Origin of the sequence: Polaromonas aquatica (genome assembly GCF_042659145.1) — a bacterium.
In the GTDB taxonomy this organism is placed as follows: domain Bacteria; phylum Pseudomonadota; class Gammaproteobacteria; order Burkholderiales; family Burkholderiaceae_C; genus Polaromonas; species Polaromonas aquatica.
The window spans coordinates 1,076,408-1,132,583 of the sequence record NZ_JBHSRS010000084.1; the positions used below are offsets into that span (position 1 = coordinate 1,076,408).

At 60.1% G+C, this 56,176-nt stretch carries 56 protein-coding genes and 1 tRNA gene (1 of these 57 only partly in view); 20 read left to right on the forward strand and 37 right to left on the reverse strand.

The genetic code is table 11. From position 1 onward, the window contains the following. Positions 1–5 precede the first annotated feature (5 nt). From ACFQND_RS26355 to ACFQND_RS26430, 16 genes are all read right to left on the reverse strand, one after another. Positions 6–887: a DMT family transporter gene (locus ACFQND_RS26355; protein WP_371434958.1), complete on the reverse strand. Its 882-nt coding sequence runs from the start codon at positions 885–887 to the stop codon at positions 6–8. 64 nt (positions 888–951) lie between these two features. After that, the gene (locus ACFQND_RS26360; RefSeq protein ID WP_371434957.1) at positions 952–1,377 is read right to left on the reverse strand and encodes a BLUF domain-containing protein; all 426 of its coding nucleotides are present in this window, start codon (positions 1,375–1,377) and stop codon (positions 952–954) included. A gap of 9 nt (positions 1,378–1,386) precedes the next feature. Next, positions 1,387–2,115 (reverse strand): GTP cyclohydrolase I, encoded by a 729-nt coding sequence (gene folE, locus ACFQND_RS26365; protein WP_371434956.1) that lies wholly within the window; start codon positions 2,113–2,115, stop codon positions 1,387–1,389. 161 nt (positions 2,116–2,276) lie between these two features. Further along, positions 2,277–3,509: a cardiolipin synthase ClsB gene (gene clsB / locus ACFQND_RS26370; protein ID WP_377415119.1), complete on the reverse strand. Its 1,233-nt coding sequence runs from the start codon at positions 3,507–3,509 to the stop codon at positions 2,277–2,279. Positions 3,510–3,524: 15 nt separating this feature from the next. Then, entirely contained in the window at positions 3,525–3,971 is a 447-nt protein-coding gene (nudB, locus tag ACFQND_RS26375) for a dihydroneopterin triphosphate diphosphatase (protein ID WP_371434954.1), read from the reverse strand. A gap of 16 nt (positions 3,972–3,987) precedes the next feature. Next, the gene (locus ACFQND_RS26380; protein WP_371434953.1) at positions 3,988–4,500 is read right to left on the reverse strand and encodes a DUF1697 domain-containing protein; all 513 of its coding nucleotides are present in this window, start codon (positions 4,498–4,500) and stop codon (positions 3,988–3,990) included. Between the two features lie 82 nt (positions 4,501–4,582). Continuing rightward, positions 4,583–6,388: an aspartate--tRNA ligase gene (gene aspS, locus ACFQND_RS26385; RefSeq protein WP_371434952.1), complete on the reverse strand. Its 1,806-nt coding sequence runs from the start codon at positions 6,386–6,388 to the stop codon at positions 4,583–4,585. Between the two features lie 55 nt (positions 6,389–6,443). Then, entirely contained in the window at positions 6,444–7,073 is a 630-nt protein-coding gene (locus ACFQND_RS26390; protein WP_371434951.1) for a DUF502 domain-containing protein, read from the reverse strand. Beyond that, positions 7,073–7,444, reverse strand: coding sequence for an FmdB family zinc ribbon protein (locus tag ACFQND_RS26395; RefSeq protein WP_371434950.1), 372 nt, complete (start codon positions 7,442–7,444; stop codon positions 7,073–7,075). The genes ACFQND_RS26390 and ACFQND_RS26395 overlap by 1 nt, the downstream gene beginning before the upstream one ends. A 111-nt stretch (positions 7,445–7,555) precedes the next feature. Beyond that, positions 7,556–9,109, reverse strand: coding sequence for a ubiquinone biosynthesis regulatory protein kinase UbiB (ubiB, locus tag ACFQND_RS26400; protein ID WP_371434949.1), 1,554 nt, complete (start codon positions 9,107–9,109; stop codon positions 7,556–7,558). Next, on the reverse strand, positions 9,106–9,684 hold the full coding sequence (locus tag ACFQND_RS26405) for a hypothetical protein (protein WP_371434948.1): 579 nt from the start codon (positions 9,682–9,684) through the stop codon (positions 9,106–9,108). Before ACFQND_RS26405 ends, ubiB begins: the two co-directional genes overlap by 4 nt. Before the next feature lie 253 nt (positions 9,685–9,937). Then, positions 9,938–10,924 carry a Tim44 domain-containing protein gene (locus tag ACFQND_RS26410; protein ID WP_371434947.1) on the reverse strand — a complete coding sequence of 329 codons (987 nt, stop codon included), beginning with the start codon at positions 10,922–10,924 and terminating at the stop codon, positions 9,938–9,940. Between the two features lie 52 nt (positions 10,925–10,976). Beyond that, a complete protein-coding gene (ubiE, locus tag ACFQND_RS26415) occupies positions 10,977–11,708 on the reverse strand; it encodes a bifunctional demethylmenaquinone methyltransferase/2-methoxy-6-polyprenyl-1,4-benzoquinol methylase UbiE (RefSeq protein WP_371434946.1) in 732 nt (243 codons plus the stop codon). A gap of 147 nt (positions 11,709–11,855) precedes the next feature. Then, positions 11,856–12,269 carry a gamma-butyrobetaine hydroxylase-like domain-containing protein gene (locus ACFQND_RS26420; RefSeq protein ID WP_371434945.1) on the reverse strand — a complete coding sequence of 138 codons (414 nt, stop codon included), beginning with the start codon at positions 12,267–12,269 and terminating at the stop codon, positions 11,856–11,858. Between the two features lie 40 nt (positions 12,270–12,309). Further along, positions 12,310–12,825, reverse strand: a complete 516-nt coding sequence (locus ACFQND_RS26425; RefSeq protein WP_371434944.1) for an HIT family protein — start codon at positions 12,823–12,825, stop codon at positions 12,310–12,312. Positions 12,826–12,827: 2 nt separating this feature from the next. Then, positions 12,828–16,784 carry a DUF3683 domain-containing protein gene (locus ACFQND_RS26430; protein WP_371434943.1) on the reverse strand — a complete coding sequence of 1,319 codons (3,957 nt, stop codon included), beginning with the start codon at positions 16,782–16,784 and terminating at the stop codon, positions 12,828–12,830. 232 nt (positions 16,785–17,016) lie between these two features. Here ACFQND_RS26430 and ugpB point away from each other — a divergent pair, with 232 nt between their 5' ends. From ugpB to ugpQ, 5 genes are all read left to right on the forward strand, one after another. Beyond that, the gene (ugpB, locus tag ACFQND_RS26435) at positions 17,017–18,360 is read left to right on the forward strand and encodes a sn-glycerol-3-phosphate ABC transporter substrate-binding protein UgpB (RefSeq protein WP_371434942.1); all 1,344 of its coding nucleotides are present in this window, start codon (positions 17,017–17,019) and stop codon (positions 18,358–18,360) included. Positions 18,361–18,452: 92 nt separating this feature from the next. Further along, complete coding sequence (ugpA, locus tag ACFQND_RS26440; RefSeq protein ID WP_371434941.1) at positions 18,453–19,334, forward strand: sn-glycerol-3-phosphate ABC transporter permease UgpA; 882 nt, start codon at positions 18,453–18,455, stop codon at positions 19,332–19,334. Further along, positions 19,334–20,185 carry a sn-glycerol-3-phosphate ABC transporter permease UgpE gene (ugpE, locus tag ACFQND_RS26445; protein WP_371434940.1) on the forward strand — a complete coding sequence of 284 codons (852 nt, stop codon included), beginning with the start codon at positions 19,334–19,336 and terminating at the stop codon, positions 20,183–20,185. Before ugpA ends, ugpE begins: the two co-directional genes overlap by 1 nt. Before the next feature lie 6 nt (positions 20,186–20,191). Further along, complete coding sequence (locus ACFQND_RS26450) at positions 20,192–21,211, forward strand: sn-glycerol-3-phosphate import ATP-binding protein UgpC (protein WP_371434939.1); 1,020 nt, start codon at positions 20,192–20,194, stop codon at positions 21,209–21,211. 6 nt (positions 21,212–21,217) lie between these two features. Beyond that, a complete protein-coding gene (gene ugpQ / locus ACFQND_RS26455; protein WP_371434938.1) occupies positions 21,218–21,955 on the forward strand; it encodes a glycerophosphodiester phosphodiesterase in 738 nt (245 codons plus the stop codon). An 8-nt stretch (positions 21,956–21,963) separates the two neighbouring features. Here the strand turns inward: ugpQ and ACFQND_RS26460 are convergent, their stop codons facing one another. Next, on the reverse strand, positions 21,964–22,254 hold the full coding sequence (locus ACFQND_RS26460) for a hypothetical protein (protein ID WP_371434937.1): 291 nt from the start codon (positions 22,252–22,254) through the stop codon (positions 21,964–21,966). Between the two features lie 47 nt (positions 22,255–22,301). On the opposite strand from ACFQND_RS26460, the gene hemA reads away from it, so the two are divergent. From hemA to grxD, 4 genes are all read left to right on the forward strand, one after another. After that, on the forward strand, positions 22,302–23,600 hold the full coding sequence (gene hemA / locus ACFQND_RS26465; RefSeq protein WP_371434936.1) for a glutamyl-tRNA reductase: 1,299 nt from the start codon (positions 22,302–22,304) through the stop codon (positions 23,598–23,600). Positions 23,601–23,703: 103 nt separating this feature from the next. Then, positions 23,704–24,822 carry a peptide chain release factor 1 gene (gene prfA, locus ACFQND_RS26470; RefSeq protein ID WP_371434935.1) on the forward strand — a complete coding sequence of 373 codons (1,119 nt, stop codon included), beginning with the start codon at positions 23,704–23,706 and terminating at the stop codon, positions 24,820–24,822. Positions 24,823–24,924: 102 nt separating this feature from the next. Continuing rightward, positions 24,925–25,782: a peptide chain release factor N(5)-glutamine methyltransferase gene (gene prmC, locus ACFQND_RS26475; protein WP_371434934.1), complete on the forward strand. Its 858-nt coding sequence runs from the start codon at positions 24,925–24,927 to the stop codon at positions 25,780–25,782. Between the two features lie 130 nt (positions 25,783–25,912). Further along, positions 25,913–26,233, forward strand: coding sequence for a Grx4 family monothiol glutaredoxin (gene grxD / locus ACFQND_RS26480; protein WP_371434933.1), 321 nt, complete (start codon positions 25,913–25,915; stop codon positions 26,231–26,233). A 63-nt stretch (positions 26,234–26,296) separates the two neighbouring features. Here grxD and ACFQND_RS26485 read toward each other — a convergent pair whose 3' ends face one another. From ACFQND_RS26485 to ACFQND_RS26525, 9 genes are all read right to left on the reverse strand, one after another. Next, positions 26,297–26,572 (reverse strand): hypothetical protein, encoded by a 276-nt coding sequence (locus tag ACFQND_RS26485; RefSeq protein WP_371434932.1) that lies wholly within the window; start codon positions 26,570–26,572, stop codon positions 26,297–26,299. Between the two features lie 69 nt (positions 26,573–26,641). After that, positions 26,642–26,848 carry a DNA gyrase inhibitor YacG gene (locus tag ACFQND_RS26490; protein WP_371434931.1) on the reverse strand — a complete coding sequence of 69 codons (207 nt, stop codon included), beginning with the start codon at positions 26,846–26,848 and terminating at the stop codon, positions 26,642–26,644. Between the two features lie 51 nt (positions 26,849–26,899). Then, entirely contained in the window at positions 26,900–27,655 is a 756-nt protein-coding gene (gene zapD, locus ACFQND_RS26495; RefSeq protein WP_371434930.1) for a cell division protein ZapD, read from the reverse strand. Between the two features lie 39 nt (positions 27,656–27,694). Then, the gene (coaE, locus tag ACFQND_RS26500) at positions 27,695–28,309 is read right to left on the reverse strand and encodes a dephospho-CoA kinase (protein ID WP_371434929.1); all 615 of its coding nucleotides are present in this window, start codon (positions 28,307–28,309) and stop codon (positions 27,695–27,697) included. A 5-nt stretch (positions 28,310–28,314) separates the two neighbouring features. Beyond that, positions 28,315–29,175, reverse strand: coding sequence for a prepilin peptidase (locus ACFQND_RS26505; RefSeq protein WP_371434928.1), 861 nt, complete (start codon positions 29,173–29,175; stop codon positions 28,315–28,317). Next, entirely contained in the window at positions 29,175–30,392 is a 1,218-nt protein-coding gene (locus tag ACFQND_RS26510) for a type II secretion system F family protein (protein WP_371434927.1), read from the reverse strand. The genes ACFQND_RS26505 and ACFQND_RS26510 overlap by 1 nt, the downstream gene beginning before the upstream one ends. An 81-nt stretch (positions 30,393–30,473) precedes the next feature. Continuing rightward, positions 30,474–32,207 (reverse strand): type IV-A pilus assembly ATPase PilB, encoded by a 1,734-nt coding sequence (gene pilB, locus ACFQND_RS26515; RefSeq protein ID WP_371434926.1) that lies wholly within the window; start codon positions 32,205–32,207, stop codon positions 30,474–30,476. A gap of 126 nt (positions 32,208–32,333) precedes the next feature. Continuing rightward, a tRNA-Pro gene (locus ACFQND_RS26520) sits at positions 32,334–32,410 on the reverse strand. 26 nt (positions 32,411–32,436) lie between these two features. Further along, a complete protein-coding gene (locus ACFQND_RS26525) occupies positions 32,437–33,420 on the reverse strand; it encodes a polyprenyl synthetase family protein (RefSeq protein ID WP_371434925.1) in 984 nt (327 codons plus the stop codon). 167 nt (positions 33,421–33,587) lie between these two features. Here ACFQND_RS26525 and rplU point away from each other — a divergent pair, with 167 nt between their 5' ends. From rplU to proB, 4 genes are all read left to right on the forward strand, one after another. Further along, positions 33,588–33,899, forward strand: coding sequence for a 50S ribosomal protein L21 (gene rplU / locus ACFQND_RS26530; protein ID WP_122955355.1), 312 nt, complete (start codon positions 33,588–33,590; stop codon positions 33,897–33,899). Positions 33,900–33,926: 27 nt separating this feature from the next. Further along, on the forward strand, positions 33,927–34,184 hold the full coding sequence (rpmA, locus tag ACFQND_RS26535) for a 50S ribosomal protein L27 (RefSeq protein ID WP_011481796.1): 258 nt from the start codon (positions 33,927–33,929) through the stop codon (positions 34,182–34,184). 115 nt (positions 34,185–34,299) lie between these two features. Further along, positions 34,300–35,370 (forward strand): Obg family GTPase CgtA, encoded by a 1,071-nt coding sequence (cgtA, locus tag ACFQND_RS26540; RefSeq protein ID WP_371434924.1) that lies wholly within the window; start codon positions 34,300–34,302, stop codon positions 35,368–35,370. Between the two features lie 83 nt (positions 35,371–35,453). Continuing rightward, positions 35,454–36,590, forward strand: a complete 1,137-nt coding sequence (proB, locus tag ACFQND_RS26545; RefSeq protein WP_371434923.1) for a glutamate 5-kinase — start codon at positions 35,454–35,456, stop codon at positions 36,588–36,590. Positions 36,591–36,623: 33 nt separating this feature from the next. Here the strand turns inward: proB and ACFQND_RS26550 are convergent, their stop codons facing one another. Both ACFQND_RS26550 and ACFQND_RS26555 read right to left on the reverse strand, forming a co-directional pair. Further along, the gene (locus tag ACFQND_RS26550) at positions 36,624–37,145 is read right to left on the reverse strand and encodes a CNP1-like family protein (RefSeq protein ID WP_371434922.1); all 522 of its coding nucleotides are present in this window, start codon (positions 37,143–37,145) and stop codon (positions 36,624–36,626) included. Then, entirely contained in the window at positions 37,142–37,834 is a 693-nt protein-coding gene (locus tag ACFQND_RS26555; protein ID WP_371434921.1) for an RNA pyrophosphohydrolase, read from the reverse strand. Before ACFQND_RS26555 ends, ACFQND_RS26550 begins: the two co-directional genes overlap by 4 nt. A gap of 125 nt (positions 37,835–37,959) precedes the next feature. Here ACFQND_RS26555 and ACFQND_RS26560 point away from each other — a divergent pair, with 125 nt between their 5' ends. Beyond that, positions 37,960–39,714 carry a proline--tRNA ligase gene (locus ACFQND_RS26560; protein ID WP_377415132.1) on the forward strand — a complete coding sequence of 585 codons (1,755 nt, stop codon included), beginning with the start codon at positions 37,960–37,962 and terminating at the stop codon, positions 39,712–39,714. 74 nt (positions 39,715–39,788) lie between these two features. Further along, on the forward strand, positions 39,789–40,394 hold the full coding sequence (locus ACFQND_RS26565) for a lytic transglycosylase domain-containing protein (RefSeq protein ID WP_371434919.1): 606 nt from the start codon (positions 39,789–39,791) through the stop codon (positions 40,392–40,394). Between the two features lie 256 nt (positions 40,395–40,650). Here ACFQND_RS26565 and ACFQND_RS26570 read toward each other — a convergent pair whose 3' ends face one another. The 5 genes from ACFQND_RS26570 to ACFQND_RS26590 form a co-directional block, all read right to left on the reverse strand. After that, a complete protein-coding gene (locus ACFQND_RS26570) occupies positions 40,651–41,124 on the reverse strand; it encodes an NUDIX domain-containing protein (RefSeq protein ID WP_371434918.1) in 474 nt (157 codons plus the stop codon). A gap of 1 nt (position 41,125) precedes the next feature. After that, complete coding sequence (locus ACFQND_RS26575) at positions 41,126–42,067, reverse strand: ATP-binding protein (RefSeq protein WP_371434917.1); 942 nt, start codon at positions 42,065–42,067, stop codon at positions 41,126–41,128. An 11-nt stretch (positions 42,068–42,078) separates the two neighbouring features. Continuing rightward, a complete protein-coding gene (gene argJ / locus ACFQND_RS26580; RefSeq protein WP_371434916.1) occupies positions 42,079–43,320 on the reverse strand; it encodes a bifunctional glutamate N-acetyltransferase/amino-acid acetyltransferase ArgJ in 1,242 nt (413 codons plus the stop codon). Between the two features lie 39 nt (positions 43,321–43,359). Beyond that, on the reverse strand, positions 43,360–46,137 hold the full coding sequence (secA, locus tag ACFQND_RS26585) for a preprotein translocase subunit SecA (RefSeq protein WP_371434915.1): 2,778 nt from the start codon (positions 46,135–46,137) through the stop codon (positions 43,360–43,362). Positions 46,138–46,271: 134 nt separating this feature from the next. After that, complete coding sequence (locus ACFQND_RS26590; protein WP_377415136.1) at positions 46,272–47,255, reverse strand: M23 family metallopeptidase; 984 nt, start codon at positions 47,253–47,255, stop codon at positions 46,272–46,274. On the opposite strand from ACFQND_RS26590, the gene ACFQND_RS26595 reads away from it, so the two are divergent. From ACFQND_RS26595 to ACFQND_RS26605, 3 genes are all read left to right on the forward strand, one after another. Continuing rightward, positions 47,250–47,639, forward strand: coding sequence for a hypothetical protein (locus tag ACFQND_RS26595; protein WP_377415139.1), 390 nt, complete (start codon positions 47,250–47,252; stop codon positions 47,637–47,639). The two genes, ACFQND_RS26590 and ACFQND_RS26595, sit on opposite strands and share 6 nt — an antisense overlap. Before the next feature lie 480 nt (positions 47,640–48,119). Beyond that, positions 48,120–50,807: an excinuclease ABC subunit A gene (locus ACFQND_RS26600; protein WP_449301359.1), complete on the forward strand. Its 2,688-nt coding sequence runs from the start codon at positions 48,120–48,122 to the stop codon at positions 50,805–50,807. Between the two features lie 120 nt (positions 50,808–50,927). Beyond that, positions 50,928–51,716: an SDR family NAD(P)-dependent oxidoreductase gene (locus ACFQND_RS26605; protein WP_371435049.1), complete on the forward strand. Its 789-nt coding sequence runs from the start codon at positions 50,928–50,930 to the stop codon at positions 51,714–51,716. 14 nt (positions 51,717–51,730) lie between these two features. Here the strand turns inward: ACFQND_RS26605 and ACFQND_RS26610 are convergent, their stop codons facing one another. The 3 genes from ACFQND_RS26610 to ACFQND_RS26620 are packed head-to-tail and all read right to left on the reverse strand — an operon-like array spanning position 51,731 to position 53,759. After that, positions 51,731–52,288, reverse strand: a complete 558-nt coding sequence (locus tag ACFQND_RS26610) for a cysteine hydrolase family protein (protein WP_371434912.1) — start codon at positions 52,286–52,288, stop codon at positions 51,731–51,733. Positions 52,289–52,320: 32 nt separating this feature from the next. Beyond that, positions 52,321–52,581 carry a hypothetical protein gene (locus tag ACFQND_RS26615; RefSeq protein ID WP_371434911.1) on the reverse strand — a complete coding sequence of 87 codons (261 nt, stop codon included), beginning with the start codon at positions 52,579–52,581 and terminating at the stop codon, positions 52,321–52,323. A 14-nt stretch (positions 52,582–52,595) separates the two neighbouring features. Beyond that, positions 52,596–53,759, reverse strand: coding sequence for a zinc-dependent alcohol dehydrogenase (locus tag ACFQND_RS26620; RefSeq protein WP_371434910.1), 1,164 nt, complete (start codon positions 53,757–53,759; stop codon positions 52,596–52,598). A gap of 184 nt (positions 53,760–53,943) precedes the next feature. Here ACFQND_RS26620 and ACFQND_RS26625 point away from each other — a divergent pair, with 184 nt between their 5' ends. Next, positions 53,944–54,159 (forward strand): hypothetical protein, encoded by a 216-nt coding sequence (locus tag ACFQND_RS26625; RefSeq protein WP_371434909.1) that lies wholly within the window; start codon positions 53,944–53,946, stop codon positions 54,157–54,159. 48 nt (positions 54,160–54,207) lie between these two features. On the opposite strand, the gene ACFQND_RS26630 is transcribed toward ACFQND_RS26625, so the two are convergent. Then, on the reverse strand, positions 54,208–54,777 hold the full coding sequence (locus ACFQND_RS26630) for a DUF1003 domain-containing protein (protein WP_371434908.1): 570 nt from the start codon (positions 54,775–54,777) through the stop codon (positions 54,208–54,210). Between the two features lie 199 nt (positions 54,778–54,976). Here ACFQND_RS26630 and ACFQND_RS26635 point away from each other — a divergent pair, with 199 nt between their 5' ends. Then, positions 54,977–56,176, forward strand: the 5' portion of a protein-coding gene (locus ACFQND_RS26635; RefSeq protein WP_371434907.1) for a catalase. Its footprint extends 1,215 nt past the window's final position; 1,200 of the gene's 2,415 nt are visible here — the first part of the coding sequence; the start codon lies at positions 54,977–54,979; the stop codon falls past the right edge of the window.

Genomic DNA, 56,176 nt, shown 5'->3' on the forward strand with positions numbered 1-56,176 from the left:
CCAGGTCAGCCAAGGGCCAGTCCCATCACGCCCGCAGCGATGCAGACCGCACCGAACAAACGCTGCACACGATCACCCTCGCCCAGCAGGTGCCCGCCTATCAGCGCGGCAAACAGCATGGAAACTTCACGCGCGGGCGCCACGTGCGACAACGGTGCTTCCTGCATGGCGTACAGTACCAGCACATAAGACACCGGGCTGATGGCGCCGACCAGCAGTGCGTATTTCCATTGCTTGCGCCACAGCGCAAGACCCTCGGCCCTGTCGCGCAGGAACGACGGCGCCAGCAGCGCAATACGTACAAAGTTGCCGAGGTAGTCCAGCAATATGGGTGACATCAGCAAGAACTTCACCGCGTAACCGTCAACCACCGTGTAGCTGGCAATAAAGGCCCCGGTGAGCAGGCCGTACAGCATGCCCTTGTGCACGCGCTTGCGCTGCGCGGGGTCATGCGCTGCGCGCAGCAGGCCCGGGCCGCCGGCAATCAGGAACACGCCAACCACCACACCCGCAATGCCGGCCAGGCCCAGCGCGGAGATCTGCTCGCCAAGCAAGACAATGGCCACCAGAGACGACAGCAAGGGCCCAGAGCCGCGCGCCAGCGGGTACACCACCGTCAGGTCGGCCTTGCGATAACCACGCAGCAGGACCACGTAATACAGCACATGCAGCACGCCGCTGACAACGATAAAAGCCCATTCGCGCCAGCCCCAGCCGGGCACCACACCCCAGGCAGCCCACAGGCCCACCGGTGCCCAGACCAGCATCATGGTCATGCTGGTGAAGAAGGCGAAGCGCGAGTCGCCGCCGGCTTTTTTGGCTGCGATGTTCCAGCTGGCGTGGATCAGTCCGGCAAGAACAACAAGGGCAAGGGCGGAAAAAGGCATGGGAAGAGAAACAGGCGGCGCATCAGTGCGCAAGGCACTGATGCAGGAATGCGGCGGGACAGGATCAGGTGCGGCCGCAGATGGAGGCTGTGGCCATCAGGTCTTCCAGCAACGCGAGCGATACCTTGCCCGAGACGGCGTAGGGATCAAGCTCCGGCTTTTCCGAGTACTTCAGCAAAATTGATGCATTGATCTTGCTGACATTGACCTGGCCCATGGACCAGCCGGAAAAACGGCGCTCGCTGATTTCCTCGTAATGCAACAGCACCACGTCCTTGTGGCGCGGGTCCCGCTGGATATGGCCGTACAGGTCGCTGACCTGCTCGCGCCCGCCCTCCAGCGCCTGCAGGAACACGCCGTCGCCGTAGCAAAGAATGCCGGTGATGCCCAGTGTCTGGTTGTGGCTGCGCGACTGCGCAAGGATGGCGTCGGTGATATCGCTGGAAGTGGGATTGGCCGAGCGGCTGGCGTAAAGAAGGCGTACCAACATGATGTGTCCTTAGTTACTGCTCTTTTTCGGGATCAGGGATAAAAATTCACGGCGCAGGTTGGGGTCTTTCAGGAAAACGCCGCGCATGACGGAATTGATCATCTTGCTGTCCAGGTCCTTGACGCCGCGCCAGCCCATGCAATAGTGCGAGGCCTCCATGACGATGGCCAGGCCGTCCGGGGAGGTTTTCTCCTGGATCAGGTCGGCCAGTTGCACCACAGCCTCTTCCTGGATTTGCGGCCGGCCCATGATCCATTCGGCCAGGCGTGCGTATTTCGACAAGCCAATGACATTGGTGTGTTCATTCGGCATAACGCCTATCCAGAGCTTGCCGATCACCGGGCAGAGGTGGTGCGAACAGGCGCTGCGCACGGTGATGGGGCCGACGATCATCAGTTCATTCAGATGCTCGGCGTTGGGGAATTCGGTGATGCTGGGTCCTTCCACATAACGGCCCTTGAAGGCCTCGTGCAGGTACATCTTGGCTACGCGGCGTGCGGTGTTGTGGGTGTTGTGGTCACGCTCGGTGTCTATCACCATGCTGTCGAGCACGCCCTGCATCTTGCCGGCCACCTCGTCGAGCAGTTTTTCCAGCTCGCCGGGCTCAATGAACTGCGCGATGTTGTCGTTGGCGTTGAAGCGCTTGCGCGCGGCGACCAGACGCTCGCGGATTTTGACGGACACGGGTGTGCCTTCGTCAGTCGTGCCCTGTGAAGGTGTGTCGGATTTCATAAGCATCCCTTGATATTACCAGTCTGACCCCAAAACAGGCTTCCCCCGGGTTTTCAAAGGGATTTATGGCCCCGGCCGCCCGTATATAAGCACGACCAGCTATCACTTTAATAGCAAATGCAGCGATGCCATGCAACATCCCGCCACGAACGCAGATACCCGCACCGTCAATAGCGCTTGCCCGCCACAAAAATCGCCAGGCGCATCAGGGCATAGGCCAGCTGGTCCAGGACACGCTGGCGCAAGGGGCGATGGCTGTAGGCCGACGGATCAAGGCGGCGGCCATGGCCGTCAATGGCGGCGCACAGGGCCTCCCGCAGTTCACCGGCAAACACCTTGTCTTCGACCACCACATTGGCTTCGCGTGCCAGCAGCAGGCTGAGCGGATCAAGGTTTGACGAGCCGACCGTGGCCCAGTGCCCGTCGATCACGGCAACCTTGGCATGCAGAAAGCTGGCTTCGTATTCATGGATTTCGATGCCGGCCTTGAGCAGCGCGCCATAAACGGGGCGCGCTGCATGGTACTGCATGAAATACTCGTACTTGCCCTGCAGCAGCAAGGTCACCCGCACGCCGCGCCGGGCCGCCCGGATCAGCGCGCGACGCAGCTTTCCGCCCGGCACAAAATAGGCATTGGCAATCAGTATCTCCTGGTGCGCCTTGCCTATGGCCCTGCGGTAGGCCTTTTCAATGCTGTTGCGGTTACGCAGGTTGTCACGCAAGACCAGCGCGGCCTTGGTGCCCGGCGTGGTCACTGCATGCCCTGCGCCCGCAGGTCCGGCCAGCCTGGCCGCACTGGTGCGCCCGCCATAACCGGCCGCCCTGAACTTCTCCCAGGCTGTGCCCAGGTGGCTCTGGCGCGCACTGTAGCCCGCCTGCACACGCCACCACAGCAAGGCCGCGGCATCCGCCGCTTCCACGGCCAGCGGTCCCGTCACGGCAACCGCAAAATCAAAACGCGGGGCCTGCAGCTCACCGTAATAAGGGTCATAAAAATCATCCAGCACGTTGATGCCGCCGCAAAAAACAATGCGCTGGTCAATCACACACAGCTTTCTGTGCAGCCTGCGCCAGCGGTTCGGCATCAGCAAACCCAGGCCACCCAAACCTGTGCCAAGGGGCGAGTACACACACCACTGTATGCCGGCATCGGTGATTTTTTGCTGCCATTCGGGCGCCAGGGCTTCAGAGCCAATGCCATCGACAAGGACCTGCACCGTCACGCCGCGGCCGGCCGCACGCAGCAGGGCTTCGGCCACACCGGTGCCAGTCCCGTGCACATCAAAAATATAGGTTTCAAACTGCACCCAGGCCACCGCCTCGTCAATCGCCTCGATGAGCGCCGGAAAGTAAGCCCGCCCGCCCTGCAGCAAGCGCAGGCCCGGGGACTTTTGAAACATGTTCATGCGCCCAGTTTAGGCAATGAACTTCGGCAGCATCAAAAGCGCCTCGGCATTGGAAGGCGAGAAACACAGGTCCGCGGCCTCCAGGCAAGGCAACCACTGCCAGGCCGTGTGCTCGCGCGGGCTCAGCCGGACGCTTGTGCCCTGCGGCACGCACAGGCTGAAAACATGCTCGGTGTTGTGCGTCACGCCAGGCGCATAACGCCGGCGCCAGGCTGGGTAGATTTCATAAATATTGGAAACAGCCCAGTCCACAAACTGGCCGGCATCGGCAGTGATGCCGGTTTCTTCCATGACCTCCCGCATGGCTGTTTGCAGCAGGGGTTCATCCGGTGTGTCCCGGGAGCCTGTCACGCTCTGCCAGAAACCGGGGTTGTCGGTGCGCTCGATCAGCAACACCTCCAGTTGTGGCGTGTGAATGACAACCAGGACCGACTCGGGGATCTTGAAAGCGTTCAAGGCATCCCCATGCGATTCAAAGCGCTTCCGCCATGTCAACCAGCCGGGCCACGGTGTTCATGTTGCGTGCCGTTCCCGCTTCGGCAGCACGGATCTTCAGCCTGGACGAGGCCATGCCCTCGCCATAGTGGACGTAAAACTCCCTGCGCCCCAGGGCTATCTCTTCCCCGTTCTGCCCGGTGATGGCCGCCAGCGCATTGGCGGGCGGTGTGGCATCCAGAAAAATGGCCATGACCCGGTTGGGTTTTGCCGCCGGAAACGGGTTGGCCGCCAGGACGGCGGCCATTTCAGCGGACGTCCGCACCAGCACTCCGACCGGCTTGCCGCAATGGGCCTGGAGGCCGGCTTCCAGCAGGGCCTTTACCTGGGCCGCCGAACGCCCGCTGTGAAAAACAACATTGCCGCTGGCGATGTAGGTGCGGACCTTTTCAAATCCGGCGTCCTCGCACAGGGCCTTGAGATCACTCATCAGGAGTTTTCCCGTCCCGCCGACATTGACGGCGCGCAACAGGGCTATGAAAGTGCTCATGCGGAAAAATTGTACCCAGACCGCAACGGGACCCGCCGCCAGCCGACTGCCCGGGGGCAGCGCTGAAACGGCGCCGCTGCCGTCAGGCAGGTTGCGGATTGCGCAGGCGGATATGCAGTTCGCGCAATTGCTTTTCGTCCACCGGGCCTGGCGCGTGCGTGAGCAAATCCTGCGCGCGCTGGGTTTTCGGGAAGGCGATCACATCACGAATCGACTCGGCGCCCGTCATCATGGTCACGATGCGGTCCAGGCCGAAAGCCAGGCCTCCGTGCGGTGGGGCGCCGTACTGCAGGGCTTCGAGCAGGAAGCCGAACTTTTCCTGCGCTTCTTCGGGACTGATCTTGAGCGCGTTGAACACCTTGCTCTGCACTTCTGCGCGGTGGATACGGACGGAGCCGCCGCCGAGCTCCCAGCCGTTGAGCACCATGTCATAAGCCTTGGCAATGCACTTGCCCGGGTCGGTGTCCATCCAGTCTTCATGGCCGTCCTTGGGCGCGGTGAAGGGATGGTGCACGGCGCTCCAGCGCTGGCCGCCTTCATCAAACTCGAACATCGGGAAGTCCACCACCCAGAGTGGTTTCCAGCCAGTGGTGAAGAGGCCGGTCTTTTTGCCAAAGGCGCTGTGGCCGACTTTCAGGCGCAGTGCGCCAATGCTGTCGTTGACGATCCTGGACTTGTCGGCACCGAAGAAAATAATGTCGCCATCAGCGGCGCCCGTGCGCTTGAGGATTTCGGCAATCGCGGCGTCATGGATGTTCTTGACGATGGGGCTTTGCAGGCCTTCACGGCCCTTGCTCACGTCGTTGACCTTGATCCAGGCCAGGCCCTTGGCACCGTAAATCTTGACGAACTCGGTGTAGCCGTCGATCTCGCCGCGGCTCATCTCGGAACCGCCCGGCACACGCAGGGCAACCACGCGGCCGCCGGGTGTGGTGGCCGGTGCGCTGAACACCTTGAAGTCCACATCCGCCATGATGTCTGTCAGTTCCGTGAACTCAAGGTTCACGCGCAGGTCGGGTTTGTCCGAGCCGAAGCGGTGCATGGCATCGCTGTAGGCCATGACGGGGAACTCGCCCAGGTCGGTGTTCAGCACCGTCTTGAAGATGTTGCTGATCATGCCCTGGAACATGTCGCGGATATCCTGCTCGCCCATGAAGGAGGTCTCGATATCGATCTGCGTGAATTCGGGCTGGCGGTCGGCGCGCAAGTCCTCGTCGCGAAAGCACTTGGTGATCTGGTAATAACGGTCAAAACCCGCCACCATCAACAACTGCTTGAACAGCTGCGGGCTCTGCGGCAGCGCAAAGAACATGCCTTCGTTGACGCGGCTGGGCACCAGGTAGTCGCGCGCGCCTTCGGGCGTGCTTTTGGTCAGCATGGGGGTTTCAATGTCGATGAAACCGTTGGCGTCCAGGAACTTGCGGGTTTCCATGGCCACGCGGTAACGCAGCATCAGGTTGTTCTGCATGTAGGGGCGGCGCAGGTCCAGCACCCGGTGTGTCAGGCGCGTGGTCTCCGACAGGTTGTCGTCGTCGAGCTGGAACGGCGGCGTCACGCTGGGGTTGAGCACCGTCATCTCGTGGCACAGGACCTCGATCTTGCCGCTTTTCAGGCTGTCGTTGGTCGTGCCTTCAGGCCGCGCGCGGACCACGCCCTTGACCTGGATGCAGAACTCGTTGCGCACGCCTTCGGCGGTTTTGAACATGTCGGCACGGTCCGGGTCGCACACCACCTGCACGTAACCTTCGCGGTCGCGCAGGTCCACAAAAATCACGCCGCCATGGTCGCGCCTGCGGTTGACCCAGCCGCACAGGCTGACGGTTTGGCCCATCAGGGCCTCGGTCACCAGACCGCAATAGTTTGAACGCATTTGGGAAGCCATGGACATAATAAATTCGCTTGTAAATCCGGTTGTACGGCGGGGCAGCGCGGTGCGCTGCAGGTTATCGGAGTTTGTTGTTTTTGGCGTTGGCGGCGCTGCCGGGCACCACAACGCCCATGGAAATCACATAAGTCAGTGCCTCGTCCACACTCATCTTCAGTTCCACGCAGTCTTCACGCCTGAGCATCACAAAATAGCCGCCCGTGGGGTTGGGCGTGGTCGGTACGTAAACGCTGAGGTAATCCCCCGGCAGGTGGTTGGCCACATCGCCACCGGGCGTGCCGGTCTGGAAACCGATGGTCCAGACGCCTTCGCGCGGCCACTGCACCAGCAGGGCCTTGCGAAAGGCATTGCCGTTCTCGGAAAAAAGGGTGTCGGATACCTGCTTGACGCTGGAGTAGATCGACCGGACGATGGGGATGCGGTTGAGCAGCAGGTCCCACCAGCTCACCAGTTTTTTGCCCAGGAAGTTGCTGGCAATGGCGCCTATCAGCAACACGATGAAAAGGGCCAGCAACACGCCGAAGCCGGGGATGTGAAAACCGATCAGCTTGTCGGGGTGCCAGGAGCCGGGAAGAATCAGCAGCGTCTGGTCCAGCGTGGCGACAACCCAGTCCAGCACCCACACCGTGATGCCCAGGGGCACCAACACCAGCAGGCCGGCCAGCAACCATTTGCGGATGGCCGCCATCAGCTGCTGCCCTTGCCGGCCGAAGACGTGCTGCTTGCGGGTGCGGGCGATGACGCGGCAGCTGGTGCCGCCGCGGCTGGCGTAGCAGTCGCCGGCGGGCTTGATGTTGCCGAGGCTGCCGAATCACCCGATTTGGCGCCTCCGGCATCCGCACCCTGGCCGGACGGGGCCGGGGCCCCGGTTGAGGAACCGCCACGAAAATCGGTGACGTACCAGCCCGAGCCCTTGAGCTGGAAGCCCGCGGCAGTGACCTGCTTTTTAAAGGCGGCTGCGCCGCATTGCGGGCAATCGGTCAGTGGGGCATCCGACATTTTTTGCAAAACGTCCTTGGTATGCCCGCAGGACTCGCATTTATAGGCGTAGATTGGCATAGTGCTAGAGTTTTTCGGGGTGTAGGCTTCCCGGGCATGCGCCGGGATGCAAAGCCTTCAATTATAGGCGTTGCCCGGATAAACAAGCCGGGAGCCGGGGCCGGCAGCGCCCTAGAAAACCCGGACCCTGAGCAGCATCTGCATGGCGATCAGCCCCAGTACAAAGCCCAAACCGCCATAAATCAGGCTTTGCAACAGCTTGTTGGTGCGTTTTTGCTCGACCAGCAGCTCAAGCAGCTCACGGTTGTTCGAACCATGCCTGTCCTTCAGGTACTGGGACAGCAGGCGCGGCAAGCCCGGCAACAGCTTGGCATACGCCGGTGCCTCGGCCTTGAGCTGGGCCAGCAGTTTTTCGGGGCCGACCTGCTCCAGCATCCATTTTTCAAGGAATGGCTTGGCCGTGCTCCACAAATCGAGGTCGGGGTCCAGTTCGCGGCCCAGGCCTTCGATGTTCAGCAGGGTTTTTTGTAACAGGACCAGTTGGGGCTGGATTTCGACCTGGAAACGGCGTGAGGTCTGGAACAGGCGCATCAGCACCATGCCCAGCGATATTTCCTTGAGCGGCCGGTCAAAATACGGCTCGCAGCAGGCGCGGATCGCGGCTTCCAGCTCGTCAACGCGGGTGCTGGGCGGCACCCAGCCGGACTCGATGTGCAGCTCGGCCACACGTTTGTAGTCACGCTGGAAGAATGCGCTGAAATTCTGCGCCAGGTATTCCTTGTCGCTTTCGGTCAGCGTGCCGACGATGCCGAAATCCAGCGAGATGTAGCGTCCGAAAGTTGCCGGTTCGAGGCTGACCTGGATGTTGCCGGGATGCATGTCTGCATGGAAAAACCCGTCGCGAAATACCTGGGTAAAAAAGATCGTGACGCCGTCACGCGCCAGTTTTTTCATGTCCACGCCGGCATCCAGCAGGCGCTGGATCTGGCCGATGGGCGTGCCGTACATGCGCTGCATCACCATGACATCGGGCATGCAATAGTCCCAGACCATCTCGGGAATCATGACCAGGTCCAAACCCTGCATGTTGCGGCGCAACTGGGCGGCGTTGGCGGCTTCGCGCAGCAGGTCCAGCTCGTCATGCAGGTATTTGTCGAATTCACCCACCACCTCGCGCGGTTTCAGGCGCTTGCCGTCGGCCGAGGCGCCTTCGACCCATCCGGCCATCATGCGCATCAGGGCCAGGTCTTTTTCAATCGCCGGCAGCATGTTGGGGCGCAGCACCTTGACAGCGACTTCACGTCCATTGGGCAGGGTTGCAAAGTGAACCTGGGCGATGGAAGCGCTGGCCACCGGCGTGGACTCAAAGGTGGCAAAAATTTGCGCCAATGGCCGGCCAAAGGCCTTTTCGATGATGGCGATGGCCACGGCGGAATCAAAGGGCGGCACACGGTCCTGAAGCTTGGCCAGTTCGTTGGCGATATCCGTAGGCAGCAAATCGCGGCGTGTGGACATGACCTGCCCGAATTTGACGAATATCGGCCCCAGCCTCTCCAGTGCCTCACGCAGGCGCTCGCCGCGCGGCGCTTTCAGGTTCCGGCCGACGGACACGATGCGGGTCAGCATCCTTATCCACGGTTTTTCAAAGCTGGAGAGCACCAGCTCATCCAGACCGAAACGCAGCACGGTCCAGGTAATGAATATCCCCCTGAAAACCCGACTCATGTAGCAGCCTTGCCGGCATCAGGTGCGGGCGTCACGGCAGGCACCGTAGAAGCAGCAGCAGGCGCACCCGGGCGCATCGCCAGGAACTGTTTCAGGCCCTCAAGCAATCGCCGGCCCGCATCCGCCAGCGCATGCGCGGGAATGTCGCCCAGCACGCGGGACAGATCTTCCTCCACATCCCAGCGCAGGTTTTCGGCCAGCCAGCCGAGTTCGGCGGCCAGTTGCACATCGCCCTCGATCTTGACCGGCGGCGGCTTGCCGGCCAGCACCGACTGCGCCACCGTGATCGGTGAATCGGCAGCAACGGCCACCAGCAGGTCCGGCTTGGCAGAAGGCGAAGCACGGTCAAAAAGGCCGGCGGGCGTGATCAGGAGGTCTATGGCAAACACGCCCCAGCGAACATGGAGCACATTGCCTTTTTTTCGTGCGAGGCGGTCCTGGGCTTCTTTTTCCTGCATGAGGACATGGTTCAGGAAAAGCACCAACCGCTGCTGGCCCTCATCCACCACCCAGGCGGGCGGCTGAAGTCGGCTGGCAATGGATTGCAGAAAAGAAAAAGGGGACGTGTTATTCATACGTCCCCGATTTTGACAGCAATATGAGCCCCCACGTTCGCTCGCTGCGTGTAGCTCTCTGCCCCCCCGAGGGGGCGGCGCCTGCGGTCTGGCAAAGCCAGTCCCGCGGCCCCTGCTGGCTTGGGACTGGGTGCGGCGACTGGCGATAGGGTTTCTCAACCAAGCATGAGCCGTGGAACCGGCTTTGCCGGGCCACAGGCGGGCGGCCCCTGAAAGGGGCGAACGGGCTACACGAAGTGAGCCTGGACGGGGGTTATTGGAGAGCCTGAACGCCTGCCACCAGCCAGCCGCTGCCGCCATTCCTGGGCTTGGTCATGTTCCAGACTTCGCGGAAAGGACTTGGGCCGGCCGAGGCGTCCTCCCGGATCATGCCGGAGAACTCCACGCTGGCCATGTACACGTCGTTGAGTTCCTCGATGCCCAGCAGTTGCGCATTGAGCATCACCACGTCGGTCTTGTTGGTGCCGTCGCCGGTGTGCGACTCGCGGTCTGCAAGCTGTACCTTGATCTGCTCCAGCATCTCGTCGGTCATCATGGCCCGCAGGTTGTGGATGTCCGAACGGTCCCAGGCATCCTGCAGCGTCAGGAAGTTGGTCTTGCAGGCCTTCAGGAAACCCTCGGCATCAAAGCCGGCAGGCACACCCCAGGATTGCGAACCCATCAGCCCGGAACCGATCATGGACCCCGAAGCTGCAGCCGCGCCTTCCTTGCTGGCGTCAAAAGCCATGTTGTTGCGCTCCCATGGCCGGGCGGAAGCGTCGTTTCCAACGTTCTGGGGGCTGTAGTCTTTTGGCGTTGTGGCATTGCCCGCGCCCTGGAAGGCATAAGGCGTCTGCGCCTGCCCGCCGCCCTGGCCCTTCAGCTTGCGCATCACGAAGCCGATCACCACCATGACAACCAGCGCCAGCAGGGCGAACATGATGATCTGGCCAAAAGCACCGCCAAGGCCCAGCGATGAAGCCAGCCAGGCCAGGCCAAGGCCGGCGGCCAGGCCGCCCAGCATGGCGCCCCACGGTTTTTTCGGTGCGGCTGCCGCAGGCGCTGCGCCCGGAGCAGCCGGCGTGGCTGGTTTGGCCACAGAGTTGGTGGCGCCGCCTGGCGTCGCTTCACGCTGCGTCACATTCGACGACTGCTTGCCGATGGACTTGCCACCGCCCATGCGCCTGGCCTCGGCATCCGCCGCGGTGAGCGTCAACGTGAGCGCCAGCATGGCGGAAAGAACGATGGACCACATTTTCATAACGTCTCCTTGAACAATTTTTCTCTGATCAACTGCTGCTGAACAGCAATGCCTAACACTTGATTCCAACATGCAAGGCGGCAACTCCGCCCGTCATGTTGTGATAGTCCACATGGCCAAAACCACCTTTGAGCATCATGGCTTTAAGTTCCTGCTGGTCCGGGTGCATGCGAATCGACTCGGCCAGGTACTGGTAACTTGCGTCGTCATTGGCCACCAGCTTGCCTATCCTGGGCAGGACCTTGAATGAATACCAGTCGTAAACTTTTTCCAGCGGCTTGGCCACCTTGGAAAACTCCAGCACCAGCAGCTTGCCGCCGGGCTTGAGCACGCGGTTCATTTCACGCAGGGCGTCTTCCTTGTGCGTCATGTTGCGCAAACCGAAGGCCACGGTGACAAGGTCAAAGTGGGCATCCGGAAAAGGCAGGTGCTCGGCATCACAGACCAGCGTCGGCAGGCTGACACCAGCATCGAGCAAACGGTTGCGCCCTTCGCGCAACATGGCTTCATTGATGTCGGTGTGCACCACACGCCCGCTGGCGCCGACCTTGGGCGCAAACGCCAGCGCCAGGTCGCCTGTGCCGCCGGCAATGTCCAGCACCTGCTGGCCTTCCTTGACGTTGGCCACCAGCACGGTGTAAGCCTTCCAGGCGCGGTGCAGGCCCATGGACATCAGGTCGTTCATGACATCGTATTTGGGCGCCACGGAATCGAACACGCCGCGCACGCGACGTGCCTTGTCCTGCTCATCGACCGACTGAAAACCAAAATGGGTTGTTGACATAAGTGAATGCTAGAGGCCAAAGCCCCGATTGATCGCGACAACCCTGCGGGGATTCAGGGCATTAGCGTGGTTTTATGCTGGAAAAACAACAGTAGCCCCGAGTCGGGGCTGCACGGCCTGCCATTGGCGGCCCGCCGTTTGCCTGCCTCAGTGATTGCCGCAGGCGTGGCCACCTGCGGCCACCATGGGATCGTCACGATTCGCACCCGCAGCCTGCAGCTTGCGCGTGTAGTCGTCCCAGAGCCGGTCCTGCTCCGAGCCCAGGTGGTAGAGGTAGTCCCAGGAAAAAATGCCGCTCTCGTGGCCGTCGGAAAAAACCGGCTTCACGGCGTAATTGCCGATGGGCTCCAGCTCGACCACATTGACCTCGCGTTTGCCGGTTTGCAGCACCTCCTGCCCCGGGCCGTGACCCTGGACTTCTGCCGAGGGCGAATACACACGCATCAACTCAAACGGAATACGGAATTGCGCGCCGTCCGAGAAAGCGATTTCGAGAACGCGCGACTGGCTGTGAACCGTCAGCGCCGTCGGCGTCGGTGAGTCAGCGTGAAGACCTGCCATGGTGGGATTTACTTTCTGGTATTGGACACGTCAGGGCACATCATTGCGCCATTTTTTCGGCGATCAGCCGGTTGACATCCAGGCACTTTGATGCGATCTGCGCCAGCTTTTCGGTGTCGTCCGGGCGCTGCCGCGCTGCCCAGACCGCACCCGGAAAATGGCTGTCCCAGTCAAAACGTGCAATCACATGCCAGTGCAGATGCGGCACCGCATTACCCAGCGCGGCCAGGTTGACCTTGGTGGGTTGCAGTTGTGCACGCAACACCTGCTCCACCAGCACCACGGCATCCATGCAGGACGCGCGCTCTGCGGGCGTCAGGTCGGAAAACTCCGCCACATGCTGCGTCCACACGACCCGGTAAAAAGCCGGGAAACCGGCTTCGCTGGCCTGGATGATGCGCAGTTGTTCATTGCGAAAAACCAGCAGCCCGCCGTCGGTCTCGCACAGGGGGCAGCCGCCGGCCCGTGCTTCGAACGCCGCGCCGGGCCGCCCCAAGCAAGCGAGCGCCCCCTCGGGGGGCAGCGCAGTACACGCAGTGACAAGCGTGGGGGCCATAGTTAAACCAGCACCCGCTCAATGCCGCCGTGGTTGGCTGCGTCCACATACGCCGGCAGCCACTCCTTGCCGAGTATCTGGTTGGCCATTTCGACCACGATGTAATCAGCTTCCAGCAAACCGTTTTTCATGTCGTCGCCGTAACGCGACAGGCCTTGCAGGCAGCTTGGGCAGCTGGTCAGGATCTTGACGTTTTCCTTTTCACCCAGGGCGCCCGATGCACGCAACTCGGCTTCGCCTTTTTGCAGCTCTTCTTCCTTGCGGAAACGGATCTGCGTGGAGATATCCGGACGGGTCACGCCCAGAGTGCCCGATTCACCGCAGCAGCGCTCGTTTTTCAGGACGTTGTCGCCCAGCAGCGCCTTGACCGTCTTCATCGGCTCCTGCAGCTTCATGGGGCTGTGGCAGGGATCGTGGTAGAGGTAACCGGCGCCGGGCTGGTCGGTGCGCAGGGTGATGCCTTTTTCCAGCAGGTATTCGTGGATGTCGATGATGCGGCAACCCGGGAATATCTTGTCAAACTCATAACCCTGCAACTGGTCGTAGCAGGTGCCGCAACTCACCACCACGGTCTTGATGTCCAGGTAGTTAAGCGTGTTGGCCACGCGGTGGAACAGCACCCGGTTGTCGGTGATGATTTTTTCGGCCTTGTCGAACTGCCCGCTGCCCTTTTGCGGATAGCCGCAGCACAGGTACCCCGGCGGCAGCACGGTCTGTACACCCGCGTGCCAGAGCATGGCCTGGGTTGCCAGGCCGACCTGTGAAAACAGCCGCTCGGAACCGCAACCTGGGAAATAAAACACCGCCTCGGTTTCCGCCGTGGTGTTTTTCGGGTTGCGGATGATGGGCACGTAGTCCTTGTCTTCAATGTCCAGCAGGGCACGCGCGGTTTTCTTGGGCAGGCCGCCCGGCATCTTCTTGTTGATGAAGTGGATTACCTGTTCCTTGACCGGTGCCTTGCCGACCGTGGCCGGCGGATGCGCGGTCTGCTTTTTGGTCAGCTTGCGCAACACGTCATTGGCCAGGCGTTGGGCCTTGAAGCCGACGTCGACCATGGCGCCGCGCATGAACTTGATGGTCTGCGGGTTGGTGGCGTTCAGGAAGAACATGGCGGCCGCATTGCCGGGCCGGAAGGATTTCTGGCCCATCTTGCGCAACAGGTTGCGCATGTTCATGGACACATCGCCAAAGTCGATATCGACAGGGCAAGGCGTCAGGCACTTGTGGCACACCGTGCAATGGTCGGCCACGTCCTCGAACTCTTCCCAGTGCTTGATGCTGATGCCGCGCCGGGTCTGCTCTTCATAGAGGAAAGCCTCGACCAGCAGCGAAGTCGCCAGGATCTTGTTGCGCGGGCTGTACAGCAGGTTGGCGCGCGGCACGTGGGTGGCGCACACCGGTTTGCATTTGCCGCAGCGCAGGCAGTCTTTCACGCTGTCGGCAATCGCGCCTATGTCGGACTGCTGCATGATCAGCGACTCGTGGCCCATCAGGCCGAAGCTGGGCGTGTAGGCATTGGTCAAATCGGAAAAAAGCGCCGACAGGGAGCCATTTTCAGAAGCCTTTTGGGCCTCCAGCCCAGCAGGAATGGGCGCAACCAGCTCCTGATTTCGTAGCAATTTGCCTTTGTTGAAGCGCCCTTCCGGATCGACCCTGGCCTTGTAGTCGGCAAACGGCTGGAGCTCCGCGTCGCTCAAGAACTCCATCTTGGTGATGCCTATGCCGTGCTCGCCGGAGATCACGCCGTCCAGCGAACGCGCCAGCACCATGATGCGGGCCACGGCCTCATGCGCGGTCTGCAGCATCTCGTAGTCGTCGCTGTTGACCGGCAGGTTGGTGTGCACATTGCCGTCACCGGCATGCATGTGCAGCGCAGCCCAGACGCGGCCCTTGAGCACACGTTTGTGGATGGCCGTGCACTCTTCCTGGATGGGCAGGAACGCCCCACCCGTAAAGATGGCCTGCAGCGGCGTGCGCAGCTGCGTTTTCCAGCTGGCGCGCAATGTATGGTTTTGCAGTTGCGGGAACAGCGTTTCCACATCCGCCAGCCAGCCGGCCCACAGGGTGCGCACGTCGGCAACCAGTGCCAGCGCCTGGCCCACGCGGTCTTCCAGCAGCTCTGCCGATGGAATGTCGTTGGCATCGTCCGATTTACCCAAAGGCAGGTTGCCCTTGCGGAAAAAAGCGTCCAGCTCGTCGCACAGCCTGATCTTGTTGCGCAGGCTGAGCTCGATGTTGATGCGCTCAATGCCGTCGGTGTACTCGGCCATGCGCGGCAACGGGATCACCACGTCTTCATTGATCTTGAAGGCATTGGTGTGGCGTGAAATGGCCGCCGTGCGCTTGCGGTCCAGCCAGAATTTCTTGCGCGCGTCGGGGCTGATGGCAATAAATCCTTCGCCGGCACGCGAGTTGGCAATCCGTACCACTTCAGAAGTCGCACGCGCCACAGCGTCGGCATCGTCGCCGGCAATATCACCGAACAGCACCATCTTCGGCAGGCCGCCGCGTTTGGACTTGGTGGCGTAACCCACGGCGCGCAGGTAGCGGTCGTCCAGGTGCTCCAGCCCGGCCAGCAGCACGGGCGAACCCGCGGCCTGGCTGCGCTTTTGCTCGGCAAACATGAAGTCCTTGATCTCCACGATGCTGGGCACGGCGTCCTTGGCATTGCCGAAAAACTCCAGGCACACGGTGCGTGTGTGCACCGGCATGCGGTGCACGATCCAGCGCGCGCTGGTGATCAGGCCGTCGCAACCCTCTTTTTGTATGCCGGGCAAACCGCTCAGGAATTTGTCGGTAACGTCCTTGCCCAGGCCTTCCTTGCGAAAGCTTTTGCCTGGAATGTCCAGGCGCTCGGTACGCACCGGTGTCTTGCCGTCGGCTTCAAAATATTTAAGCTCAAAGCTCGCCATCTCGGCATCGTGGATTTTGCCGAGGTTGTGGTCCATGCGCGTGACTTCCAGCCACTGCGAATCCGGCGTCACCATGCGCCAGGAGGCCAGGTTGTCCAGCGCCGTGCCCCAGAGCACGGCCTTTTTGCCACCGGCATTCATGGCGATGTTGCCGCCTATGCAGGAGGCCTCGGCCGAGGTCGGGTCCACCGCAAACACAAAACCGCCGCGCTCGGCCGCATCGGCCACACGCTGCGTAACCACACCGGCTTCGGTCCAGATGGTTGCGACAGGCTTGTCCATGCCCGGCAGGCTGACCATTTCGACTTCGGTCATGGCCTCGAGTTTTTCGGTGTTGATGACCGCCGACTTCCAGGTCAGGGGAATCGCGCCGCCGGTATAGCCGGTGCCGCCGCCGCGCGGGACAATCGTCAGGCCCAGCTCGATACAGCCCTTGACCAGGCCGGCCATTTCAACTTCGGTGTCCGGCGTCAGCACCACGAACGGGTATTCGACGCGCCAGTCGGTCGCGTCGGTCACGTGCGATACGCGCGACAGGCCGTCAAACTTGATGTTGTCCTTGAGCGTCAGCTTGCGCAGCTTGCGTTCGGTCTGGCGGCGCAGGTCGGCCATCTCCTCAAACGAGCTGGAAAAACGGCTCACCGCGCCCCGGGCGGCGTCCATCAACTCACCGACGATGGCGTCGCGCTGGCTGTCGGCTTCGGGTGTGCGGCGTTTTTCAACCTCGCCCAGCCGGTGCTGCAGGGCCTCGACCAGCAGCTTGCGGCGCTTGGGGTTGTCCAGCAGGTCGTCCTGCAGGTAGGGGTTGCGCTGGACCACCCAGACGTCGCCCAGCACCTCATACAACATACGGGCGGAGCGGCCGGTGCGGCGTTCGTCACGCAGGCGGTTCAGCAGGTCCCAGGCGCGGGAGCCCAGCAGCCGGATAACGACCTCGCGGTCGGAAAACGACGTGTAGTTATAGGGAATTTCGCGAATGCGTGCTTCGGTCTGCTTTGCGTCGTCGGCAAAAGCATCGAGTTCTTGGAGGGTGGTAGGGGCGTTCATCGTGAAAAATCGGCGGCTATCTGCGGCAATTTACGGCTCATAGCCGTGTTCCAGATCCGCGTCTGGCTCTGTACCCGATATTAACGCAGCCCAACTTGCAGGCCGATCCACAGGGCCATGGCCCCCATGGAAACCCCGCTTGTTAAAAATGCCCCAAATCGCTTAAATCGCGCTGTCACAGACAGTTTCTAGACTGGCTGGTCCAAACAACGTGTCCGAATCTGGAGCATCCATGCACATCCCATTTCCCGCCTTCCAGCCCTCATTGCGCAGGTTTTCGGCCCTGGCGCTGGCCGCCGGCACGCTTTTGGCGCCCCTGGCCAGCCAGGCCCAGACGGAAGTCCAGTGGTGGCATTCCATGGTGGCCGTCAACGGCGAATGGGTCAACGACCTGGCCAGGGACTTCAATGCCAGCCAGAAGGAATACAAGGTCATCCCGACCTTCAAGGGCAGCTACGACGAGTCCATGACGGCCGCGATTGCCGCCTTTCGTGCCGGCAATGCGCCGCACATCCTGCAGGTGTTTGAAGTCGGTACCGCCACCATGATGGCCAGCAAGGGCGCCATCGTGCCTGTCGCGCAGATCATGAAAGACGCCGGTTACAAATTTGACCCGACGGCTTATGTATCCGCCGTTGCCGGTTACTACACCGCGCCGAATGGCCAGATGCTGAGTTTTCCCTTCAACAGCTCGACCACCATTTTTTATTACAACAAGGATGCCTTCAAGGCCGCCGGCCTGCCCACCGACAAGGCGCCCACGACCTGGCCTGAAGTTGCCCTGGCCGCCGCCAAGCTGAAAGCCGCCGGCCACAAATGCCCTTTCACCACCGCCTGGCAGGGCTGGACCCAGCTGGAGAGCTTTTCATCCTGGCACAACGTCGAGTTCGCCTCCAGATCCAACGGCCTGGCCGGCATGGATGCGCGCATGAAGATCGACTCACCGCTGCACCAGCGGCATATCGAAAACCTGGCGAATATGGCCAAGCAGGGCCTGTTTGTCTACAAGGGCCGCGGCAATGTGCCCGAGGCGAGCTTTGTCTCCGGCGAATGCGCCATGATCAACACCTCCTCGGGCTTTTACGGCAACGTCGCCAAAAACGCCAAATTTGCCTATGGCCTGGCCCCCCTGCCCTACTACCCCGACGTGCCCGGCGCACCGCAAAACACCGTGATAGGCGGTGCCAGCCTATGGGTCATGTCGGGTAAAAAACCGGCCGAATACAAGGGCGTGGCAGCGTTTTTCAACTACATCTCCAGTCCAGAAGTGCAGTCCGCCAGCCACAAACGCACCGGCTACCTGCCCGTGACCACGGCGGCCTACCAGCTCACCGAAAAATCCGGCTTCTACAAACAGAACCCCGGCACCGATGTGGCTGTGACCCAGATGATCCGCAAGGTCACCGACAAGAGCCGCGGCATACGCCTGGGCAACTATGTGCAGGTGCGCGCCATCGAAGACGAAGAGCTCGAACAGGTCTGGAGCGGTAAAAAGACTGCCAAGGAAGCCCTCGACGCCATCGTCAAACGCGGCAACGAGCAGCTTGAGCGCTTCCAGAAAGCCAACAAGGGCTGAAATACTGAAAACCTGCTTTTTCAAGCCCTTCTGGCCGCTGGCCCAGGTACATAGCGCGCAACCAGCTACTATTTTTATAGCAAACGGATTTCATGGAAAAACGCGTCTTATTCCGCTCGACCTGGCTGCCCTGGCTGCTGCTGGCGCCGCAGGTCATCGTGATCAGCGTGTTTTTCTTCTGGCCGGCGGCGCAGGCGCTGTTGCAATCCTTCCAGGTACAGGACGCTTTCGGCACTTCCACCGAGTGGGTGGGTTTTGCCAACTTCAGGACACTGTTTAACGACGCAGGTTACCTCGCCTCCTTCAAGACCACGGCCATTTTTTCCATCCTGGTCGCGGTGCTGGGCATTGGCCTGTCGCTGGTGCTGGCGGTGTTTGCAGACCGCATCATCAAGGGTGCGCTGTTTTACAAAACCCTGCTGGTCGTGCCTTATGCCGTGGCACCCGCCGTGGCCGGTGTGTTGTGGGTGTTCATGTTTTCCCCCTCGCTGGGCGTGGTGGCTTATGCGCTGGGCCAGATCGGCATCAACTGGAACCACCTGCTTGATTCAGGCCATGCCATGACACTGATCGTCATGGCAGCGGTGTGGAAGCAGATTTCGTACAACTTCCTGTTCTTCCTGGCCGGCCTGCAGTCGATCCCGAAATCGCTGATCGAGGCTGCCGCCATTGACGGTGCCCGGCCCTGGCGGCGCTTCTGGACCATACAGTTCCCGCTGCTGTCACCAACCACTTTTTTCCTGCTGGTGATCAATATGGTGTATGCCTTTTTTGACACCTTCGCGATTGTTGACGCCACCACACACGGCGGCCCTGGGCAGGACACCTCCATACTCGTTTACAAGGTGTATTACGACGGCTTCAAGGCCATGGACCTGGGCGGCTCGGCTGCGCAATCCGTGGTGTTGATGGTCATCGTCATCGCATTGACGGTATTGCAGTTCCGCTATGTTGAGAAAAAGGTGAATTACTGATGGTCGAGCGCCGCGCTACCCTCGGCATCCTCGCCCACGCCGTGATGATCCTCGGCGTGCTGATCGTCGCCTTTCCGCTGTACCTCGCCTTTGTGGCATCCACCCACACCGCGCAGGAAATTGTTCAAACGCCCATGCCACTGCTGCCGGGCAGCCACTTCTGGGAAACCTGGAAGGCTGCGCTTTTTGGCAACAACAGCGGCCAGGGCTCCACCGCGCCGGTCGCCCGCATGATGTGGGTCAGCCTGGTGACGGCGCTGGTCATCACCTTCGGCAAGATCGCCATTTCGCTGCTGTCAGCTTTTGCGATTGTTTACTTTCGCTTCCCGTTCAAGAACTTCTTTTTCTGGGCGATTTTTGTCACGCTGATGCTGCCGGTTGAAGTGCGCATTGGCCCGACCTACAAGGTGGTTTCGGATCTGGGCATGCTCAATACCTATGCAGGCCTGACGGTGCCGCTGATTGCCTCGGCCACCGCGACGTTTTTGTTCCGGCAGTTTTTCCTGACCGTGCCCGATGAGCTGGTCGAGGCCGCGCGCATGGACGGCGCCGGACCCATGCGATTTTTCTGGGACATCCTGCTGCCGCTGTCCAAAACATCGATGGCCGCGCTGTTTGTGATCCAGTTCATCTACGGCTGGAACCAGTACCTCTGGCCGCTGCTGGCGACCACCAGCGAGGACATGTACCCGGTGGTCATAGGCATCAAACGCATGATCGCCGGCGGCGACTCGCAGAACGAATGGAATGTGGTGATGGCCACCGCCATTCTGGCCATGCTGCCGCCGGCTTTTGTCGTGGTGCTGATGCAGAAGTGGTTCGTCAAGGGCCTGGTCGATACGGAAAAATAAAAAGATATGGCATCCATTTCATTCAGGAACGTCGTCAAACGCTACGGCACAGGCAAAAGCGCGGTGCAGGTGCTGCACGGCGTGGACGCAGAGATCAGCGACCATGAATTCATAGTCATCGTCGGCCCCTCGGGCTGCGGCAAATCGACGCTGCTGCGCATGGTGGCTGGCCTGGAAGAAGTCACGGACGGGCAAATCAGCATAGGCGGCAAGGTCGTCAACGACCTGGAGCCGTCGGAGCGCGACATCGCCATGGTGTTCCAGAACTATGCGCTTTACCCGCACATGAGCGTGTTCGACAACATGGCTTATGGGCTCAAGATCGCCAAAGTACCCAGGGACGAGATCAGGACCCGCGTCGACAAGGCCGCAAAAATCCTGGAGCTTGGCCACCTGCTGGACCGCAAGCCGCGTGCGCTGTCAGGCGGCCAGCGCCAGCGCGTGGCCATGGGCCGCGCCATCGTGCGCCAGCCGCAGGTTTTTTTATTTGACGAGCCGCTGTCCAACCTGGATGCCAAGCTGCGCGTGCAGACCCGGCTGGAGATCCAGAAGCTGCACCGCGAACTCGGCATCACCTCGCTGTTTGTCACGCACGACCAGGTCGAGGCCATGACCCTGGCGCAACGCATGATGGTGATGAACGCCGGCCGCATGGAGCAGTTCGGCACACCGGAAGAGGTCTACAACCGCCCGGCCACAACCTTTGTGGCGAGTTTTATGGGCTCTCCGCCCATGAACCTGCTTAAGGCAGCGCCCAACACCGACTTTGGCGGTAAACCGGGCGCCATACTCGGCATACGCCCCGAGCATCTGCAGGTCGGCAACACCGGCTGGGCCGTGCAGGTGGACACGATTGAAATGCCGGGTGCGGAGCGGCTGGTGTATTGCCGCCTGAAAGATGAATCCCTGATTGTGCGTACGGATGAAAGCCTGTCGTCTGCGCCGGAAATCGGATCGATCATCCATGTCACGCCGCGTGTCGATCGCCTGCACTGGTTTGATGCTGAAACCGGATTACGCCTTTAGAAAAAAATGAACTACTGGCCCTACCCCCGCTGGATAGCGCATCGCGGTGCCGGCAAGCTGGCGCCTGAAAACACCCTGGCCGCCTTCAAACTTGGCGCCAGCCATGGCTACCGCATGTTTGAGTGTGACGTCAAACTCAGTGCCGATGACGTGCTGTTTTTGCTGCACGATGCCACGCTTGACCGAACCAGCAATGGCCATGGCGACGCAGATTCACTGACCTGGCAGGCATTGTCAAGACTGGATGCCGGCAGCTGGCACTCGGCGGCTTTTGCGGGCGAGCCTCTGCCTGATCTGGCAACCATTGCGCGCTACTGCCTTGGCAACAACTATTTCCTGAACATCGAAATCAAGCCGACGCCGGGACTTGAAGCCCTGACGGGCAGCGCCGTGGCCAATTCAGCTGCGGCCCTGTGGAAAGATGCAAAAACGCCGCCGCTGCTGACATCTTTCCAGACCGCGTCGCTGCAGGCCGCAAAACTCGCGCAGCCGCAACTGCCGCGTGGTTTGCTGCTGGACAAGCTGACGACCGACTGGCTGGAAACTGCGCAGGCGCTTGGCTGCGTGGCCGTGATTTTTAACTACCGGCTGTGGGATGAAAACACCGTGCAACTCGCAAGGCAGGCCGGGCTCAGGACGCTGAGTTACACCGTCAACGACGAAATTTCAGCCCAAAAGCTGCTTGAACTGGGCACCGACGGCATCATCACGGACCGGGTTGACCTGTTCAATCCTGTGGTCTGAAACAGGTATCAGCCCTTCCAGCCGCGCCACAAAACCCACTGGCAGGCTGCCGCGACCAGCACCATCGCGGCATAGGTCGCCATCTTGCCGTCGTTGCCGAAAATCACCAGCCCGGCCGCCAGCACCAGCACGTTCGCTACGAAAACAATAGCTAGCTGCGCCCATAGACCGCCCACCAGGGGCTTTTTTGATACAAAAAAACGGGAAAACACCCGCGCCAGAAGCACCAGGCCCAGGGCCACAAAGGCAGCCGGGGCCATGAAATTAAGCAGGTGGTTGGTGAGGAGATAAGCGGTCATTCATGCTGCCTGGCACCGGGTCGGTGCTTCAATTTTATAATCGGGGAATGTCAGTCTGGGCCCTTGGGCTAAACCATAACACCGCACCGCTGGATTTGCGCGGGCGCTTTGCGTTCTCCATGGACCAGATTGCGCCTACCCTGAAGGGTTTGCGCGAGTCTTTGGCGCGCCAGCCCGAAGCCACCATTCTCTCTACCTGCAACCGCACCGAGATCTACTGCGCCGGTGACAAGCCGGACCTGGAGCACACGCTGGAGTGGTTGGCGCACAGCGGCGGTGTCTCGCCGGCCCTGCTGCGCTCCCATGCTTACACCCTGGAAGGCGACCAGGCCGCGCGCCACGCTTTCCGTGTTGCCAGCGGGCTGGACTCCATGGTGCTGGGCGAGCCGCAAATCCTCGGCCAGATGAAAGATGCCGTGCGCGCCGCCGAAGACGCCGGTGCCATGGGTTCAACCCTGCACCAGTTGTTCCAGCGCTCTTTTGCCGTGGCCAAGGAAGTGCGCAGCAGCACCGAGATAGGTGCGCACAGCATCAGCATGGCAGCAGCGGCCGTGCGGCTGGCCGGGCAATTGTTTGAAGACCTGGGCGATATCCGGGTGCTGTTTGTGGGCGCGGGCGAAATGATCGACCTGGCTGCCACGCATTTCGCCGCCAAAAACCCGAAATCCATGGCGATTGCCAACCGCACGCTGGAGCGCGGTGAAAAACTCGCCGGGCGTTTTGGCGCCGAGGTCATGCGCCTGGCCGACCTGCCCGCGCGGCTGCATGAGTTTGATGCAGTGATAAGCTGCACCGCCAGCACCCTGCCCATCATCGGCCTGGGCGCGGTGGAACGCGCCGTCAGGCTGCGCAAGCACCGGCCCATGTTCATGGTCGACCTGGCCGTGCCGCGCGACATCGAGCCCGAAGTCAAGGCCCTGCCCGACATTTACCTTTACACCGTGGACGACCTGGCCCAGGTGGTGCAAACCGGCAAGAACAGCCGCCAGGCCGCCGTGGCGGAAGCCGAGGTCATCATTGACGCCGGTGTGCAGAACTTCATGCACTGGCTGAGCCAGCGCGGCACCGTGCCGCTGATCCAGCAGCTCAACGCGCAGGCCGACGAATGGCGCGCGCTTGAAATCGCCCGGGCCAAAAAACTGCTTGCAAAAGGCGAGCCGATTGATGCGGTGCTGGAGGCCCTGAGCCGCGGCCTGACGCAAAAAATGCTGCATGGCACCCTGGCCGAGCTGCACGCGGGTGACGCCGGCAACCGCGAAGCCACGGCGCAGACGGTTTCAAAGCTGTTCCTGCGCGGGCAGTTGCCCAGACTGCGCCCGGAAGACAAAGAGCACAAAGAGCGTTAGCGCCGCAGGTTTCCTGCCCGGCCCTGGCTTTTTGCAGGGTGCCATGGGCCACCAGCCTGTCCTTTTGTTCATCCGATTTTTGCCCTGACGGACCTTCCGCCTCATGAAACCTTTTCTTCGCCAGACCCTGGACCGCCAGCTTTTAAGACTGCACGAACTCGACGCCCTGCTGTCGGCCAGTGACGTGGTGAGCGACCTGGACCGCTTTCGCAGCCTGACACGCGAGCATGCCGAGGTCAGCGTGGTGGCCGAGCAGTACCGCAAGCTCACCAGCCGCGAGGCCGACCTGGCAGGCGCACAGGGCATGCTGCTGGAGGCCAAAGACGACCCCGAGATGCAGGCCATGGCCGAAGAGGAAATCACCGCCGCCAAAGCCGACATCACGCAGATAGACGAAGCGCTGCAGCTGATGTTGATCCCCAAAGACCCGGACGACGCGCGCCCGGCTTTTGTCGAAATCCGCGCCGGCACGGGCGGCGACGAGTCGGCGCTTTTTGCGGGCGACCTGTTCCGCATGTACACGCGTTACGCCGAGCGCAACCGCTGGCAGGTTGAAATCGTCAGCGAATCGTCCAGCGAGCTGGGCGGTTACAAGGAAGCGGTGCTGCGCATCAGCGGTGCGACCGACGCGAACGGCGTGGGTGTCTACGGCAAGCTGCGTTTTGAGTCCGGTGGGCACCGCGTGCAACGCGTGCCCGCGACCGAAACCCAGGGCCGCATCCACACCAGCGCCTGCACCGTGGCCGTGATGCCCGAGCCCGACGAGGCCGTGGCGATACAGATCAACCCCGCCGACCTGCGTATAGACACCTACCGCGCCAGCGGCGCCGGCGGCCAGCACATCAACAAGACCGACTCGGCCGTGCGCATCACGCACATCCCTACCGGCATCGTCGCCGAATGCCAGGAAGGCCGCAGCCAGCACGGCAACAAGGCCCAGGCGCTGAAGGTGCTGACCGCCCGCATCCATGAAAAAGACCGCGCCGAGCGCGCCGCCAAGGACGCGGCCATGCGCAAGGGCCTGGTCGGCACCGGCGACCGCAGCGACCGCATACGCACCTACAACTTCCCGCAAGGCCGCCTGACCGACCACCGCATCAACCTGACCTTGTACAAGCTGCTGAGCATCATGGAGGGCGACCTGGAAGACGTGGTCACCGCGCTGCAGGTCGCACGCGGCGCCGAGCAGTTGGCGGAGCTGGAAACGGCCTCGCAAGGCTGAAAAAGCCCAAAAAATGGCCTTTTTCAGCATCAAATCAGCCCCTGGCCGCCTGTTTATGCGCGCAACCAGCTATTTATTTGATAGCAAATACCGGAGCCCCGATTGAACCAGCCCACAGTACGCCAGGCCTTGCAGACGGCCCAAACCCTGGGACTGGAGCGGCTGGACGCCCAGCTGCTGCTGCTGCATGCGCTGGGCAAACCCGATAGCGACCGGGCGTGGCTGCTGGCGCATGACGACGACGTGTTGCCGCAAGCCGGTGCCGACCTGTTTCGCCAGCTCGGCCTGCGCCGCGCGGCAGGCGAGCCGCTGGCCTATATCGCCGGCTACAAGGAGTTTTTTGGCCTGCGCCTGAAAGTCGATGCCCGGGTCCTGGTGCCGCGGCCGGACACTGAAACGCTGGTGGTATGGTCGCTGGACATCCTGCAAGACCCAGCCATGAGCGCCCAGCCCAGGGTGCTGGACCTGGGCACGGGCAGCGGCGCGATTGCCATCGCTGTTGCACACTCGTTGCAGGCGGCGGGACGTCCGGCCATAGTGGTGGCGGTCGATGCCAGTGCCGATGCATTGGCCGTAGCACAGGAAAACGCCAACAGCCTGCATGCCGATATCCAGTTCCTTCAAAGCCACTGGCTTGAAGAAGTCAGTGGCCACTTTCATTTAATCGCAAGCAACCCGCCGTATATCGCCAGCGCCGACCCGCACCTGGCCGCCCTGGTGCATGAGCCGCTGCAGGCCCTGGTGGCGGGCAGCGACGGGCTGAACGACATTCGGCAAATCATCAAACAGGCGCCAGAACACCTGCATCCCGGCGGCTGGCTGCTGCTGGAACATGGTTACGACCAGTCAGACCGGGTGCGCGAGCTGCTGGCTGGGCGGGGGTTTCAGCAGGTACAGAGCCGGCTGGACCTGGCCGGGATTGCCCGCTGCTCGGGCGGCCAATGGCTTGGGGCCTGTTAACAGGTCCCCGATAAAACCCCTAAAGCCAATCGGCGGGATAATCGGGATATTGAATTTTGCCGGGCCGACGGCATCTATCTGCACAACGGCCCCGCCACCGACATACCCACGTAACTTCAAGGATTTCACCATGAGCGACACCCAGCAACGCATTGACCAGATCGTTAAATCCAGCGACGTTGTGCTGTTCATGAAGGGCACGGCCCAGTTTCCGCAGTGCGGTTTTTCAGGCCGCGCCATCCAGGTGCTCAAAGCCTGCGGCGTGAGCAAACCCGCGACCGTGAACGTGCTGGAAGACCCTGAAATCCGCAACGGCATCAAGGAATACAGCAACTGGCCGACCATTCCCCAACTGTATGTCAAGGGCGAGTTCATAGGCGGTTCGGACATCATGATGGAGATGTACGAAAGCGGCGAACTGCAACAGGTGCTGGGCGCGCCTGCCGCCTGAGATCAGAGTAATCCGCCGCCGAGGGCGCCAGACCTTGGGCGCCCTGGCCTCCTCACCCGTCAATCAGCGGGTGTAACCTTCGCAGGCGCCAGCGTTAACGCCGCCCTTGCATTCCCGCTTCAGGCGGGCAATGCGCTCGCTACGCGTTTCCTGCGATCCCGGCATGAATTTGGCCTTCGCGCCCTGGCCACCGGCAGCAGCCGCTTTCTTCTTCTGTGTTTTTGCCTTTGCAGGCTTGTCCGCATCGCCTGCCTGCGCGTGAACATTGCCGCCCAGCAGCAATGCTGAGGCAACCATCAGGGCCATGGCTGGTTTGGCCATCCAGTTTTTGGTCTCCATCCCTCTTCCTCCTTTTTTACTTTGAGCCTCAGCGCACAGGCGGCCAAAAGCCGCATGCCGTTTAAAAGTTCATTGCAATTTCGGGTCGCCATACACCTCGTCATCAGGCGGGGTATCGACAGGCATGCGAAAACTCTCGCTGGCCCAGGCGCCCAGGTCCATGTTCTTGCAGCGCTCGCTGCAGAAGGGACGAAACGGGTTGCTGGCCGCGTAAATGCTTTTGCCCTTGCAGGCGGGGCACACCACCACTCTGGCGGCTGGTTGGTCTGGCTTCATGGCGTACGGCTGGACAGGATTCAGGAAAAAAGGATGCTCACGGCATCCGGCTCAGGAGCAAAGTGTCAGTTCAAACGATGCGTCATCGGTGCAGGAGTGGAGCCGGTCGTCGCCCTCATGGCGCATCAGGCGCACGGACACCAGCAGGCGGTTGCCGCTGATTTCGGGAATCAGCCCGGTCGATGGGTCTATGCGCAGGCGCACGAGCTGGAAGGTGCGCCCCTGAGGCAGGGTCTGCTGGTATTGGCCGGCAGGCGCGATGACTTTTTGCGGCGCACCAGAATCCCGCAGGAGCTGGAGCAGCAGGCGTATGGATTCGGCCAGGGGCACCAGACCAGCCGTCCAGCGCTGTAAATCATTCTGCCGCGTCTTCGTATCCAGGTGCTGCCACGCATAGTAGGCCGGCAGGTCGAACTCGCAGGTGCCGCCCGGGATACCGACCCGGCTGCGAATGCTCATGAGCCAGTCGTTTTCCGTGAGTTGCTGCCCCGCCTTGCCCGGCAAGTTGTTCAGGCCTGAAAAACAGCCTTCAAGCTGGGCCGTGACATCGTCCAGCACAGTCTCGGCAATCGCCGGGTTACCGCGGTAGCCGTTCAGCGTCTGCTTTTGTTTCTCAAGGTCCTTGAGCACATCCATCTTCAGGTCTGCGCGGGCCGCCACGTCCATCACCTCAAAAATAGTGGTGATGGCGTAGTGATGGTCTATGGGGTGCTCGCGTGCAACCAGCACGCCGAGGCGACGAAACAGATGCTCAAGCCGCAAATAAGTGCGTATGCGTTCGTTGAAGGGATACTCGTAAAGGATCACGGCGCAGTCTTTATCGGCTCATTGATGGATGTTTTTGCATCATAGCCCGAAGCGGCGCGAAATCTGCCTGACGATCAGGCCCAGGGCATCCAGCGACAAGCCATCGTTATAAATACACACATCGGCTGCAGCACGCCGCGCAGCCCGGCTGGCCTGGCCGTCAATCACTTTCTGCACGGCTTCCTGCGTCCAGCCGCTACGGGCCATGACCCGGCTGATTTGTGTGGCCTCGCTGCAGTCCACCACCAGCACCCGGTCCAGTTGCTGGCGCCAGCGGCCGGATTCGACCAGCAGGGGAATGTCAAACACGATGCAAGGATTGCCGGCCTGCAGGGCCTGTTCAGCCTGGCGTGCCGTTTCAAGACCGACCAGCGGGTGAATGATGGCCTCGAGCTGGCGACGCGACGCGGGATCACTGAAAGCCAGGCGCCGCATGGCATCACGGTCCATGGCGCCTTCGGGTGTGATGGCCTGTGGGCCGAAGTGCTGGGTGATCAGCGGAATGGCCGCACCACCGGGTGCTGTGACCTGGCGTGAGATGGCATCGGCATCAATCAGCGCAGCGCCGGCATCCACAAGCAAACGGGCAACCGTGCTTTTGCCACTGCCTATGCCGCCGGTCAGGCCAAGACGCTGTACCGGCCCATGCTGCATGGTGATCACAAACCGACAGCGCGGAGTATGGATTGCGGGCCAAAAATCATGGCCGTAAAACCTGCTCCCGCCAAAAATGGACCGAAAGGGACATAGCCGCCTTCACGCAGGCCGCTTGAAAATTTCATCGCAATGCCAATGACCGCACCGATCACCGAAGCCATCAGGATGATGGGCACCAGCGCCGTCCAGCCAAACCAGACCCCCAGCGCAGCAAACAGCTTGAAATCACCGTAGCCCATGCCCTCCTTGCCCGTCACCAGCTTGAAGGCCCAATACACCAGCCACAGGGACATATAACCGCCCACAGCGCCCCACAAGGCATCCGGCAGGCTGACCAGGGGGTTCCACTGCAGGGCGGCGATGATCAGCCCGGCCCACGTCAAGGGCAGGGTGATGTCGTCCGGCAGCAGTGTGGTGTCCCAGTCAATCAGCGCCAGGACCAGCAAGGCGGCAGAAAACCCGCACCAGGCAAGCGCGGTCACCGATGCGCCCCAGCGCCATGCGCAAAAGGCAAAGAGCAGGCCCGTCACAAGTTCGACCACCGGATACCGGATGCCATAGGGCGTTTCGCAAACCGAACACCTGCCCCTCAGGACGAGGTAGCTCAACACAGGCATGTTTTCATACCAGCGAATGGCGTGGCCGCAATTCGAGCAGCGCGAACGAGGAACAAACAGGTTGAAGGCTTCAGTGGTCCCTGAAGAGTCCTCTGGTTTGCCGGACAACTCCGCGCATTCGCGCGCCCACTGCTGCTCCATCATTTTCGGCAGGCGATAAATCACCACATTGAGAAAGCTGCCGACCAGCAAGCCGAGCACACCCGCAAGGCCGGCCAGTGCACCGGCAGGCAATCCATCCAGCATCAAACGACTTGACCCAATTTGAAGATGGGCAGGTACATGGACACCACGATGCCCCCGATCAGTCCACCCAGAAACACGATGATGATGGGCTCCATCAGGCTGGACAGGCCAGCCACCATTTCATCGACTTCGGCCTCGTAAAAATCGGCAGCCTTGCCCAGCATGTGGTCAACGGAACCCGACTCCTCCCCAATGGCGCACATCTGCAGTACCATGGTGGGGAACAGGTTGGCATTGCCCATGGCGGCGGTCAGGCTGGTGCCCGTGGAGACCTCCTGCTGGATTTTTTCGGTGGCGTCCGCATAAAGGGAATTGCCGGACGCACCACCCACGGAATCCAGCGCTTCAACCAGCGGCACACCCGCAGCAAACATGGTGGACAGGGTGCGGGTCCAGCGGGCAATGCAGGACTTCTCGATCAGGGCGCCGAACACGGGCACCTTGAGCAGCAGCCGGTCCATCACCCTCTGCATCTTTTCGTTGCGCTGCCAGGCCTGGAAGAAAAAATACAAACCGCCGCCAATGCCGCCAAAAATCAGCCACCAGTACGCTACAAAAAATTCACTGATGGCAATCACGAGCAGGGTAGGCGCGGGCAAATCAGCGCCAAAGGACGAAAACACCTGCTTGAATGCGGGAATCACAAAAATCATGATCACCGCAACCACAACAAAAGCCACGACAACCACCGAGATTGGGTACATCAGGGCTGACTTGATTTTGGACTTGATGGCCTCGGTTTTTTCCATATAGACCGCGAGACGATCCAGCAGGGATTCAAGGATACCGGCGGCCTCGCCGGCCTCAACGAGGTTGCAATACAGCGCATTGAAATACAGCGGGTACTTCCGGAAAGCCGCACTCAGGGAGGTGCCGGTTTCAACATCGGTGCGCACGTCATTGAGCAGCTTGGTCACGCTGCCGTTGGGATTGCCCCGCCCGACAATGTCAAATGACTGCAGCAGCGGCACACCGGCCTTCATCATGGTGGCCAGCTGGCGCGTGAATATGGCGATATCCTTGGGCTTGATCTTCTTGCCGGAGCGCATGCGGCGCTTCTTGATCTTGGTCGGCAGGACGCCCTGGCGGCGCAAGGAGGCCTTGACCTGGTTTTCGCCAGATGCACGGATTTCCCCCTTGACCTGCTTGCCGCCGCGGTCCTTGCCCTCCCATTCGAAGACAAATTCCTGAATCCCTCTGGATGCCACTGTTGCCATGATATTTTCTCGTTTTAGAGGCGGGTCTTGCCCATCATTCCAACCCCGTCACCTTGCATCAAACTGCAAACGTGTACGTGGTCAGACATTGGTGCAGCCCAACACTTCTTCTACCGATGTCATGCCGAGTTTAACTTTATAGAGCCCGGATTGACGCAAACTCCGGACCCCCTCGGACTCGGCCTGGGCCGCGATTTCCAGGGCGCTACCGTCGCGCAGAATGATCCGCTGGATTTCCTCCGTGATCGGCATGACCTGGTAAATGCCGACCCGCCCCTTGTAGCCATTCGTGCACATGGAACAACCCACGGGACGATAAGGCGTCCATGAGCCGTCCACATCCTCCTCCTTGAACCCCGCCTCCAGCAGGGTTTCCCGCGGGATATCGGCGGGTTTCTTGCAGTTGGGGCACAGGCGCCTGGCCAGGCGCTGGGCCGTGATCAGGATCACGCTGGACGCGATATTGAACGGCGCGATACCCATGTTGCGCATGCGCGTCAATGTTGTCGGCGCATCGTTGGTGTGCAGGGTGGACAGCACCAGGTGGCCGGTTTGCGCGGCCTTGATGGAAATATCGGCTGTCTCGATGTCCCGGATCTCACCAACCATGATGATGTCGGGATCCTGCCGCAGGAAAGCCTTGAGCGCCACGGGAAAAGTCATGCCAGCCTTGTCGTTCATGCTGACCTGGTTGACGCCGGGCAAGGTAATTTCGGCCGGGTCTTCGGCCGTTGCGATGTTGATGCCGGGTTTGTTCAGGATATTCAGGCAGGTATACAGCGACACCGTCTTGCCGGAACCGGTAGGCCCCGTCACCAGCACCATGCCATAAGGGCGGGCGATGGCGGCAAGCAGGCGCTCCTTTTCTTCCGGTTCGTAGCCCAGCGCGTCAATGCCGAGTTTGGCGCTGCTCGGGTCCAGGATACGGATGACGATTTTTTCGCCAAACATGGTGGGCAAGGTGCTGACCCGGAAGTCGATCACGCGGTCCGGCCCGATCTTGAGTTTCATCTTGCCGTCCTGCGGCACGCGTTTTTCGGAAATGTCGAGTTTGGAAATGACCTTGATGCGCGCCGCCAGCTTTTCCTTGATGGCCACGGGCGGGGAAGCGATTTCACGCAGCTCGCCGTCCACCCGGAAACGGACACGGTAGGTATGTTCAAAGGGCTCGAAATGCAGGTCCGAGGCCCGCATGCTGAACGCATCCAGCAGCATTTTCTGCAGGAACTTGACGACCGGCGCATCTTCAACTTCGGCAACGCTGGTGTCGTTGCTTTCGGTCGACGCATCCGTGCTGGACTCGTCAAACTCGAAGTCGTCCCCGATGATGCTTTCCATGGCCTCAGCGGCGGTCGTGGTCGAAGCCTCGACCATCCTGGAAAGCTTGTCATATTCGGCAATGACCCAGTCCACGCCCATCTGGGTGGAAAACTTGATCTTCTCAGCCGCCTCCTGGTCGGAAGGGTCCGCCGTCGCAACAATCAGCCGGTTATTGCGTTTGCTGAGGACAACAATCCGGTAGGTTGCGCAAATCTTGGCGTCCAGCAAACCCTTGGGCAGGCGCAGGACATCAATGGCTTCCAGGTCCAGCAGGGGAGCCGCAAATGCGGACGACATGGTGTGCGCCAGATCGGAGGCCGAGACCGCGCCCGAGCCCGTCAATTCGGCAATAAAACTGGTACGCCCACTTTGGGCCTTGCGAAAAATGTCTTCGGCGGCCTTCTGACCCAATTTCCCCGCCGCCACAAGAGCCCTGCCAAGGCCAGGCAACGCCATGGAGGGAGCTTCGTTCAGTACGGTGTCAACAGCGGCCATGGTCCGGTAAATCCTGCCCAAATGGCTATCATCGCCTATAGCAAGGTGGGTGTAAATCCAAAAGGCCCTTGCGCCCTGCCTTGTGTTGGAACAAGGCGAACAAACGCGCAAGAGAACGAGCGAACCTGGTCGGGGTGAGAGGATTCGAACCTCCGGCCTCTACGTCCCGAACGTAGCGCTCTACCAGGCTAAGCTACACCCCGTTATCAAATCGGCACACCAACGGCAGCTAGAAGCGCCGCTCCAGCAACTGGGAAGCCAGTTGCTGTAATGCATTACTGTAAATGTTTTGGGGCAGTGTCTGCAAGGCGTTTAATGCCCGCCGCGCCTCGGCTGCCGCAGCGTCCCGGGTCGCCAGCAAGGCCCCGGTATTCTGGACAATCGCTATGATCTGCGCCATGTTGGCCGTCCCACCGGTTTCAATCGCCTCACGAATGGTGTTGCGCTCGGCTTCGGTGCCGCGTTGCATGGCAATGATCAGGGGCAGGGTCGCCTTGCCCTCGCGCAGGTCGTCCCCCAGGTTTTTACCCATTTCCGATACATCACCGTCGTAATCCAGCACATCGTCAATGACCTGGAACGCGGTGCCCAGCGCCTGTCCGTAGTCCGCGCAGCTTTTTTCGACTTCGGGGGAGGATTGCGCCAGCAGGGCTGCCAGCCGGGCGCTCGCCTCGAAAAGCTTGGCCGTCTTGGAGCGGATCACCAGCAGGTAGCCATCCTCGGACAGCGATGCGTCATGCATGTTCATGAGCTGCAGCACTTCACCCTCTGCGATCACGTTGGTCGCCTCGGCGAGGGTCTGCATGATGCGCATGTCCCCTGCCTCCACCATCATCTGAAAAGCCCGGGAATACAAAAAATCGCCCACCAGCACGCTTGCCGGATTGCCAAAGGCCTCATTGGCGGTGGCCCGGCCTCGGCGCAGGGTGGATTCATCCACCACATCGTCATGCAGCAAGGTGGCCGTATGGATAAACTCCACCACCGCCGCAAGGTTGAACCGCTGCTCGCCCCGGTAGCCCAGCGCGCCGCACATCAGAAGCAGCAGGGCCGGGCGCAGGCGTTTGCCGCCGGCCGCAATGATGTACTGCGAAACCTGGCTTACCAGGGGGACGTCGGATTTCAGGCGCTGCGCTATGACCCTGTCCATTCCCTGCATATCGTCGGCGATCAGGGCAAGGGCGGCAGCGGTGCTTGAGGAATTGGCAGACAAAAGGCGGTCCAGACGTTAAGTTTGGGCAGATTATAGGAAAGCAGGCCGCCGCAACACGCCCCCGTTCAGTGTCAAAACGGCCTGTCTGGTCATTTTGGCCGGGCCATGCTAGAATGTTGGGCTCTGCGGAAATCCGTCTGCAGAACTCAATTCAAACGAGGTCTTACATGTACGCGGTCATAAAAACCGGTGGCAAACAATACAAGGTTGCTACTGGAGAAAAAATTAAAGTAGAACAGATTGCTGCGGACGTAGGCCAAGAGATCGTTATTGACCAGGTATTGGCTGTCGGCACCGGCAGCACAATCACGGTTGGTACGCCCTTGGTGTCCGGCGCTACTGTTACTGTCACTGTCCTTTCCCAAGGTAGGCACGACAAGGTTCGCATCTTCAAGATGCGCCGTCGCAAGCACTACCAAAAACGTCAGGGCCACCGGCAAAACTACACGGAACTGCAAATCGGCGCCATCGCCGGTTAAGCAGGGACGTACCAGGAGTAACGAAAAATGGCACAGAAAAAAGGCGGCGGCTCTACGCGAAACGGGCGTGATTCACAGCCCAAAATGCTCGGCGTGAAGAAATTCGGCGGCGAAGTCATCAACGCAGGCAGCATCATCGTGCGCCAGCGTGGCACCAAGTTCCATCCAGGCGTCAATGTCGGCATCGGCAAAGACCACACCCTGTTTGCACTGGTTGACGGCGCGGTATCGTTTTCAGTCAAGGGTGCGCTGAACAAGCACACCGTGAATGTGACGCCGGCGTAAGCTGATCACTTCGACTAAAGCGAAGCCCCGACCTGTGTCGGGGCTTTTTTGTTTGTAAACTGCCTTCCTGCCCCAACGTGGCTTGCAGGCCCCCTTATCCGTACCAAAGCTGACCATGAAATTTGTTGACGAAGCCTTTATTGACATTGCCGCAGGCGATGGCGGGAGTGGCTGCGTCTCGTTCAGCCACGAAAAGTACAAGGAGTTCGGCGGCCCCAACGGCGGCGACGGCGGGCGCGGCGGCCACGTGTACGCGGTAGCCGACGTCAACCTGAACACACTGGTGGACTTCCGGTTTTCCCGTCGCCACGAGGCCCGCAATGGCGGTCATGGCATGGGCTCGGACATGTTTGGCGCCAAGGGCGACGACATCATCCTCAAAATGCCGCTGGGCACCATATTGACCGACGCCGAGACCGGGGAGGTTCTTTTTGAACTGCTGGTACCGGGTGAGGAAGTCCTGATCGCCAAGGGCGGCGATGGCGGTTTTGGCAATCTGCGCTTCAAAAGTTCCACCAACCGCGCGCCGCGCAGCAAAACACCCGGCTGGCCCGGCGAGCGCAAAAGCCTCAAGCTGGAACTGAAGGTGCTGGCCGACGTGGGCCTGCTGGGCATGCCCAATGCCGGCAAATCCACCTTCATTTCGGCGGTATCCAATGCGCGCCCGCGTATTGCCGACTACCCTTTCACTACCCTGCACCCCAACCTTGGGGTTGTGCGGGTCGGCCCGGAACAAAGCTTTGTGGTGGCCGACTTACCCGGCTTGATTGAAGGCGCCTCCGAAGGGGCGGGTCTGGGCCACCTGTTTTTGCGGCACCTGCAACGTACCCGCCTGCTGCTGCACATCGTGGACATGGCGCCCTTTGATGAAGGCGTTGATCCGGTCGCCCAGGCCAAGGCGATTGTGGGCGAACTCAAGAAATACGATGAAGCGCTGTACAAAAAACCGCGCTGGCTGGTGCTCAACAAACTGGACATGGTGGACAGCGACAAACGCGCGGCCATCGTCAAGGATTTTGTCAAGCGCTTCAAGTTCAAGGGCCCGGTCTTCGAGATCTCGGCGCTGACGCGTGAAGGCTGTGAACACCTGATCAAGACGATTTACCAGCACGTCAAGGAAGTCCAAAAAAGCGAACAACCGCAGGAAGAAATAGATCCCCGGTTTGTTGAGCTGCCCCCCGAATAAGCTGCAAGCGCCGTATTGGCGCTACAGAAAAGATAGCTGGCTGCGCCCATCCTTATTGGGCCAGAGCCATAAAACACTTTAAAATGCCTGATATAACACCGCCCTCCGTTCTGCGCAACGCCAAACGCATTGTGGTCAAGGTCGGCTCCAGCCTGGTGACCAACGAAGGGCGCGGGCTGGATGCGGATGCCATCGGCCAGTGGTGCGGGCAGCTGGCGACCCTGGTCAAGGACGGGCGCGAAGTCATCATGGTCAGCAGCGGCGCCATTGCCGAAGGCATGAAACGCCTGGGCTGGACCGCCCGTCCCAAAGCCATCCATGAACTGCAGGCTGCAGCCGCCGTCGGGCAGATGGGGCTGGTCCAGGTCTACGAAACCAAACTGCGCGAAAACGGCATAGGCAGCGCGCAGGTGCTGCTGACGCACGCCGACCTCGCCGACCGTGAGCGTTACCTCAATGCACGCTCCACCCTGCTGGCGCTGCTGCAACTGGGCGTGGTTCCCGTCATCAATGAGAACGACACCGTTGTCAACGACGAGATCAAGTTCGGCGACAACGACACCCTGGGTGCGCTGGTCGCCAACCTCGTCGAAGCCGATGCGCTGGTCATCCTGACCGACCAGAAAGGCCTGTACACAGCCGATCCACGCAAAGACCCCAACGCCCGGTTTGTGCACGTCGGCAAGGCCGGTGATCCGGCGCTGGAGGCCATGGCGGGCGGTGCGGGCTCAAGCATAGGCAGCGGCGGCATGATCACAAAAATCCTGGCGGCCAAGCGGGCTGCGGGTTCAGGCGCATCGACCGTCATTGCCTGGGGCCGCGAGCCGCAGGCGCTGATCCGGCTCACGCAAGGCGAGGCCATTGGCACCCTGCTGGTGGCACAAACCCAGAAAAATCAGGCGCGCAAACGGTGGATGGCGGATCACCTGCAGATGCGCGGCTCGGTGACCGTGGATGCAGGCGCCGCCGGCAAGGTGCGCGACGAAGGCAAGAGCCTGCTGCCGATTGGCATGACCCAGGTAGAAGGCGAATTTTCACGCGGCGACGTGATCGCCATCAGGGACACCCATGGCGCAGAAATAGCGCGCGGCCTGGCCAATTATTCAAGTTCGGAGGCACGGCTGATCTGCCGCAAGGCTTCTTCAGAATTCGAAAAACTGCTGGGCTATACCGGCGAACCCGAAATGGTTCACCGGACCAACCTCGTCCTGACGCGCTGAAACAGCAGACCCGCGAATCTGCGAGCCGCCCTGCTACTGGTCCAGGTACTGGTTCGGTTTTTTCAACCGCTCCACAATTTCCCGTACTGTGCTCTGGGGCGCCGAGCCATCACAGGCGCCAGCCCTGGCAAAGCGCAAGGCATACAGGGATGACGCGCCGTCAAATACGGAACGCCACTGCGCATTGGCGACCGATTGCCAGCGGCCATCGAGGTATCGGGCATAGGTTTTGACCTCGCCGGTGGAGCAGCGCAAGCCCTCGTACATCACGTTCCTGACGCCGCTGGGGCTGGTGGCCACCATCACATAGCGCACCAGGCTGTCAACCCTGGAAACACTCACCGAGGCGGGGTCCACGCCATATACAAGCGATGACCCGCGAGACACTTCAAAAGTCACCAGCTTGCCGACGTCGAACGCAGGCGGCGGCGGGACTTCCGACTCTTTCCAGTCAGGGTTGTCCGTGAGGTTCTGCGCCCATGCCGGGCCGGCCAGGGAAAACGTCAAGGCCAGGAAAATCGCAGGCAAGGCGGCAAAGACCGGTTTTAATTTCATGTTTTTTTCGGGCAGGCATTCGCATCCAGGCTGGTCTGCGGATCAGGTTCAAAAGTGGCGCCGGGCGGCAACTCAAACGATGCGCCCAGCCTGCTTGGTGGCGGCCGCGGCGATTCATGGGCATGATGGCCCTCGCCAGCCTGCCCCTCGCCTTGGTGGTCGCGCGCGTGCATGCCACCACGCAAATAGCGGTTTCGGTGGTCAGGGCGATGTTCCAGACGCGGCACAAAACGCGCCAGCTCCGAGAGCGCCATTTCGTAGACACCGCGCTTGAACTCAACAACCACATCGAGCGGAACCCAATAGTCGTTCCAGCGCCAGGCATCAAACTCCGGATGGTCGGTCGCGCGCAGGTTCAAATCCCAGTCGTGACCGACCAGTTGCAGCAGAAACCAGATCTGTTTCTGCCCCTTGTAATGTCCGCGCGCATCGCGGCGGATAAACCGGTCAGGCACCTCATAGCGCAACCAGTCTCGGGTTCGGGCCAGCACGTGAACGTGCCGTGGCAACAATCCCACCTCTTCATGCAACTCGCGGAACATGGCCTGCTCGGGATTTTCGCCCCGGTCAATGCCACCCTGCGGAAATTGCCACGAGTGGGTACGGATACGTTTGCCCCAAAATACCTGACTTCTCTGGTTGAGCAAGATGATGCCGACGTTGGGCCTAAAGCCGTCCCGGTCAAGCATAATCAAACCTCAAATTTTTTAAACTGAGTCCATTATGCACAGCGAAAGGCCTTCCAGCCAAGCTGTGCAGGGTCCTTGGCCCGGCTCCAGGCGCATTCCAACCCCGAATTCCAGAAAAATCGCTCATGAAAGCCTCGCAGTTCTTCATTTCCACCCTCAAGGAAGCCCCAGCCGACGCCGAAGTCGTCAGCCACCAGCTCATGATGCGTGCCGGCCTGATCAAAAAGCTGGGTGCCGGCATTTACAACTACATGCCCATGGGCCTGCGCGTGATACGCAAGGTTGAGGCCATAGTCCGCGAGGAAATGAACCGCGCCGGCGCGGTGGAAATGACCATGCCGGTGATCCAGCCGGCCGAGCTCTGGCAGGAAACCGGGCGTTTCGACAAGATGGGCCCCGAACTGCTGCGCATCAAGGACCGCCATGGCCGCGACTTTGTGGTGCAGCCGACCAGCGAAGAAGTCATCACCGACGTGATGCGCCAGGACATCAAAAGCTACAAACAGCTGCCGAAAAACCTGTACCAGATCCAGACCAAGTTCCGCGACGAACGCCGGCCGCGTTTTGGCCTGATGCGCGGGCGCGAGTTCATCATGAAGGACGCCTACAGCTTTGACCGCGACCAGGAAGCCGCCAAGGCCAGCTACCAGGTCATGGCTGCTGCCTACCGCCGGATTTTTGACCGCTTTGGCCTGACCTACCGCGCCGTGGCGGCCGACAGCGGCGCCATTGGCGGCGACCTGAGCGAAGAGTTCCAGGTGATCGCAGCCACCGGTGAAGACGCCATCGTCTACTGCCCCGGCAGCGATTACGCCGCCAACATGGAAAAGGCCGAGGCGCTGGCACCCCAGAGCGAGCGCAAGGCCGCTTCACAGGCCATGACCAAGACCGCAACCCCGGGCAAGGCCACTTGCGCCGAGGTGGCCGAACTGTTGGCCATTCCGCTGGAGACCACGGTCAAGTCGCTGGTGCTGGCCACCGATACGCTGGATGAAACCGGCAAGGCCGTCAAGACACAGGTCTGGCTGCTGCTGCTGCGCGGCGACCATGACATGAATGAAGTCAAGGTCGGCAAGGTGCCCGGCCTGGCGGATTTCCGCTTTGCCACGCTGCCCGAGATCGAAGAGCACTTTGGCTGCAAGCCGGGCTACCTGGGCCCGCTGAACCTGCAAAAACCGGTCAAACTGGTGGTGGATCGCGAAGTGGCGGCGCTGGCCGACTGGGTCTGCGGCGCCAACGAAGCCGATTTCCATATCACCGGCGTCAACTGGGGCCGCGACCTGCCCGAGCCTGAACTGGTGGCCGACCTGCGCAATGTGGTGGCAGGCGACGCCTCACCCGACGGCAAGGGCCCGCTGGCGATCGAGCGCGGCATCGAGGTCGGCCATGTGTTTTACCTCGGCACCAAATACAGCAAGGCCATGAACGCCACCTTCCTCGGCGAAAACGGCAAGCCGCAGTTCCTGGAGATGGGTTGCTATGGCATAGGCATCACCCGCCTGCCCGCCGCCGCCATTGAACAAAACCACGATGCCAAAGGCATCATCTGGCCCGACTCGATCGCGCCGTTCACCGTGGTGCTTTGCCCCATCAGCCCGGACCGTTTCCCGGATGTCAAAGCCGCCGCCGACAAACTTTACGGCGAGTTGCTGGCCGCCGGCGTGGATGTGATCCTGGATGACCGCAACGAACGCCCGGGCGCCATGTTTGCCGACTGGGAGCTGATTGGCGTGCCGCACCGTGTCACCATAGGCGACCGCGCATTAAAAGAAGGCCAGCTCGAATACCAGCACCGCCGCGATGCCGAGTCCAGCAAGGTCGACGCATCCACCGCGCTGGACTTCCTCAAGGGCAAACTCGGCCTGGCGGTGGCCAGCTGAGCTTGCCGCCCCGTATGACACTGACGGTGCCAGATGCGCCTCTTGCAACGGCTTCGGGCCGGATTTCAAGAAGAATGTGCCTTCTGCCACCGTCAATCCTTCTTGGCTCGCTATTATTTTCGGAGCAGGCAACTGCCGGCGCGCAAATTGAAGAGCCACTGGCCGACGCGGTGCGCAATGCGCTGAGCGCCGCCATCGCCAACCAGGCGCCGCCCGAGCCAGTCTTCAAGGACACCGAAAGCCGCCTGGCCTACCTGCGCTGGCTGGGTGCCATGAGCGACCGCCTGAAAAAGAAAAAGCCCGAGTGGCAGATCCGCAAGGAGTTTTTGCAGTCCGTCTGGTACGAAAGCAAACGCGCCGGGCTGGATGTCACGCTGGTGCTGGGCCTGATCCAGGTTGAAAGCAACTTCCGCAAGTTCGCCGTGAGCAACGTGGGCGCGCGCGGCTACATGCAGGTCATGCCCTTCTGGACCCGCGTGATAGGCGACGGCGACGCCTCCAAGCTGTTTCACATGCAGACCAACCTGCGTTTTGGCTGCGTGATCCTGCGCCATTACCTGGACCGTGAAAGGGGTGACCTGTTCATGGGCCTGGGCCGCTACAACGGCTCACGCGGCAAGGCGCCCTACCCCAATGCGGTGCTGGGTGCCAGCAAGCAGTGGGAGTTTGCCGGCAAGTGAACAAGGCGGGGACAGGACGGCCAAACTGCGCTATGTATTCAATAGCTGGCTGCGCCCGTATTTATTGGGCTACAGGCACTTTCTATAAATAAAAAGTGCCAAAAAACACCAAAAATCATCCCCAAATTGCGTTAGCGAGCCTGCGGAGACGCCAAAAAGCCTGAAAACAGGTCTTTTCAGGCATGAAAAACGCCTGAAGCCCAAAGGATATGCGCGCAACCAGCTATCAAAAATATAGCAATCGCCGCGCCGGCAATCAGGCCAGCGTGGCTCCTGCGAACCCGCGCTCTCCGGCAAACCAGTCCAGCACAGGGATGGCGCCCGGCAACACCGGCTGCACAGTCACCGGCAATGACTGCCAGGCAAACGACTGGCCTTCACGCATCTGCAATTCACCGGTCCACTCGAAGACCTTGCAGAAATTGAGCCGGACCAGCGCGTGGGGGTAGTCCACCATCTCGACCCTCCAGGGCTGCACCGCGCCTATGGTGATGCCGATTTCTTCGTGCAGCTCGCGGCGCAGGGCCTGCTCCACCGTCTCGCCCTGCTCCAGCTTGCCGCCGGGAAACTCCCAGTAGCCTTCATAAACCTTGCCGGCCGGTCGTGACGTGAGCAGAAAGTCGCCATCCGGGCGCAGCAGCACACCGACGGCAACATCAACAACCTTGCGGTCCTGGCCGGCTTCCACGCCTTCACGCGGCCGGTCGCCATGCGCCACCAATACAGCCACTTCAGTAGTCCTGGGATTTTTCCGACGCGTCGCGTGCGCGGTAATCGGCTACCGGCGTGATGACGGGCCGGGACGACGTGCCCCTGCCCGCATAGTCACGCGCGAACTGGTAAGCCACACGGCCGCTGCGCGAGCCGCGTTCCAGTGCCCACACCAGCGACTCGGGGCGTGCAGCCGCCATGGCGCTTTCAGGCACGCCAAAAGACGACAGCCACTGTGTGACGATGGTGAGGTACTCGTCCTGGCTGAAAGGGTAAAAGCTCACCCACAAACCAAAACGCTCGGACAGCGAGATTTTCTCCTCCACCACTTCACCCGGGTGCACTTCGCCGTCTTCAGACTGTGTGTAGGTGAGGTTTTCCGTCATGTACTCCGGCAGCAGGTGGCGCCGGTTGCTCGTCGCGTAGATCAGCACATTGGGCGTGGAGGCTGCGACGGAGCCGTCAAGAATGGATTTCAGCGCCTTGTAGCCGGGCTCGCCTTCCTCAAAGCTGAGGTCATCGCAAAAGACTATGAATTTCTCGGGCAGGCCGGAGACCACATCCACAATGTCGGGCAGGTCCGTCAGGTCAGCCTTGTCCACTTCAATCAGGCGCAGGCCACGGGCCGAATAGGCATTGAGGCAGGCCTTGATCAGGGATGACTTGCCGGTGCCGCGGGCGCCGGTCAGCAGCACATTGTTGGCAGGCTTGCCGGTCACGAACTGCTCGGTGTTGCGCCGGATTTTTTCCTTCTGCTCGTCGATTTCCTTCAGGTCATCAAGGCTCATGTTGCCGATATGCCTGACAGGCTCCAGCGAGCCGTGGCCGGAGCTGCGCTTGCGGTAGCGGTAAGCCACCGATGCAGACCAGTCGGGCGCCGTCAGGGGCTGGGGAAGAATCGATTCAATGCGCGTGATGAGGGAATCGAAGCGCGTTATCAGGCGTTCAAACTGCTCGTTCATTTTTGTACTTTTCAGCTTCTGTAGTCGGCGTTGATTTTGACGTAGTCGTAGGAGAGGTCGCAGGTCCAGACCGTATCCGAAGCCTCGCCACGGCCCAGCACCACACGCACGGTGATCTCGCTTTGTTTCATCACGCGCTGGCCATCGGCCTCGACGTAATCCACATGCCGGCCACCGTTTTTGGCGACCAGCACATCGTCAAGGTACAAATCTATCTTTGTCTGGTCCAGGTCATCAATCCCGGCGTAACCCACGGCGGCCAGGATGCGGCCCAGGTTGGGGTCACTGGCAAAAAATGCCGTCTTCACCAGCGGCGAATGCGCGATGGCGTACGCCACCTTGCGGCATTCGACCCCGGTTTTGCCGCCTTCAACCTGGATGGTGATGAACTTGGTGGCACCTTCGCCGTCGCGCACGATGGCTTGTGCGAGCTTGCGTGCAATCTCCAGCATGGCTGCGCGCAGAGCTTTTCCGTCCGCACTGTCCAATGAGGTGACAGGTGCATGTTTGGCCTGGTTGCTGGCCACGACCACAAAGGAGTCGTTCGTAGAGGTATCGCCGTCCACCGTGACACGGTTGAACGAGCCCTCTGCCAGCTCCCTGGCGAGTTGCGACATGAGGGCCGGTGCCACACAGGCATCGGTCGCCATAAAGCCCAGCATGGTCGCCATATTGGGGCGGATCATGCCTGCGCCCTTGCTGATGCCGGTGATGGTGACAGGCACACCGCCCAGCGTGATGCGGCTTGAAAACGCCTTGGCCACGGTGTCCGTGGTCATGATGGCTTCAGCGGCGTTGGCCCAGTTGTTTTCCTTTGCATCCGCCAGCGCAGCGGGCAAGCCTGCGGCAATGCGGTCATGCGGCAGGGGCTCCATGATCACGCCGGTCGAGAACGGCAGGATTTGTTCCGGCGAAAGGTTCAGCTCACGGGCCAGTGCGATGCAGCTGGACTTCGCGCGGCTCAGGCCGTCCTCACCTGTGCCGGCATTGGCATTGCCGGTGTTGATCAGCATGGCGCGAATGCCCAGGCTCTGGCCGGCATTTTTGGCCAGGTGCTCGCGGCAGATTTGCACTGGCGCCGCACAAAACCTGTTTTGCGTGAAGACCGCCCCTACCGAGGCGCCCTCATCCAGCAACAGGACGGCCAGGTCCTTGCGATTGGCCTTGCGTATGCCCGCCTCGGTGATGCCCCAGCGGACGCCGGGAACAGGATAAAGGTCTGCGGCAGGCGTGGCGACGAGATTGACAGGCATCCCAGGGCTCCAGAAACAAAAAGCGAAAAATTGAAGGTGTCAGTTCAGCTTGCCGTGGCAGAGCTTGAATTTTTTGCCCGAGCCGCAAGGGCAAGGGTCGTTGCGCCCCACGCGCGGCATGCCGCCACCCGCCGCCGATTGCGCGCGACGCTGCGACTCTTCATCCACGATGGTTTCAACCTCACCCGATTCAGTCGGGGCGGTATAGGTCACATTGGCAATGTTCTCTGCCCGGTTTTCCATTTCCTCGGCGGCTTGCTCAAGCTGCTCGCCGGACTGGATCTTGACCGTCATCAACACCTTGGTGACTTCGTTTTTCACGCTGTCCAGCAACTGGCCAAACAGCTCAAACGCTTCACGCTTGTATTCCTGCTTGGGCTGCTTCTGCGCGTAGCCGCGCAGGTGAATGCCCTGGCGCAGGTAATCCAGCGAGCTCAGGTGTTCACGCCAGTGCGTGTCTATGCTTTGCAGCAGCACGATACGCTCGAACTGGATGAAGTTTTCCTCGCCGATTCTCTGGACCTTGTCGGCAAAGGCCGCGTTTGCCGCACTGATCACTTTTTCAAGAATATCCTCGTCGGTGATGGCTGTTGCGCTTTCCAGCTCCTTGGCCAGGGGCAGGTCAATCTGCCATTCGTCGCGCAACGCCTTTTCAAGGCCGGCAATATCCCATTGTTCCTCGACACTTTCGGCCGGCACGTATTGCCGCGTCAGGTCGGTGAAACAGCCTTCGCGCAGGGATTCAATCTGGCCCTGCAGGCTGCTGGCGTCCATGATGTCGTTGCGCTGCTGGTAGATCACCTTGCGCTGGTCATTGGCCACGTCATCGTATTCAAGCAGCTGTTTGCGAATATCGAAGTTGCGGGCCTCCACCTTGCGCTGGGCGGACTCGATGCTGCGCGTGACGATGCCGGCTTCGATGGCCTCGCCATCGGGCATCTTGAGGCGCTCCATGATGGCCTTGACGCGGTCGCCCGCAAAAATGCGCATCAGCGGGTCGTCCAGGCTCAGGTAAAACCGCGAGGAGCCAGGATCACCCTGGCGGCCCGAACGGCCGCGCAACTGGTTGTCGATGCGGCGTGACTCGTGGCGCTCCGTGGCAATGATGCGCAAGCCGCCAAGCGCCTTGACCTGCTCATGCTCCTTTGACCACTGCTCGCGCAGGCGGGCGATTTCGGCTTCCTTCGCGCCGGCATCCAGGCTCTCGTCCGCTTCCACGGCTTCAATCAGTTTTTCAACGTTGCCGCCCAGCACGATGTCGGTGCCGCGGCCCGCCATGTTGGTGGCAATGGTGATCATCTTCGGGCGGCCCGCCTGCGCGATGATGTCGGCCTCACGGGCGTGCTGCTTGGCGTTGAGCACCTGGTGCGGGAGCTTTTCGTTTTCGAGTAGCTGCGCAATGATTTCGGAATTCTCGATCGATGAGGTACCGACCAGCACGGGCTGGCCGCGCTCATAACATTCACGAATGTCCTTGATGGCGGCTTCGTATTTTTCGCGGGTGGTCTTGTAGACACGGTCCAGCTGGTCGTCGCGCTTGCTGACGCGGTTGGGCGGGATGACGGTGGTTTCCAGTCCGTAGATTTCCTGGAATTCGTAGGCTTCGGTGTCCGCCGTACCGGTCATGCCCGACAACTTGCCATAGAGGCGGAAGTAATTCTGGAAAGTGATCGATGCCAGGGTCTGGTTTTCGGCCTGGATCTGCACGCCTTCCTTGGCTTCCACGGCCTGGTGCAGGCCGTCGCTCCAGCGGCGACCCGTCATCAGGCGGCCGGTGAACTCGTCGACGATGACAATCTCGGCACCCTGCTCGCCCTGCTGCACCACATAGTGCTGGTCGCGGTGATAAAGATGGTTGGCACGCAGCGCCGCATACAGGTGATGCACCAGCGAGATATTCGCCGGGTCGTACAGCGTTGCGCTTTCGGGAATCAGGCCCAGGTTGAACAGGATGCGCTCGGCGTTTTCGTGGCCCTGCTCGGTCAGGAAAACCTGGTGCGTTTTTTCATCCAGGGTGAAGTCACCCGGCTTGGTAACGCCTTCACCGGTGCGCGGGTCGGCTTCGCCTTCCTGGCGTGTCAGCATGGGCACGACCTTGTTCATGGCAAGGTACATCTCGGTGTGGTCTTCCGCCTGGCCGCTGATGATCAGCGGTGTGCGGGCTTCGTCGATCAGGATGGAGTCCACCTCGTCGACGATGGCGTAATTCAGGCCGCGCTGCACACGGTCTGCAATTTCGTAGACCATGTTGTCGCGCAGGTAGTCAAACCCATACTCGTTGTTGGTGCCGTAGGTGATATCGGCGTTGTAGGCCGCCTGCTTTTCCTCGCGCGGCATGTTCGGCAGGTTGATGCCGACCGTCAGGCCCAGGAAGTTGTAGAGCTTGCCCATCCAGCGCGCATCGCGATTGGCCAGGTAATCATTGACCGTCACCACATGCACGCCCTTGCCAGTCAGCGCATTGAGGTAAACCGGCAACGTGGCGGTCAGCGTCTTGCCTTCACCGGTACGCATTTCGGAAATCTTGCCGTTGTGCAGCGACATGCCGCCCAGCATCTGCACATCGAAGTGGCGCATCTTCATGATGCGTTTGCTGCCTTCGCGGACTACCGCAAAAGCTTCGGGAAGGATGGCGTCAAGCGTCTCGCCTGCGGCAACACGACCTTTGAACTCCTCGGTTTTGGCGCGCAACTGCCCGTCGTCCAGCTTTTCGTACTGCGTCTCCAGCGCATTGATGCGCTCCACGGTTTTGCGGTAACTTTTAAGCAGACGGTCGTTGCGGCTGCCGAAGATTTTGGTCAGGATGTTGGAGGCCATAAATGCGAGGCCGCCTTGCAGCCCCCATGAGCTGGCAACGCGGCCAAAATCCCTTATTGAATGGACTTAGGTATGGGCGCTTCAGTCAAGTTCAACTGTGCGCCAAACCTCTGATTTTACCTCTGCCATGCCGCCTATTTTGGGCGGGGCAGTTGCGCGGCTTGCGCAGGCTGATTTGGCGTGGCCGCGGAAGCCAGTTGCCCGGAAGGCATTTTCTGGCCTGCCATGAGGAATTTTTGCGGATCTTGGAACACGCCCTGCACCAGTACTTCAAAGTGCAGGTGAGGCCCGGTTGATCGCCCGGTGGTGCCGACTTCCGCGATTTTCTGGCCGCGCTTGATCAGGTCGCCTTTTTTGACCAGCACCCTGGAAGCATGGGCGTAGCGCGTGATCAGGTCGTTGCCATGGTCAATTTCAACCATGTTTCCGTAAGCAGGGTGGTACTCCTGCGTCACCACGATGCCTCCTGCAGCAGCGAGGATGGATGTCCCCGGCTCCGAAGGGAAGTCCAGGCCGGTATGCAACGCAGACCGCCCATTGAGGGGATCGATACGCCAGCCGAAGGAAGAGCCAAGAACGCCGCCCGCCACAGGTGGCTGCGTGGGCACCATCAGCTTCTTGATTTTCTGGTCAAACAGGCGCGACTCCATGACGGTCATGAGGTCCACACGCTGGTCGGTCAACCTGTCGAGGTCGGCCAGCGTCGCCTGCAATTCATCCATGGTCAACGAGCGGCTTCCAACCAGCGCACCACCGCTGCCCATGGTGGATCTGATTTCACCGGGATTGACGCCGGCCAGGCCCGAAACACGTTCACCCAGTGCTTCAAGCTGCATCATCTTGGCCTGCATTTCACCGAGGCGTTTGGCCATCACGTCGAGGTTTTCGCGCATGAAGCGGTCGCGCTGCTCAAATTCGTCCTTGACCACGAGCTTGACCAGCGAACCGATCACCGGCCAGCCTTCGCGCGCACCCTTGAGGAATACCCAATGGTACAAACCAGCCGCCACGACCATCAGCGCAAAGGCCGCCAGGAAGCCGGCCAGGACCAGCTTGGTGCCGCTCAAATAAATAGCCCGACTTTTGGCCAGCCACGCATCCGTGATAATCAAATGCACTTGTCGTCCTTTTTAAAAGCCCGCGCCCCTGGCACACCACTGTCCTTCGTGAACCAGAACTTCCATCCGGCCAAAGCCACATCGTCGGCACGAGCCATAACAGCCCATCAGGCCGTCGAAAATTCGCCGACCCTGGCCCGGCTTGCAGAACTGGTCAGGGAGTCCAGCGCCCGGCTCGAAGCCATTGAGTCACTGATCCCCGAAACCCTTCGTCCTGCTGTGAAAGCCGGCCCTATCGATGGCGAGACCTGGTGCCTGCTGGTCAATGGAAATGCGGCTGCAGCCAAACTCCGCCAGCTGACCCCGCTTATCCAGTCCCGCCTTCTGGGCAAAGGTTGGAAGGTTACATCAATTCGGCTCAAGATACTAATAGCCAAAAAGTAGTAACCCAAAGCCGGAGCGATAGCCCGGCAACGCAGCAAAAAAAGAAAGAGTTGTGGGGGCGTTCGAGTCGCCTGCATCGTCGCCAGACCGGTGCTGCGAAAGCGCAGGCCTGGCGATGCTTTTGAATAAATGGTGCGATTATCTGACTCACACTCTATTGGTGAAATACCAATAACAAACCAAAAATACCGTCATAAGTACCGTCAACTCCAAAGGTTTGCAAAAGTCCTCTATATATAAGTACTCCTGATCATCTACCGAGATCGCTCTATATACAGGCACACCTGAGCGGCTAGCGAGAGCCTCTATATATAAGGGACCGCATTAAGTCGAATGTTCATGGGAATGACTGGGGCACCGATCAGCTATTTTCATTAGTCATCTAAGTATTTGCAGCAATTCTTCGTTAAATATTGAATTCCTACAGGTTCTTCGGTTTCCTCCCACTCATAGCGTTTTGTTTGTTGCCTAACGTTAGGTGTGACAAACAAAAAGCCCTCCTTAGTAGAACTGGCGACAACAATCAACCAAGAGGCAGAACCGGCATCGGACGCCTACGTCCGCGTACGCGGCGCCCGCGAGCACAACCTCAAGAACATCGATGTCGACATCCCGCGCAACGCACTGGTGGTATTCACCGGCGTGTCGGGCTCGGGTAAGTCATCGTTGGCCTTCGGCACCCTCTATGCCGAAGCGCAGCGCCGCTACCTCGAATCCGTATCGCCCTATGCCCGCCGCCTGATCGACCAGGTCGGCGTGCCGGAAGTCGACAGCATCGAAGGATTACCGCCTGCCGTGGCGCTTCAGCAGCAACGCGGCTCGCCGGGCGCGCGCTCATCGGTGGGCAGTGTAACCACGCTGTCAAGTCTGCTACGCATGCTGTATTCGCGGGCCGGCGCCTACCCGCCGCGGCAGGCCATGCTTTATGCGGAAGACTTCTCTCCCAACACGCCGCAGGGTGCATGCCCCGAATGCCACGGTCTGGGCCGGGTGTATGAAGTGACCGAGCAAACCATGGTGCCCGACAGCAACCTGAGCATCCGGGACCGGGCCATCGCCGCATGGCCGCCTGCCTGGCACGGCCAGAACCTGCGCGATATCCTGGTCACGCTGGGGTACGACGTCGACAAACCCTGGAAAGACCTGCCGCAAAAAGACCGCGACTGGATTCTTTTCACCGACGAGACGCCGACCGTCCCGGTGTATGCCGGCTTCACGCCAAAAGAAACCCGCGCCGCCCTCCGCAGCAAGATGGAGCCGAGCTACCAGGGCACCTTCACCAGCGCTCGCAACTACGTGCTGCATACCTTTGCCACCAGCTCCAGTGCGCTCATGAAAAAACGCGTGTCACGCTACATGAGGGGCGGCACCTGCCCGCTGTGCGAAGGCAAGAAGCTCAAGCGCGAAGCGCTGTCGGTTACCTTTGCAGGACTTGACATTGCAGAGCTGTCGAAACTCCCGCTCGACCAGCTAGCCGCCCTGTTGGAGCCGGTAGCCGACGGCAAGCTGCAATTGCTCAACGAAGCGGCGCCGTCACTCAGCCGGCAGGCATCGCGCAAGGCCAATGAGGCGCGCATCGCCGCCGGTGGCGCCAGCCACTCGGCATCGCCCGATGTGCGCAGGACCTCCAACCTCAGCGCGGAGAAAGTCCTCGCCGCCCAGCGCCTCAGCCAAGACATGCTGGGCCGGCTGGCCACACTCAGCAACCTCGGCCTGGGTTACCTCACGCTCGACCGCAGCACCCCCACGCTGTCGCCCGGTGAACTGCAGCGCCTTCGTCTGGCGACGCAGCTGGGCTCGCATCTTTTCGGCGTGATCTATGTGCTCGACGAGCCCACCGCCGGCCTGCACCCGTCGGATGGCGAGGCGCTATTCGATGCCCTCTACCGGTTGAAGGCCACAGGCAACACCCTGTTTGTGGTCGAGCATGACGTCGCCATGATACGGCGGGCCGACTGGCTGGTCGATGTCGGGCCGGCGGCCGGGGAACTCGGCGGCGAGATTCTCTACAGCGGACCACCGCAGGGACTGGTCAGCATTGAGGCGTCCCAAACACGCAAATATTTGTTTGGCAACAGCCAGCGCCTTCCATTGAAAGAGCGCACGCCCACGGGCTGGCTGAAACTGGAAGGCATCACCAGAAACAATCTGCAGCAGCTCGATGCGTCGATTCCCCTGGGTTGTTTCACGGCGGTCACAGGGGTCTCGGGCTCGGGGAAATCCAGCCTGATCAGCCAGGCGCTGCTTGACCTTGTGTCCGCGCATCTGGGAACCGACCTGAACGCGGATAACGAAGATGAAGGCCAGTCGCTCAACACGCTGCTCGAAGCAGAACCCGAGGCAACCACTGCTGGCCGTTTAGCGGGCGGCGTGTCACAAATCAAACGGCTGGTGCAGGTGGACCAGCGCCCCATAGGCCGCACACCGCGCTCCAACCTTGCAACCTATACCGGCCTGTTTGACAACGTCAGGAAACTGTTCGCCGCCACGCCTTTGGCGAAGCGACGCAAGTACGAGGCCGGCCGGTTTTCTTTCAATCTGCCGAAAGGCCGTTGTGCGACCTGCGAAGGTGAAGGGTCTGTGTCCGTAGAGTTGCTCTTCATGCCCAGCGTCTACGCGCCCTGCCCCGACTGCAAGGGAACGCGCTACAACGCCCAGACCCTGGAGGTCACCTGGCAGGACAAAAACATCGCCGCGATCCTGGCCATGACAGTGAGCGAAGCCTGCCGGCAGTTTGCGGGTGAGCCGGCAGTCCTCCGGCCACTCACGGTCCTGCGCGACATCGGCCTCGGCTACCTGCGGCTGGGCCAGCCGGCGACGGAGCTGTCAGGCGGTGAAGCGCAACGCATCAAGCTGGCAACCGAACTGCAGCGCGCGCCCCGCGGACATACGCTGTATGTGCTGGATGAACCCACCACCGGCCTTCACCCGGCCGACGTCGACCGACTGCTGCTGCAACTTAACGGCCTGATCGAGGCTGGCAACACGGTGGTGGTAGTGGAACACGAGATGCGTGTGGTGGCGCAAAGCGACTGGGTCATCGACATGGGCCCTGGCGCGGGCAGCGAAGGTGGCAGGATTGTCGCGTCCGGCCGCCCCGCCAAAGTGGCCGCGTCACGCGACAGCCGGACGGCCCCTTTTATCAACCAGGTACTGGCGATAACCTAAGGCCGGGCACTTGTAGAGATGCTACAGACGTAATGAGGTTATGTCTGACAGACTGCACCAGTGGGCGCCACAAAATCAAATACATCTTTCATTTACGCTTTTGGAGTACCTGTCAATGCAATCAGCCAGTTCTCGCCTCTAGCTATCGTGACCGGCGCATCGTCGGGGATTGGATACAACCTTGCCAAGTGTGCCGCAGAAGAAGGTTATGACCTGATCGTTGCAGCCGATCAGCCGCTAGATGCTGCAGTTACCGATTTTGAAGCTTTAGGGGCAAGCCTAGCCGTCGTTCAAGCAGACCTTGCCAGCCGCGAAGGAGTGGACAAGGTGTGCGCTGCGGTCGACGGGAGAAAAGTCGCGGCATTGATGGCCAATGCAGGACACGGACTGGGAAGATCCTTTCTGGAACAAGACTTCATTGAGATTCAGCACGTCATCAACACGAATATCACCGGAACAATCTACCTGCTTCAGCAAATCGGGAAGGTAATGGTGGCAGCGGGTAGCGGAAAGATTCTTGTGACCGGATCCATTGCTGGTTTCCAGCCTGGCGCTTTTCAGGCGGTCTACAACGGTACCAAAGCATTTGTGGATTCTTTCACAGCCGCCCTGCGTAACGAGATCAAGGATTCTGGCGTGACTGTTACGTGTTTGATGCCTGGAGTGACTGATACGGAATTTTTTGCACGCGCAGACATGCTGGATACCAAGGTAGGCACGGATGAGAACAAGATGGATCCAGCTGAAGTTGCCAAAATAGGCTTTAAGGCGATGCAAGACGGCGAAGCGGACGTGGTGGCCGGCTTCAAAAACAAGATGATGGTCGCTATGTCAAAGGTCATGCCTTCACAGGTAACTGCTGAACAGCACCGCAAACTTGCTGAACCCGGAACGGGAAAATCTGCTTAGAACCTGCATGCCGATTAGCCATGTGAGAGCGGCTTAATGGAGCATTTCAATATACGCTGCATGTGCTCCAGAGATTGCTTTTTGTGTTGCGCAGATTCAGCTGCGGTGCAATCACTTGGTACCTTGATTTGATATCCACGAAGGAAGCCGTCCATCGCAGTGAGTTGAATGCAGCTGTCAGTGGCAAAGCCGGCCAAAATAATTGTCTTGACTCCCATCTGATCGAGCATCAGATCCAAGGGCGTTCCGAGAAAAGCTGAGTGCCTGGGCTTTAATATTGTCAGATCACCGCGCTGCGGTGGCAGCAACGTGACGAGCTTCGCAGCCGGTCCGGGTGATTTTTTACAGCTGCGGATCAAATCCTTGAAATCAGACTGCCACACACCGTAGTTGTCGTTGGCATAAATCGTCGGAATACCTTGACGGCGTAATTGGGCCTTTAGTTTTCGGATGCACTTCGCAGCTTCAATGGCCGGGGACGCCAAGTCTTCCGCTCCAGGAAAATTGAGTGGGTTGATGACATCCACCAGCAGCAGCACCTCTTTGGCCTTCGGAAGCTGCTTCTTGTCCATGCGTAGGCGCCGAATTTTTGCGCTGCAGTGGCTTACTTGCGACCAAGATTAGAAGAGACGGGCTCAGTATTTTTGCTGCTGCTCATGGACTGCCTCATATCCAAGGGAGCCGAGTCATCGCTCTTGGCGGCAACAGAATCTTTTTTGGTTTCAGACATTTTCTCTTTAGGAGCTGGAGCTGATTTGCCTCCTTGGCCCGGCGTAAAAGTGCCAGCGGCCCCAACATTGTCGACCCCTCCATCAGTGGTGGGCCTGGTACCGTCGCCGGATCCGATCATATTTGCAGCTGTCATCGTTTGCTCCTGAGTTATGGCGTGAGAACGACCTTGCGGCAGTCCTCTTGCTTTTTTTCAAAGATTTCGTAGCCGCGTGCAGCTTCATCCAGCTTCATGCGGTGGGTAATGATGACTTCTGGCTTCATCTTCCCCTTGCCAATATGTTCCAGCAATTCGGGCATATACCGCTGGGCATGAGTTTGTCCCATTTTGAAAATCAACCCTTTCTCGAATGCATCCCCGAAAAGAAAGCCATGGATGAATCCGGCATACACGCCCGGAACACTGACCACTCCGCCGCGCCTGGTGGCAGCAATGCACTGACGCAACGCCTTGCCACTGGAACCTTCCATCTTCATTGCGGTCAGCGCAGTCTCTAGAGCACTCCCTTTGGCCTCAAACCCGACAGCGTCGATAGTTGCATCAACGCCATGGAATTCCGTGCCTTTCAAAATGGTCTCAGCAGGGTCCTCATCCTTGTCAAAATTGATGGGTATGACGCCGTAGGTTTCTTGTGCAAACCTCAGTCGGTAGTCGTTATGGTCCACCATAAATATCTTTTCGGCACCCAGAAACTTGGCTGAAAGCGCCGCCATGAGGCCTACTGGGCCAGCGCCAAAAATGGCAACAGATGAGCCGGGGCCCAACTGGGCGTTGACCGCTGCTTGATATCCTGTCGGCAGGATATCGGAGAGAAAAAGCACCTGATCGTCGGTCAAGACGTCGGGGATCTTCAGAGGTCCAACATTGGCTTTCGGAACACGCACATACTCCGCCTGCCCTCCTGAGTAGCCGCCATAGAGGTGGCTGTAGCCGAAAAGGCCCGCACCAGGCGTCGCGGACTTCTTGTTCAAAATGGCGCCGCGGCCGGGATTGGTGGTTTCGCACCCCGCAAATAATGTTTTGCTGCAGTAAAAGCATTCCCCACAAGCAATGACGAAAGGAATAACGACGCGATCCCCCTGCTTCAGATCTGTCACGCCGGGCCCGACATCTGTCACCACTCCCATGAATTCATGACCCAAAATATCGCCATGCTTCATCTCGGGGATCTTGCCTCGATAAATGTGAAGATCCGATCCGCAAATGGCGGTCGCGGTGACTTTCACAATAATGTCGTCGTCCGCCATCAGTATGGGATCTGGCACAGTTTCTACACGAACATCCTTGGCGCCTTGGTAGGTGAGAGCTTTCATGTGTCTCCTTAATGAAGCTACACAGCCTATAAATTTAAGCGCTTCCAAAAAGTCAGAGATTTGATGCTTGATGCGTAGGACTGCTCTTTCTGAGGGCGAAAAAGTTTCAATTTGTATATTTGCTTGCCTTGCCCTTTAAGGATAGGCATAACTCATCTAAAACTGGTCCCAAAGGAGGTAGCTCATGCCGCTTGAGCTTCTAAAAACAATTGCCGACAAGCCGTTGCCACTCAAAGTCACTGACCCGGGTGACGTTGACAAGCTGCGCGTGCTCAGAGCTGCTGGCTATGTGACCGTCTTGCTTCCTGCGGCATCGGGAGACCAACAGTCCGCGAACGTGCTTCTTATCACCGACAAAGGTAGGCAAGCACTGGACTCAAACCAGCACGAAGCAGCTTAGAGGACGCCGCACTCCGTGGCGATGCCTAAACTTTTTGCTTCAGTCAGTTCAAATTTTGGCCCGATGCTGATGCTCCGCGGCGATGATCTGCTGAAGGACTGCTGCCGGATCGGTATTGTCGGAAAATCCCATAACCTCCTCGCGCTCAGTCGCAGGGATATCCATCTTCGCCGCCATTTTTGCCAGTAGCCGCAATACAGCCGTGGTTTCCCTTTCAGTGAGCAGATTCATTTGCAGATCCAGATGATGCCGCCGCTCACTTTCCACAGCGGAAAAATTTTGGCTGATCAGGATGAGCACGGAGAGAAATATCGCCTCCAATGAGACCATAAGCATCAAGAATTGAAACGGATATGGATCGAAGGGTTTGAACGCTACGTTGAACCCAATCCAGCAGGCGAACCATACGAACTGAATCCATAAAAAAGTCAGGCTCCCGCAGAACGCTGCAAGCTTTTGTACCCCACGGTAAAACGCGGATTTACGTTTGCGCCGTTCATCCTCATGGCAAAGAATGGCTTCGATATTCTTTTCCGTGAAACTTCCTATAACGCGATTCACCTTTCCTGCAAAAGGATGATTGTCGGAAGTCTCACCGTCAGCAATGGTTTTATTCATGACCTTCCCATCAAGGAGTTTGATAAAAGCCTGATTAGGACCAGACGTTTTGACTTCTCACAATGTCCTATGACGTATTTAAGTGAAAGTTGACTTGTTCCGCTTTCCGCCTAGGGAATCGTCCTACAAACGAACTTTTGGCACCACTCTAGATTCGCGAATGGCAATTCCGCCGTACCAAATCTAGAACATTCCCACCATGCCAAAACCTAGCGCTCAGAACAAGGAAGACTCTAAAGCGAAAGCTGCTGCCCGAAACACCGATAGCGCTCCTTCCAAAGCGCCGGCACCCTCGGCCATAGATCCCGCGGTACAAAAGGCGGCGCACACTGGCGACTTAGCAGCAGGGATGCCCTTTAACTCAAACAAGTCCATCGAGCATGGTTTTCAGAACGGCCTAAACCCCCAGCCAGGTGCTACCGTGCCCGCTACATCAAGGCTACCAACGGGCAGCACCTTGTCTGAAGAAAACGGCACGCAGAAGACCGGTAGTCTCGCTCCCGAAGGCGTGAACTCGTCCATTGAACCGCTGGATCGCGTACGCGTCGATTCGTCTGGCCAAGTGCTCACGACAAATCAGGGCGTCGCCATTGCCGATAACCAGAACTCCCTCAAATACGGCACGCGGGGCCCGGTGCTGCTTGAAGACTTCATCTTGCGCGAAAAGCTGACCCACTTTGACCACGAGCGTATACCCGAGCGCATCGTTCACGCCCGGGGCTCGGGCGCCCACGGCTATTTCGAGTGTTATGAGCCGCTGAGCCAATACACCAAGGCAGCGCCATTCAAAGAGGCGGGCAAGATCACACCCGTCTTCGTGCGTTTTTCAACGGTGCAAGGCGAGCGCGGTTCCAAAGACACCGCGCGCGACGTGCGCGGCTTTGCCGTCAAGTTCTACACCGATGAAGGCAACTGGGACTTGGTCGGCAACAACATTCCAGTGTTCTTCATCCAGGATGCCATCAAATTCCCCGACCTCGTGCACGCCGTCAAACCGGAGCCGCACCACCAGATGCCCCAAGCCGCCAGCGCGCATGACACATTCTGGGATTTCGTCTCGCTGATGCCAGAGTCCACCCACATGCTCATGTGGGTCATGTCAGACCGCGCCATCCCTCGCAGCTACGCCACCATGCAAGGCTTCGGCGTACACACTTTCAGGCTGGTCAATGAAAACAATGAGTCAGTCTTCGTCAAGTTCCATTGGACACCAAAGGACGGCCTCAACTCACTGGTGTGGGATGAAGCCGTAAAGATTTCCGGCGCCGATCCCGACTACCACCGCCGCGACCTGTGGGAGCGGATCGAGGCCGGCGCCTTTCCTGAATGGGAACTGGGCATGCAGATTTTCACTGAAGAAGAAGCCGACAAGTTCAGCTTCGACATCCTCGACGCCACC

What these genes read in the sequence shown, in the direction of transcription:
- ACFQND_RS26355 (WP_371434958.1), bottom strand. Translation starts at nt 887, where the DNA reads ATGCCTTTTTCCGCCCTTGCCCTTGTTGTTCTTGCCGGACTGATCCAC.
- ACFQND_RS26360 (WP_371434957.1), bottom strand. Translation starts at nt 1,377, where the DNA reads ATGTTGGTACGCCTTCTTTACGCCAGCCGCTCGGCCAATCCCACTTCC.
- folE (WP_371434956.1), bottom strand. Translation starts at nt 2,115, where the DNA reads ATGCTTATGAAATCCGACACACCTTCACAGGGCACGACTGACGAAGGC.
- clsB (WP_377415119.1), bottom strand. Translation starts at nt 3,509, where the DNA reads ATGTTTCAAAAGTCCCCGGGCCTGCGCTTGCTGCAGGGCGGGCGGGCT.
- ACFQND_RS26380 (WP_371434953.1), bottom strand. Translation starts at nt 4,500, where the DNA reads ATGAGCACTTTCATAGCCCTGTTGCGCGCCGTCAATGTCGGCGGGACG.
- aspS (WP_371434952.1), bottom strand. Translation starts at nt 6,388, where the DNA reads ATGTCCATGGCTTCCCAAATGCGTTCAAACTATTGCGGTCTGGTGACC.
- ACFQND_RS26390 (WP_371434951.1), bottom strand. Translation starts at nt 7,073, where the DNA reads ATGGCGGCCATCCGCAAATGGTTGCTGGCCGGCCTGCTGGTGTTGGTG.
- ACFQND_RS26395 (WP_371434950.1), bottom strand. Translation starts at nt 7,444, where the DNA reads ATGCCAATCTACGCCTATAAATGCGAGTCCTGCGGGCATACCAAGGAC.
- ubiB (WP_371434949.1), bottom strand. Translation starts at nt 9,109, where the DNA reads ATGAGTCGGGTTTTCAGGGGGATATTCATTACCTGGACCGTGCTGCGT.
- ACFQND_RS26405 (WP_371434948.1), bottom strand. Translation starts at nt 9,684, where the DNA reads ATGAATAACACGTCCCCTTTTTCTTTTCTGCAATCCATTGCCAGCCGA.
- ACFQND_RS26410 (WP_371434947.1), bottom strand. Translation starts at nt 10,924, where the DNA reads ATGAAAATGTGGTCCATCGTTCTTTCCGCCATGCTGGCGCTCACGTTG.
- ubiE (WP_371434946.1), bottom strand. Translation starts at nt 11,708, where the DNA reads ATGTCAACAACCCATTTTGGTTTTCAGTCGGTCGATGAGCAGGACAAG.
- ACFQND_RS26420 (WP_371434945.1), bottom strand. Translation starts at nt 12,269, where the DNA reads ATGGCAGGTCTTCACGCTGACTCACCGACGCCGACGGCGCTGACGGTT.
- ACFQND_RS26425 (WP_371434944.1), bottom strand. Translation starts at nt 12,825, where the DNA reads ATGGCCCCCACGCTTGTCACTGCGTGTACTGCGCTGCCCCCCGAGGGG.
- ACFQND_RS26430 (WP_371434943.1), bottom strand. Translation starts at nt 16,784, where the DNA reads ATGAACGCCCCTACCACCCTCCAAGAACTCGATGCTTTTGCCGACGAC.
- ugpB (WP_371434942.1), top strand. Translation starts at nt 17,017, where the DNA reads ATGCACATCCCATTTCCCGCCTTCCAGCCCTCATTGCGCAGGTTTTCG.
- ugpA (WP_371434941.1), top strand. Translation starts at nt 18,453, where the DNA reads ATGGAAAAACGCGTCTTATTCCGCTCGACCTGGCTGCCCTGGCTGCTG.
- ugpE (WP_371434940.1), top strand. Translation starts at nt 19,334, where the DNA reads ATGGTCGAGCGCCGCGCTACCCTCGGCATCCTCGCCCACGCCGTGATG.
- ACFQND_RS26450 (WP_371434939.1), top strand. Translation starts at nt 20,192, where the DNA reads ATGGCATCCATTTCATTCAGGAACGTCGTCAAACGCTACGGCACAGGC.
- ugpQ (WP_371434938.1), top strand. Translation starts at nt 21,218, where the DNA reads ATGAACTACTGGCCCTACCCCCGCTGGATAGCGCATCGCGGTGCCGGC.
- ACFQND_RS26460 (WP_371434937.1), bottom strand. Translation starts at nt 22,254, where the DNA reads ATGACCGCTTATCTCCTCACCAACCACCTGCTTAATTTCATGGCCCCG.
- hemA (WP_371434936.1), top strand. Translation starts at nt 22,302, where the DNA reads ATGTCAGTCTGGGCCCTTGGGCTAAACCATAACACCGCACCGCTGGAT.
- prfA (WP_371434935.1), top strand. Translation starts at nt 23,704, where the DNA reads ATGAAACCTTTTCTTCGCCAGACCCTGGACCGCCAGCTTTTAAGACTG.
- grxD (WP_371434933.1), top strand. Translation starts at nt 25,913, where the DNA reads ATGAGCGACACCCAGCAACGCATTGACCAGATCGTTAAATCCAGCGAC.
- ACFQND_RS26485 (WP_371434932.1), bottom strand. Translation starts at nt 26,572, where the DNA reads ATGGAGACCAAAAACTGGATGGCCAAACCAGCCATGGCCCTGATGGTT.
- ACFQND_RS26490 (WP_371434931.1), bottom strand. Translation starts at nt 26,848, where the DNA reads ATGAAGCCAGACCAACCAGCCGCCAGAGTGGTGGTGTGCCCCGCCTGC.
- coaE (WP_371434929.1), bottom strand. Translation starts at nt 28,309, where the DNA reads ATGCAGCATGGGCCGGTACAGCGTCTTGGCCTGACCGGCGGCATAGGC.
- ACFQND_RS26505 (WP_371434928.1), bottom strand. Translation starts at nt 29,175, where the DNA reads ATGCTGGATGGATTGCCTGCCGGTGCACTGGCCGGCCTTGCGGGTGTG.
- ACFQND_RS26510 (WP_371434927.1), bottom strand. Translation starts at nt 30,392, where the DNA reads ATGGCAACAGTGGCATCCAGAGGGATTCAGGAATTTGTCTTCGAATGG.
- pilB (WP_371434926.1), bottom strand. Translation starts at nt 32,207, where the DNA reads ATGGCCGCTGTTGACACCGTACTGAACGAAGCTCCCTCCATGGCGTTG.
- rplU (WP_122955355.1), top strand. Translation starts at nt 33,588, where the DNA reads ATGTACGCGGTCATAAAAACCGGTGGCAAACAATACAAGGTTGCTACT.
- rpmA (WP_011481796.1), top strand. Translation starts at nt 33,927, where the DNA reads ATGGCACAGAAAAAAGGCGGCGGCTCTACGCGAAACGGGCGTGATTCA.
- cgtA (WP_371434924.1), top strand. Translation starts at nt 34,300, where the DNA reads ATGAAATTTGTTGACGAAGCCTTTATTGACATTGCCGCAGGCGATGGC.
- proB (WP_371434923.1), top strand. Translation starts at nt 35,454, where the DNA reads ATGCCTGATATAACACCGCCCTCCGTTCTGCGCAACGCCAAACGCATT.
- ACFQND_RS26550 (WP_371434922.1), bottom strand. Translation starts at nt 37,145, where the DNA reads ATGAAATTAAAACCGGTCTTTGCCGCCTTGCCTGCGATTTTCCTGGCC.
- ACFQND_RS26555 (WP_371434921.1), bottom strand. Translation starts at nt 37,834, where the DNA reads ATGCTTGACCGGGACGGCTTTAGGCCCAACGTCGGCATCATCTTGCTC.
- ACFQND_RS26560 (WP_377415132.1), top strand. Translation starts at nt 37,960, where the DNA reads ATGAAAGCCTCGCAGTTCTTCATTTCCACCCTCAAGGAAGCCCCAGCC.
- ACFQND_RS26565 (WP_371434919.1), top strand. Translation starts at nt 39,789, where the DNA reads ATGTGCCTTCTGCCACCGTCAATCCTTCTTGGCTCGCTATTATTTTCG.
- ACFQND_RS26575 (WP_371434917.1), bottom strand. Translation starts at nt 42,067, where the DNA reads ATGAACGAGCAGTTTGAACGCCTGATAACGCGCTTCGATTCCCTCATC.
- argJ (WP_371434916.1), bottom strand. Translation starts at nt 43,320, where the DNA reads ATGCCTGTCAATCTCGTCGCCACGCCTGCCGCAGACCTTTATCCTGTT.
- secA (WP_371434915.1), bottom strand. Translation starts at nt 46,137, where the DNA reads ATGGCCTCCAACATCCTGACCAAAATCTTCGGCAGCCGCAACGACCGT.
- ACFQND_RS26595 (WP_377415139.1), top strand. Translation starts at nt 47,250, where the DNA reads ATGCACTTGTCGTCCTTTTTAAAAGCCCGCGCCCCTGGCACACCACTG.
- ACFQND_RS26610 (WP_371434912.1), bottom strand. Translation starts at nt 52,288, where the DNA reads ATGGACAAGAAGCAGCTTCCGAAGGCCAAAGAGGTGCTGCTGCTGGTG.
- ACFQND_RS26615 (WP_371434911.1), bottom strand. Translation starts at nt 52,581, where the DNA reads ATGACAGCTGCAAATATGATCGGATCCGGCGACGGTACCAGGCCCACC.
- ACFQND_RS26620 (WP_371434910.1), bottom strand. Translation starts at nt 53,759, where the DNA reads ATGAAAGCTCTCACCTACCAAGGCGCCAAGGATGTTCGTGTAGAAACT.
- ACFQND_RS26625 (WP_371434909.1), top strand. Translation starts at nt 53,944, where the DNA reads ATGCCGCTTGAGCTTCTAAAAACAATTGCCGACAAGCCGTTGCCACTC.
- ACFQND_RS26630 (WP_371434908.1), bottom strand. Translation starts at nt 54,777, where the DNA reads ATGAATAAAACCATTGCTGACGGTGAGACTTCCGACAATCATCCTTTT.